This is a genomic window from Mesorhizobium sp. M0051 (assembly GCF_040323235.1).
In the GTDB taxonomy this organism is placed as follows: domain Bacteria; phylum Pseudomonadota; class Alphaproteobacteria; order Rhizobiales; family Rhizobiaceae; genus Mesorhizobium.
Genome location: NZ_JAMYUT010000014.1, coordinates 111367 through 165859, shown reverse-complemented (window position 1 = coordinate 165859; position 54493 = coordinate 111367). Strand labels below are relative to the sequence as shown.

The 54493-nt window shown below is 63.1% G+C and carries 54 protein-coding genes and 1 tRNA gene (1 of these 55 cut by a window edge); 20 read left to right on the top strand and 35 right to left on the bottom strand.

Going from position 1 to position 54493, the window contains the following annotated elements; all coding sequences use genetic code 11:
• Positions 1–175 precede the first annotated feature (175 nt).
• The 5 genes from NKJ90_RS16840 to NKJ90_RS16820 all read left to right on the top strand — a co-directional run bounded on the left by NKJ90_RS16840 (position 176) and on the right by NKJ90_RS16820 (position 3908).
• Positions 176–1069, top strand: coding sequence for a sugar phosphate isomerase/epimerase family protein (locus NKJ90_RS16840; protein ID WP_023757322.1), 894 nt, complete (start codon positions 176–178; stop codon positions 1067–1069).
• Positions 1070–1426: 357 nt separating this feature from the next.
• A complete protein-coding gene (locus NKJ90_RS16835; protein ID WP_023757321.1) occupies positions 1427–1783 on the top strand; it encodes a cupin domain-containing protein in 357 nt (118 codons plus the stop codon).
• 209 nt (positions 1784–1992) lie between these two features.
• A complete protein-coding gene (locus tag NKJ90_RS16830) occupies positions 1993–2640 on the top strand; it encodes a multicopper oxidase domain-containing protein (RefSeq protein WP_352486379.1) in 648 nt (215 codons plus the stop codon).
• Positions 2580–3467, top strand: a complete 888-nt coding sequence (locus NKJ90_RS16825; protein ID WP_352486378.1) for a multicopper oxidase family protein — start codon at positions 2580–2582, stop codon at positions 3465–3467. Before NKJ90_RS16830 ends, NKJ90_RS16825 begins: the two co-directional genes overlap by 61 nt.
• Positions 3468–3473: 6 nt before the next feature.
• A complete protein-coding gene (locus tag NKJ90_RS16820) occupies positions 3474–3908 on the top strand; it encodes a YqaA family protein (protein ID WP_023757319.1) in 435 nt (144 codons plus the stop codon).
• On the opposite strand, the gene NKJ90_RS16815 is transcribed toward NKJ90_RS16820, so the two are convergent.
• From NKJ90_RS16815 to NKJ90_RS16795, 5 genes are all read right to left on the bottom strand, one after another.
• Complete coding sequence (locus NKJ90_RS16815) at positions 3909–4481, bottom strand: cytochrome b (RefSeq protein ID WP_352486376.1); 573 nt, start codon at positions 4479–4481, stop codon at positions 3909–3911.
• A 302-nt stretch (positions 4482–4783) separates the two neighbouring features.
• Positions 4784–5431: a helix-turn-helix domain-containing protein gene (locus NKJ90_RS16810; protein WP_023757316.1), complete on the bottom strand. Its 648-nt coding sequence runs from the start codon at positions 5429–5431 to the stop codon at positions 4784–4786.
• A gap of 188 nt (positions 5432–5619) precedes the next feature.
• Positions 5620–5967 (bottom strand): hypothetical protein, encoded by a 348-nt coding sequence (locus NKJ90_RS16805; protein WP_023757315.1) that lies wholly within the window; start codon positions 5965–5967, stop codon positions 5620–5622.
• 2 nt (positions 5968–5969) lie between these two features.
• The gene (locus tag NKJ90_RS16800) at positions 5970–6548 is read right to left on the bottom strand and encodes a hypothetical protein (RefSeq protein WP_023757314.1); all 579 of its coding nucleotides are present in this window, start codon (positions 6546–6548) and stop codon (positions 5970–5972) included.
• Between the two features lie 11 nt (positions 6549–6559).
• Positions 6560–6745: a hypothetical protein gene (locus NKJ90_RS16795; protein WP_031259583.1), complete on the bottom strand. Its 186-nt coding sequence runs from the start codon at positions 6743–6745 to the stop codon at positions 6560–6562.
• 102 nt (positions 6746–6847) lie between these two features.
• Between NKJ90_RS16795 and NKJ90_RS16790 the strand changes: the two genes are divergently transcribed.
• Positions 6848–7219, top strand: a complete 372-nt coding sequence (locus NKJ90_RS16790; protein ID WP_352486375.1) for a hydrolase — start codon at positions 6848–6850, stop codon at positions 7217–7219.
• Here the strand turns inward: NKJ90_RS16790 and NKJ90_RS16785 are convergent.
• The 8 genes from NKJ90_RS16785 to NKJ90_RS16750 all read right to left on the bottom strand — a co-directional run bounded on the left by NKJ90_RS16785 (position 7108) and on the right by NKJ90_RS16750 (position 15622).
• Positions 7108–8661 (bottom strand): bifunctional aminoglycoside phosphotransferase/ATP-binding protein, encoded by a 1554-nt coding sequence (locus NKJ90_RS16785; RefSeq protein WP_352486374.1) that lies wholly within the window; start codon positions 8659–8661, stop codon positions 7108–7110. The two genes, NKJ90_RS16790 and NKJ90_RS16785, sit on opposite strands and share 112 nt — an antisense overlap.
• 50 nt (positions 8662–8711) lie before the next feature.
• Positions 8712–8882, bottom strand: coding sequence for a hypothetical protein (locus NKJ90_RS16780; protein WP_245266410.1), 171 nt, complete (start codon positions 8880–8882; stop codon positions 8712–8714).
• 101 nt (positions 8883–8983) lie between these two features.
• Entirely contained in the window at positions 8984–9748 is a 765-nt protein-coding gene (locus NKJ90_RS16775; protein WP_023757310.1) for an ABC transporter ATP-binding protein, read from the bottom strand.
• 25 nt (positions 9749–9773) lie between these two features.
• Positions 9774–10772, bottom strand: a complete 999-nt coding sequence (locus NKJ90_RS16770; RefSeq protein ID WP_023757309.1) for an ABC transporter substrate-binding protein — start codon at positions 10770–10772, stop codon at positions 9774–9776.
• A 35-nt stretch (positions 10773–10807) separates the two neighbouring features.
• A complete protein-coding gene (locus NKJ90_RS16765) occupies positions 10808–11656 on the bottom strand; it encodes an ABC transporter permease (protein WP_023757308.1) in 849 nt (282 codons plus the stop codon).
• A gap of 24 nt (positions 11657–11680) precedes the next feature.
• The gene (locus tag NKJ90_RS16760) at positions 11681–13030 is read right to left on the bottom strand and encodes an LLM class flavin-dependent oxidoreductase (RefSeq protein WP_023757307.1); all 1350 of its coding nucleotides are present in this window, start codon (positions 13028–13030) and stop codon (positions 11681–11683) included.
• A gap of 54 nt (positions 13031–13084) precedes the next feature.
• Positions 13085–14017 (bottom strand): TauD/TfdA dioxygenase family protein, encoded by a 933-nt coding sequence (locus NKJ90_RS16755; protein ID WP_023757306.1) that lies wholly within the window; start codon positions 14015–14017, stop codon positions 13085–13087.
• 486 nt (positions 14018–14503) lie between these two features.
• Positions 14504–15622 (bottom strand): NAD(P)/FAD-dependent oxidoreductase, encoded by a 1119-nt coding sequence (locus NKJ90_RS16750; RefSeq protein WP_023757305.1) that lies wholly within the window; start codon positions 15620–15622, stop codon positions 14504–14506.
• A gap of 116 nt (positions 15623–15738) precedes the next feature.
• On the opposite strand from NKJ90_RS16750, the gene NKJ90_RS16745 reads away from it, so the two are divergent.
• The 5 genes from NKJ90_RS16745 (at position 15739) to NKJ90_RS16725 (ending at position 22463) form a co-directional block, all read left to right on the top strand.
• Positions 15739–16644 (top strand): LysR substrate-binding domain-containing protein, encoded by a 906-nt coding sequence (locus NKJ90_RS16745; protein ID WP_023757304.1) that lies wholly within the window; start codon positions 15739–15741, stop codon positions 16642–16644.
• 87 nt (positions 16645–16731) lie between these two features.
• Entirely contained in the window at positions 16732–18810 is a 2079-nt protein-coding gene (locus tag NKJ90_RS16740; protein ID WP_023757303.1) for a hydantoinase/oxoprolinase family protein, read from the top strand.
• 4 nt (positions 18811–18814) lie between these two features.
• The gene (locus tag NKJ90_RS16735) at positions 18815–20800 is read left to right on the top strand and encodes a hydantoinase B/oxoprolinase family protein (protein ID WP_023757302.1); all 1986 of its coding nucleotides are present in this window, start codon (positions 18815–18817) and stop codon (positions 20798–20800) included.
• Positions 20797–21099, top strand: coding sequence for a (2Fe-2S)-binding protein (locus NKJ90_RS16730; protein ID WP_023757301.1), 303 nt, complete (start codon positions 20797–20799; stop codon positions 21097–21099). The genes NKJ90_RS16735 and NKJ90_RS16730 overlap by 4 nt, the downstream gene beginning before the upstream one ends.
• Positions 21096–22463: an FAD/NAD(P)-dependent oxidoreductase gene (locus NKJ90_RS16725; protein WP_023757300.1), complete on the top strand. Its 1368-nt coding sequence runs from the start codon at positions 21096–21098 to the stop codon at positions 22461–22463. The genes NKJ90_RS16730 and NKJ90_RS16725 overlap by 4 nt, the downstream gene beginning before the upstream one ends.
• 40 nt (positions 22464–22503) lie before the next feature.
• On the opposite strand, the gene NKJ90_RS16720 is transcribed toward NKJ90_RS16725, so the two are convergent.
• Positions 22504–23829 (bottom strand): NAD(P)/FAD-dependent oxidoreductase, encoded by a 1326-nt coding sequence (locus NKJ90_RS16720; protein WP_023757299.1) that lies wholly within the window; start codon positions 23827–23829, stop codon positions 22504–22506.
• A 224-nt stretch (positions 23830–24053) separates the two neighbouring features.
• Between NKJ90_RS16720 and NKJ90_RS16715 the strand changes: the two genes are divergently transcribed.
• Positions 24054–24530 (top strand): Lrp/AsnC family transcriptional regulator, encoded by a 477-nt coding sequence (locus tag NKJ90_RS16715; RefSeq protein ID WP_023757297.1) that lies wholly within the window; start codon positions 24054–24056, stop codon positions 24528–24530.
• Between the two features lie 13 nt (positions 24531–24543).
• Here the strand turns inward: NKJ90_RS16715 and NKJ90_RS16710 are convergent, their stop codons facing one another.
• The 7 genes from NKJ90_RS16710 to NKJ90_RS16680 all read right to left on the bottom strand — a co-directional run bounded on the left by NKJ90_RS16710 (position 24544) and on the right by NKJ90_RS16680 (position 33052).
• Entirely contained in the window at positions 24544–26199 is a 1656-nt protein-coding gene (locus NKJ90_RS16710) for an ABC transporter ATP-binding protein (protein WP_352486373.1), read from the bottom strand.
• Positions 26196–27041: an ABC transporter permease gene (locus tag NKJ90_RS16705; RefSeq protein WP_031259579.1), complete on the bottom strand. Its 846-nt coding sequence runs from the start codon at positions 27039–27041 to the stop codon at positions 26196–26198. Before NKJ90_RS16705 ends, NKJ90_RS16710 begins: the two co-directional genes overlap by 4 nt.
• 2 nt (positions 27042–27043) lie before the next feature.
• On the bottom strand, positions 27044–27994 hold the full coding sequence (locus NKJ90_RS16700) for an ABC transporter permease (RefSeq protein ID WP_023757294.1): 951 nt from the start codon (positions 27992–27994) through the stop codon (positions 27044–27046).
• An 86-nt stretch (positions 27995–28080) separates the two neighbouring features.
• On the bottom strand, positions 28081–29691 hold the full coding sequence (locus tag NKJ90_RS16695; RefSeq protein ID WP_023757293.1) for an ABC transporter substrate-binding protein: 1611 nt from the start codon (positions 29689–29691) through the stop codon (positions 28081–28083).
• 64 nt (positions 29692–29755) lie between these two features.
• Entirely contained in the window at positions 29756–30448 is a 693-nt protein-coding gene (locus NKJ90_RS16690; RefSeq protein WP_502904914.1) for an HAD-IA family hydrolase, read from the bottom strand.
• Between the two features lie 266 nt (positions 30449–30714).
• The gene (locus NKJ90_RS16685) at positions 30715–32088 is read right to left on the bottom strand and encodes an aspartate aminotransferase family protein (protein WP_023757291.1); all 1374 of its coding nucleotides are present in this window, start codon (positions 32086–32088) and stop codon (positions 30715–30717) included.
• 124 nt (positions 32089–32212) lie between these two features.
• A complete protein-coding gene (locus tag NKJ90_RS16680) occupies positions 32213–33052 on the bottom strand; it encodes a GNAT family N-acetyltransferase (RefSeq protein WP_023757290.1) in 840 nt (279 codons plus the stop codon).
• A gap of 318 nt (positions 33053–33370) precedes the next feature.
• Between NKJ90_RS16680 and NKJ90_RS16675 the strand changes: the two genes are divergently transcribed.
• Both NKJ90_RS16675 and NKJ90_RS16670 read left to right on the top strand, forming a co-directional pair.
• Positions 33371–34039, top strand: a complete 669-nt coding sequence (locus tag NKJ90_RS16675; protein WP_023757289.1) for a haloacid dehalogenase type II — start codon at positions 33371–33373, stop codon at positions 34037–34039.
• Positions 34040–34055: 16 nt separating this feature from the next.
• Positions 34056–35330: an NAD(P)/FAD-dependent oxidoreductase gene (locus NKJ90_RS16670; RefSeq protein ID WP_023757288.1), complete on the top strand. Its 1275-nt coding sequence runs from the start codon at positions 34056–34058 to the stop codon at positions 35328–35330.
• A 30-nt stretch (positions 35331–35360) separates the two neighbouring features.
• Here NKJ90_RS16670 and NKJ90_RS16665 read toward each other — a convergent pair whose 3' ends face one another.
• From NKJ90_RS16665 to argE, 6 genes are all read right to left on the bottom strand, one after another.
• Positions 35361–36818 (bottom strand): NAD-dependent succinate-semialdehyde dehydrogenase, encoded by a 1458-nt coding sequence (locus NKJ90_RS16665; protein ID WP_352486371.1) that lies wholly within the window; start codon positions 36816–36818, stop codon positions 35361–35363.
• 17 nt (positions 36819–36835) lie between these two features.
• Positions 36836–37879: a tartrate dehydrogenase gene (locus NKJ90_RS16660; protein ID WP_023757286.1), complete on the bottom strand. Its 1044-nt coding sequence runs from the start codon at positions 37877–37879 to the stop codon at positions 36836–36838.
• A gap of 10 nt (positions 37880–37889) precedes the next feature.
• Positions 37890–39353: an aldehyde dehydrogenase family protein gene (locus NKJ90_RS16655; protein WP_023757285.1), complete on the bottom strand. Its 1464-nt coding sequence runs from the start codon at positions 39351–39353 to the stop codon at positions 37890–37892.
• Positions 39354–39502: 149 nt separating this feature from the next.
• Positions 39503–39856, bottom strand: a complete 354-nt coding sequence (locus tag NKJ90_RS16650) for a cupin domain-containing protein (protein ID WP_023757284.1) — start codon at positions 39854–39856, stop codon at positions 39503–39505.
• A 23-nt stretch (positions 39857–39879) separates the two neighbouring features.
• Complete coding sequence (locus tag NKJ90_RS16645; protein WP_352486369.1) at positions 39880–40803, bottom strand: 2-hydroxyacid dehydrogenase; 924 nt, start codon at positions 40801–40803, stop codon at positions 39880–39882.
• 13 nt (positions 40804–40816) lie between these two features.
• The gene (gene argE / locus NKJ90_RS16640) at positions 40817–41941 is read right to left on the bottom strand and encodes an acetylornithine deacetylase (RefSeq protein WP_023757282.1); all 1125 of its coding nucleotides are present in this window, start codon (positions 41939–41941) and stop codon (positions 40817–40819) included.
• Positions 41942–42165: 224 nt separating this feature from the next.
• On the opposite strand from argE, the gene NKJ90_RS16635 reads away from it, so the two are divergent.
• Positions 42166–43062 (top strand): GNAT family N-acetyltransferase, encoded by an 897-nt coding sequence (locus NKJ90_RS16635; RefSeq protein ID WP_023757281.1) that lies wholly within the window; start codon positions 42166–42168, stop codon positions 43060–43062.
• A gap of 388 nt (positions 43063–43450) precedes the next feature.
• On the opposite strand, the gene NKJ90_RS16630 is transcribed toward NKJ90_RS16635, so the two are convergent.
• Positions 43451–43527 (bottom strand) — tRNA-Arg (locus NKJ90_RS16630).
• An 86-nt stretch (positions 43528–43613) separates the two neighbouring features.
• Positions 43614–44777: a M20 aminoacylase family protein gene (locus NKJ90_RS16625; protein ID WP_023757280.1), complete on the bottom strand. Its 1164-nt coding sequence runs from the start codon at positions 44775–44777 to the stop codon at positions 43614–43616.
• Positions 44778–44990: 213 nt separating this feature from the next.
• Between NKJ90_RS16625 and NKJ90_RS16620 the strand changes: the two genes are divergently transcribed.
• A complete protein-coding gene (locus tag NKJ90_RS16620) occupies positions 44991–46154 on the top strand; it encodes a D-alanyl-D-alanine carboxypeptidase family protein (RefSeq protein WP_023757279.1) in 1164 nt (387 codons plus the stop codon).
• Positions 46155–46240: 86 nt separating this feature from the next.
• On the top strand, positions 46241–47356 hold the full coding sequence (locus NKJ90_RS16615; RefSeq protein WP_023757278.1) for a CobW family GTP-binding protein: 1116 nt from the start codon (positions 46241–46243) through the stop codon (positions 47354–47356).
• Between the two features lie 3 nt (positions 47357–47359).
• Here NKJ90_RS16615 and NKJ90_RS16610 read toward each other — a convergent pair whose 3' ends face one another.
• The 5 genes from NKJ90_RS16610 to NKJ90_RS16590 all read right to left on the bottom strand — a co-directional run bounded on the left by NKJ90_RS16610 (position 47360) and on the right by NKJ90_RS16590 (position 51282).
• Entirely contained in the window at positions 47360–47602 is a 243-nt protein-coding gene (locus tag NKJ90_RS16610) for a sulfurtransferase TusA family protein (RefSeq protein ID WP_023757277.1), read from the bottom strand.
• An 8-nt stretch (positions 47603–47610) separates the two neighbouring features.
• Positions 47611–48909, bottom strand: coding sequence for a L,D-transpeptidase family protein (locus tag NKJ90_RS16605; protein WP_023757276.1), 1299 nt, complete (start codon positions 48907–48909; stop codon positions 47611–47613).
• 217 nt (positions 48910–49126) lie between these two features.
• The gene (locus tag NKJ90_RS16600; protein WP_023757275.1) at positions 49127–50077 is read right to left on the bottom strand and encodes an acetyl-CoA carboxylase carboxyltransferase subunit alpha; all 951 of its coding nucleotides are present in this window, start codon (positions 50075–50077) and stop codon (positions 49127–49129) included.
• Positions 50078–50176: 99 nt separating this feature from the next.
• Positions 50177–51112, bottom strand: coding sequence for a site-specific tyrosine recombinase XerD (locus tag NKJ90_RS16595; RefSeq protein WP_023757274.1), 936 nt, complete (start codon positions 51110–51112; stop codon positions 50177–50179).
• A 17-nt stretch (positions 51113–51129) separates the two neighbouring features.
• Positions 51130–51282, bottom strand: coding sequence for a hypothetical protein (locus NKJ90_RS16590; protein ID WP_023757273.1), 153 nt, complete (start codon positions 51280–51282; stop codon positions 51130–51132).
• Positions 51283–51491: 209 nt separating this feature from the next.
• On the opposite strand from NKJ90_RS16590, the gene NKJ90_RS16585 reads away from it, so the two are divergent.
• Genes NKJ90_RS16585 through NKJ90_RS16575 form a run of 3 tightly spaced genes read left to right on the top strand, consistent with a single transcriptional unit; the run spans position 51492 to position 54132 of the window.
• Positions 51492–52103 carry a shikimate kinase gene (locus tag NKJ90_RS16585; RefSeq protein WP_023757272.1) on the top strand — a complete coding sequence of 204 codons (612 nt, stop codon included), beginning with the start codon at positions 51492–51494 and terminating at the stop codon, positions 52101–52103.
• Positions 52100–53242: a 3-dehydroquinate synthase gene (aroB, locus tag NKJ90_RS16580; RefSeq protein WP_023757271.1), complete on the top strand. Its 1143-nt coding sequence runs from the start codon at positions 52100–52102 to the stop codon at positions 53240–53242. Before NKJ90_RS16585 ends, aroB begins: the two co-directional genes overlap by 4 nt.
• Positions 53239–54132, top strand: coding sequence for an HlyC/CorC family transporter (locus NKJ90_RS16575; protein ID WP_023757270.1), 894 nt, complete (start codon positions 53239–53241; stop codon positions 54130–54132). The genes aroB and NKJ90_RS16575 overlap by 4 nt, the downstream gene beginning before the upstream one ends.
• Positions 54133–54251: 119 nt before the next feature.
• On the opposite strand, the gene NKJ90_RS16570 is transcribed toward NKJ90_RS16575, so the two are convergent.
• On the bottom strand, positions 54252–54493 hold the 3' portion of the coding sequence (locus NKJ90_RS16570) for a SpoVR family protein (protein WP_023757269.1). It continues 1300 nt past the right edge of the window; 242 of the gene's 1542 nt are visible here — the last part of the coding sequence; its start codon lies beyond the right edge, outside the window — the gene reads right to left on this strand; its stop codon occupies positions 54252–54254.

Here is a 54493-nt window from a genome sequence, read left to right as displayed (position 1 = left end):
CGCCCCCGCCACCCCCGGGAGAGTTCTGCTCTACGAAACTCCTCCCCATCCCCGGGGCCCCCCCGGCCCCCACACCCCCCCCCCCCCCGGGGGGCGCCGCGCCCCCCCCCCCCCCACGTCTTGTCCAGGCATCGGCTCCACCTCTGGGTCCGATGCGCAGAAGCCGGAGACGATGATGTCGCGCATTGGAATCCATTCTTTCGTCTGGTCGGCGAGTTCGGCACAGGCCGATCTGGAACGGACGTTGGCCAACACCAGGGAGGCCGGCTTCGACCTTATCGAATTCTCCTATCTCGACCCCGCCAATGTCGACGTGGGCGGGCTTGCCAGGCGCATCGCCGATCTCGACCTGGGCGTCGCGATCAGCATCGGATTGCCTGGTGATGGCGACATTTCGAGCGCCGACAAGGCGATTGCCGCGCGTGGCGTCGAAATCCTCAACGACACCATAGCGCTGACGCGCGATCTCGGCGGCCGGAAGGTCGCCGGCATTCTCTCGACCAGTCACGGACTGCAGGTAGAGGCGCCGACGCGCGATCAATGTCAGCGCAGCGCCGGCACGCTGGCGAAGGTCGCCGAGACGGCCAAGGCGGCCGGCGTCACGCTCAACCTCGAGATCGTCAACCGTTTCGAAAGCAATCTGCTCAACACCGCCGCGCAAGGGCTGGCGTTCATCGAGGATACCGGCTCGGACAACATCTTCCTGCATCTCGACACCTTTCACATGAACATCGAGGAGGCCGATGTCGGGCTGGCCATCCGCCATGCCGCAGATAAGATCGGCTATGTCCATATCGGCGAAAGCCATCGCGGCTTCCTCGGCACCGGCAATATCGACTTCGCCGCGATCTTCGATGCGCTCACGGCCATCGGCTACAGCGACGACCTCAGTTTCGAATCTTTCTCGTCGGAAATCGTCGACGAGAACCTGTCGAAGAAGACCGCCATCTGGCGCAACCTGTGGACAGACAATGTGGCGCTCGCCAAACACGCGCGCGCCTTCATCGGCCTCGGGCTGGAGACGGCGCGACGCAAGGCCGAGCTGGTTTCGGCGCAACACAGACCCTAGGCCGTATCGCGGGCGCCTGGCGCCGCCAGGCAACGAACTCGGGTTAACGGGTTCCTTAGCCGGCGCGTTGGCTGACAGAGCATCAAACGAAAAACCCGCCTGTGCGGCGGGTCACTGGCGCAAATCAGCACCATGCCTGAATATCTACCATAGCTGAGGTCACGGAGTCAAGAAAAAATTCCTATCCTGCCGGTACGAAAGCTGCCGACACCGCCGAGCTGGCTGCCGTCAGGTTTTTTGTTAAGCTGAGTTCGGAGCCCTACTGGCGCCGGTGGCGGCATTGCCCGCGGCAGGTGCATCGGATATCTGACCCGTCCGGGCAAACAATGCCCATAACGCATAGACGGAGCCAAGGACATGACACGCAGCACGATCCTCAAATTCGGCGCCGTCGAGAACGCGGAACCCGGCGATCTGGCGGGCTGGGTCGTGGTCGAAGGCAAGCCGACCATGAAAACCGCCGTCCAGCACACGACCGAGGACGGCAAGGTGTTGTCGGGGACCTGGCAAGCGACGCCCGGCACCTATCACGCGACCTACGCCGACTATGAGTTCGTGCACATGATCGCCGGCCGCATCATCATCATCACCCCCGACGGCGGCACGCCGGTCGAGGTGGGCCCCGGCGACGCCTTCGTCGTGGAAGCCGATTTCAAGGGAACCTGGAAGATCATCGAGCCGGTGACGAAGCATTTTGTCGTCAGGGTCGGCTAAGGCGGGCTGTTCGCGTGAGCCGCTGGCGGTTGGTGCCCATGGCGGGTCTTTGGCGCGATGGTTGCGCGGGCGGCTCGACCACGGACGAGTTCCAATGGCCATGATGCTGGGCCGACCAGATGGCCTAAACGCCGCATTGACCTGACCGGGTATCGGCAGTCCTCTTAGGATCGACCTCAGCGTTCAATGGCTGATCGAGGAGACGACAGATGCATCGACGCGGTTTTCTGGCGGCGGGTCTTGCGACGGTTCTTGTGAGCCAGCGCGCCATCGCCCAGATGAAGATGGACGACATGCCCGGCATGGATATGGGTGGCCACGCAGGCCACGACATGGGCGAGGCGCCGCAGAGCACGGTCGTGCTGCCGGAAGGAAAAGTGCTTCGCGACTTGCCCCGCCTTGCCAACGAAGCCGGCACCCCCGGCCTGTTCAAGGCGAAGCTGACGGCCCAGCGCGCCTCGGTGCGTTTTGCCGAAGGACTGGACACGCCGATCCTCGGCTATAACGGCACCAGCCCCGGGCCGCTGACCTTCGCGAACCGAATTCCTGAAGAGACGAGCACCATCCATTGGCATGGCATGCCGGTGCCCGCCGACCAGGACGGCAATCCGATGGACCCCGTCGCAACTGGCGCCGACCGCACCTACAGCTTCGACCTGCCGGAAGGCAGCGCGGGTTCGTACTGGTACCATCCGCATCCGCACGGAAGACGGCCGAGCAAGTCTATCGCGGCCTTGCCGGCGCGTTCGTCGTCAAACCGAAAATCGATCCGATCCCGGCCGAATATGGCGATACGGTGCTGGTCTTCACCGACCTTCGCCTCGCCGCCGACGGCACGATGCCGGACAATACGATGACGGACCTGATGAACGGACGCGTCGGCGACCATGTGCTTGTCAACGGCCAGAAGAATCCTCGGCTAACAGTTCCCTTTGGCACGAAGCGGCGTTTCCGACTTTACAATGCGACCAACGCTCGGTTCCTTCGACTTTCCTTCGATCAAGCCTCGATGATGATTATCGGAACGGACGGCGGCCTCTTGGAGGCACCGGTTGCAGCCAAGGAAATTCTTCTCAGCCCTGCGGAGCGCCTTGAACTGATCGTGTCGTTCGACAAGCCCGGCCCTGACACGCTGTACACGCTCGATTACGATCGCGGCTGGATGGGTCCTGGACGTCCTGTCGATGCCGGACTGACTCTCTTCACAGTCAATGTTTCGCGGACGCCGGCCGAGCCGGTGCCGCCACTGCCCGACAGGCTGCGCCCAATCGCGCCCCTCGGCGCCCCTGCTGTCAGCCGGCGCCTCGTGTTCACCGAAACCATCGCCATGAACGCCAGCGGCATGGAGATGGGGTTCCTGATCAACGGAGCGGCCTTCGACATGAACCGCGTCGACATCGTCGCCAAGGCAGGACAAGTCGAACTTTGGGAGATCGTCAACAAAGCGGACATGGACCACCCGTTCCATGTGCACGGGACGCAGTTCCAGGTGGTCGAGCACGAACGCGACGGCAAGGTCTCGAAACCTGCCTACCTTTCCTCGAAGGATACCGTCAATGTGGCACGCGGCGAAACGGTGCGGCTGCTGCTGCGCCAGGATCGGCCGGGGCCGAGGATGTATCACTGCCACATCCTCGAGCATGAGCAGCTGGGCATGATGGGCGTTGTCGACGTGCAGGCATAGGCCGAGGTGGCGGCGCTCTATGGCGCGCTGTTCATCAGCGCGTTCCTCGCCGCAACCATCCTGCCGGTCTCATCGGAAGTGGTGCTCGCCGGCCTGCTCGTCTCGGGTCGCGGCGATCCGGCGCTGCTCCTTGCGGTCGCCACAGTCGGCAACACACTCGGCTCCGTGGTGAACTGGATTCTGGGACGTGGCATCGACACGCTCCGAACCAGGCGCTGGTTTCCCGTAAGTTCCGACCGTTATGAGCAAGCAAGCAAGACGTTCCGACGCTTTGGCGCGTGGACGCTGCTATTCGCCTGGCTGCCGGTTGTCGGAGATGCCTTCACCATTGCGGCAGGCACGGCACGTGTGAATCTTGGGGTGTTCGTTGTTCTTGTCGCAATAGGCAAGGCCGCACGCTATGCGGTGATCATTGCGGGAGGATTGTGGGCGATGGCGTGATCAGCCGGCTTCGTCGTCGACGGCAAGCCGCACGTTCCCTTGCCGCGAAGCGGTGTTCGACTTCCCGAAGAACATGCTTCGCATGACACCGTCGCGAAACAGCACGAAATGAATAAACGCAGCCAGGATGTGAACGCCGACGAAGCCAAGCAGTATCCAGACCAGCTTTGCGTGGATGAACGCGAAAGTCCTTGCCGCGCCGACGGATGGCGCGAGCGGCACAGGCAAGGCTCCGAAAAGCCGCGCGGGAGGCATCAAAGGCATTGGCCGGTAGCCCAGCCATCCCGTCATCAGGACGGCGAGAATCGTGACGTAGAGAAGCACGTGGAAGAACGAAGTCGCAAATCGAGCGGGCCGTGAAGTTTGTCGGACAGGGGGCCGGGTGAGAATGCGCCAGCAAAGCCTGAGGACGATGATGGCAAGGATCGTCACGCCGATCGACATGTGGAGCGGAAGCCAGTTCATGGTCGCCATCCCCGGCCCGTTCATCGGTCCGAAGGCAATGGCGATCTGCGCCGCGAGCGCGATCACGGTTAGCCAATGCAGAAGACGAATGCTGAGATGCCAGCGCAAGCGAGGATTCTCTCAAATTTGAGGCCCGTCGATCGTCACATGCTCGCATGAGGCGTGATGGCGTTACCCTCTCCAATGGACCTAATCTGGCAAAAAATTATGGCGGTTCTTTACTGGACCCTCGATAACTATTGGAATCATGTCGAGCGGATGGCCGATTGGCCGGACGAATTGCTTTCCCAGCTGAGCAATGATCCTTCCCTCGTGACCGTGCGAAACTCACCAAGCAGAACGGTGCCTACATCGCCAATGGGTGCATGCCAACGCTGCGCGCCGTCTACATCATGCCCGCAAGACCGCCCTCATTCACTCATGATCTGCAATACGTCCTGCCTGACGATTTCGATGCTGCGCAGGCTGAGCAGGCGGATGACGCCCTTGTCCTTCAGTCGCGTGAAGACGCGTGACACGGTCTCGATGGTGAGGCCCAGGTAGTCGCCGATGTCCATGCGCGACATCGGCAGCTCGACCTGCTGCAATCCGCCTTGCCGCTCCGCCATATCGACCAGGAATGCAGCGATGCGTTCAATGGCATTCTGGCGCCCGAGGACCAATAGGTGTTCCTGCGCTCTCGTCAGGCCCTCAAGTGCCAACGGCAGCAGCTGGCGGGATATGTCCACGCCCGAGGCAGTCCGGAAAACCCGAACACTGGTGGCGTTGATCGCTTCGGCGAAGAAATGATGCGTCGTGCCGGCCTCAAAGCCGAATGTCTCTCCAGCCAGGTGAAAGGCGCTGATTTGCCGGCGGCCATCGGCAAGCAGGCGATAGATACGGACAGCGCCGAACTCCACCTGGTAGAAGGCCCCGGCCGTCTCGCCCTGGGCGTAGATTTCCGTGCCGGCGGGATAGAAGCTGAGTGGCTGCGGCGCTGTAGCTTCAACGGTCTCCGCCAGCCTTGGCATGGCGAGCCGTGACGGCACCAAAATTCTGGAGGTCGCATAGGCGTGCATGGCTGTTTCTCCCGGCTTGATCGGTGACACAGCAATCGCGCGAATCGAGAGGTCGTGAAATTCGGTTATATCCCTACGGGAAACTACCTAGGCCGCGGCCGGAATAGCGCGGTAAAGCGCTTGAACTTCGCGCGAACTTGGCCCGCTTTCGACGGACCAAATGCGCGCCAATTCAGGTGCGTTTCTTTCTACTTGCCCTGGATCAGGTCCATGACAGGCGGAAACGTCAGCAATACACCCACCGCCAACAAGGCGAAGGAAACAGAGACGACTTTTACCATTTCCACGTTCTTTTCGCCCCACCTGCGCGAAAGGATAAACCAGGCAACCAACCAGACGACGACCGCGCTGGTCGAGACGCCGGACAGGCCACCGGTTGGCTTGTAGAACGTGAAGAAGTGATTGAGGGATGTAAACGCATCGCCGGCCAAGGCGAATATCCCCATCGCGGCAGATCCAATTCCGGCGGCCAGGATGGCGGCCGCACCTGGACCATTGGGAACCTCTTTAGTCCTGATAGGCGTGATATTGGCCATGACTATTGGCCCTCCTGTTCACCAGCGATGATCTCGATCATTGCGCCACCACGCACCGGAGCGTACTTGTTGAGAAACGCTCCAAAGGCTCCCGCGACTCCTGTCGCAACGAAAGCAACGACGGCAAAGCCGATGACGGCGGTGCGGATTTGCTTCTGCTTTGCCAAAGCCGGCCCGTATTTAGCAAAGACATAGGCGACCATGGTCATGGCAATCGGGGCAAGCCAAGCCACGTGTTCCTTCCACTCCATGCCCAAGCTGTGCCATGCGGACGTCTTCGGGCTGGAGGTCAGCAGGAACTTCGGGTAATCGGCCAGATCGGTAACCCCTTCGGGCACGACCGCCCGGTACCATGGGTATACAATGTAAGCACCCGACAGTACCGCACCCCAGGCAAGGACGACCATCACCGAGAGGTAAAGCAAAAGCAGATTGTGTTCTCTGATGGTTGGGACCGACGCGGCTCCAGGCGCGGACATTCGATAGAGCTCGGCCAGCGCTGCCGAAAACGCCAGCATAAAAAGCGCCCCAAAACCCATACCGTGGAACACTGTCATAAGATCGCGAAAAGAGATTTCCATGATGTCACCTCCTACGTCGACATGATTTCGATTAGAAACCCCTGGGGCATTTCCGCTTTGATCAGGATCAATTCGTGATGATCATCGTCAATGGCAGGGATTAGCAGCTGTACTTGAGCAATACTGATGACGATTTGGAGGATGGATCGCGGGGCTGGCAATCCGCGAAACACCGGCCCGATCGTCGATCTGCTCACCGGGGAGCACTCCTCCGGGAAGCGGCAACAGGCTCTGCCCCTTCAGCGAGACCTGGCCAACCGCAACGGCAAAGGCATGCGCATCGATGCTGACGGAGATCAATGATGGCCGGGATCATTGCCCGTCAGATGGCGGTTCAGGCAATGCAGACGAATGAAAGGCCTCGGTACGACGCCAGCGTCAACACCACCGGCTGCTGCCCCAGGTTCAATCCCGAGGGCTGGGACGGTCAGGAACTGCAATTCAACGACAAGCGATTCGTCAATGCCATGAACCGCGGCGTCATGCATATACGGATGATCATGGGCATCCGCGAGAAGCTCGGACGCCTCGCGTGCCTCTCTTGTCCATCACCTTCCCGTCAGGAGGCTGTGCGCAGGGTTTCGGAGGCATCGCCATCGGAAAACCTTCTCAACTCCGCGACGATATCGGCAGGCTTCCGATCAGCGCCGACCTTGCGCCAGGTGGATTGAGTGCCATTTCTCCGTAACTGTCGCGAGAGGATATCTATGGTGGCGTCGGAGGGACCCCCTTTGCGCTCGCTGACCCGTTGCCAGAGAACAAGCGGATCCGCTTCCAGCCAGAATCCGGCGACAGCCACGCCCCTGTCACGTGCCGCCTTCTCGATAAGTTCACGATCGGCGAGCCTGTCAAACACGGCATCAGCGACAACCGATCCACCCTCCGCAAGGATCAGGCCGGCCCGCCATGCCATTTCGCGGTAGACGCGGTCAGAGACTTCTGGTCGATAGGCTCTATCCGGCAGCCTGGTTTCGGCCGGCACTCCGTGCATGGCCTTGCGGACGCGGTCGCTTTCGACGATGCGGGCACCGGGCGGCGCACCGACATGGGCGGCGAGCGCCTCTGCAATGGTCGTCTTGCCCGAACCGCTGAGGCCACCGATTGCGATCAGCCTTGGAGGCCCGCGTACGAGCAGAGTTCGAGCGAGTTCGAAATAAGATCTGGCCTCGGCAATCAGTTTTTCGGAATCGTCGCTGCCTTCCTCGACCTGCGTTGCGGTGACATGCGCGCGCACCGCGGCTCGAACGGCCATGAAAAAGGGCAGGAGGATGAAGCCATCCTCGTCGTCAGCCTCGTCGAGATAGCGGTTCATCACCAGATTGGCGAAGTCCGGAAAGCCACGGTGCCAGAGGTCCATCAACAAGAAGGCTAGATCGTAGAGTATATCTATGCTGGCGATCTGGTCGTTGAATTCGATGCAATCGAAGAGGCGGGGTTCGCCATTGAAAAGACAGATGTTGCGCAGGTGCAGGTCACCGTGGCACCTGCGGATCTTGCCGGCTGCTTCCCGGCGGTCGAGCAATCCGGCATGGCGGGCGAGGGCGGTGCGGCAGGCCTCGGCAAAAGTCTCGATCTCCACTTTTGTGAAAACATGGCTGGTCGCAAAGCCGGCCTCATTGATGTCCAGCACGCCCGAAAGATTGGATGAGCCGCTGCCATCGTGGATCGTCGGGGCGGTGCGGTGGTAGCTGACGATCATGCGGGCAACCGCGGTCATCAGCGCCGGCGACAATTCTCCGCCAGTTGCCATCTGATCGAGAAGCTTCGACTGATCGAGGCGGACCATCTCGATCGCCGCGTCGACCATTCGGCCGGCGCCATCGAACGCAAGTTCGCCGTCGGCCTCGCGTGTGATGCGACGCACACCCAGATAGAGGCCGGGTGCGGTCTTCGAGTTGAGTTCCACCTCTTTCTCACAAGCGGCCAGCCTGAGCGTCGGTGTCGAGAAATCGACATATGGCAACTTGACCGCGCGTTTCATCTTGTAGGCGCGTTGGCCGACCAGAAAAATAAGCGAGATATGAGTTTCGATCGCCTCGACCGACCCGGCCGTGTCATATGAAGCAGGATCGAGCAGAAAAGCGACAGCGGCTTGCTGGTCTTCAACGATCATGTCTGCCTCCTTTGTGCCGGTGTTGCGCGCCGGCGTCCCGCATCAGCGCGCTAGTGCTGCAGCGTCTGGACATAACCAGCCAACCCATGGATACGTTCCGTGGTGACGATTTCTCCACCGTTTTGGCCGTATTTCCTGGTATCGCCAGGAAGGAATTGGCGCCCCCAGACCGGCATGTCGCGATCGCCATGCTCCGGCACCGTGGTGCGGCCGTCGATCACCGCGAAAACGCGCCTGCACAATTGGCACTGTGGGACGTCTGTCAAAGATCAGTCACTGCCGAGGGCACTGTGCGAATCTTGTACCCTGTAAGGGGGCTTGGTCAATGCAGGCCGAACTCGCGCAACAATTCCTCGCGATAGCGCACGAACCTGGTTTCGCTGCGGTCGCGCGGACGTGGCAGGTCGACGTCGATCAACCGCGCCGCACCGCCTTTCTCCTTGGGCAGGATCAACACCCGGTCGGCAAGATAGATCGCCTCTTCCAGATCATGGGTGACCATGACCATGGTGACGTTCTCCTCGCTCCAGATGCGAGCCAGTTCTTCTTGCATGCCGATCTTGGTCATGGCATCGAGAGCGCCTAGCGGCTCGTCGAGCAGCAGGATCTCGGGCTGCACCGTCAACGCCCGGGCAATGCCGACGCGCTGGGCCATGCCGCCGGAAAGCTGCCGGGGAAAGGCGTCGGCGAATTCGGCGAGACCGACGAGCGCGATGTAGAAGCGGGCCTTCTCCTCGGCGTCCGCCTTCGCGACGCCCCGCACCTCGAGACCGAAGGCCACATTGCCGAGTACGGTCAACCAGGGAAGCAGGCGCGGTTCCTGGAAGATCACCGCCCGCTCGGCGCCGACACCGTCGACCGGCTTGCCGTCGATCGCGACACGGCCACTGTCGGCGGCCTCCAGCCCGGCAAGGATGCGCAGCAGCGTGGTCTTGCCCGACCCGCTGGCACCGACGATGACCAGACATTCGCCGGAACGGACATCGAGGTTAAGCGTACGCAGAACGGCAAGCTGACGTCCGCCGAGTGTGAATGATTTCGACAGGTCGCGGATCGAGACCTCTCCACCGCCTTTGGTGCCAGTCATTTCAGTCCCCAGTCCATCTCAGCTGTCAGTTCGTCTTGGTTTCGCCGCGCCGATACAGAATGTCGGCGGCCTTCAGTTTGCCCTTGGCCAGGCGGCCGTCCCGCTCCAGTACGCTGACCCAGAAGTCGATGTCGCGGTCGGTCGCTTGTGCCCCTTCGCGCAGACCAAAGCCGGTCCAGTAACGCGCCAGGTCGCCATTTTCGCCGCGCTTGTCGAGGATGCTGGCGAGCACCTTGCGCGCTTCGTCCGGGTTCTGCCTCGACCAATCGGCGGCGCGGGCAGACTGTTCGACGAAGTGACGGGCAGCTGCCGGGTTGGCGGCGATGAAGTCGCGCCGCAGCACGACGAAGCCGCCTGCGAGTTCGCCCAGCACGTCCGTATCGTTGAACACGCCGCGCACGCCGCCATTGGCAACCAGCGCGCCGGCGAAAGTTGCCTGCCAGTAGCCGAGCCCAGCAATATCGACCTGATGCGAGCGTAAGGTCTGCTCGAGCTGTGGACCAGGCACGACGACGAGGTTGGCGGCATCGGGCGGCAGACCGACGCTGTGCAGTGCTTCGCGTACCGTATAGTCGAGATGGGCGCCGAGTGTGTTGACCGAGATGGTCTTGCCGGCAATATCGGCGATCGATTTGATCGGGCTGTCCGCGAGCACGTAAAAGACGCTTTTCACGTCCTTGTTGATGCCATTGCTCGGGTAAGCGGCGACGAAGTCGTTGCCGCCGGAGATCGAGTTGATCACAGCGGCCGTGGCTGCCGAACCGAGATCGACGCTGCCGGAGGAAAGTGCAAACAACGATTCCGGGCCGCCGGTGGCGTAGCCGACATTCTCCAGCTCGACACCGAGGTCCTTGTAGTAGCCGAGCTCGTCGGCGAGCTCATGCGGGGAGATGCTGCCGCGGCTGGCGAGGTAGCGGAATTTGACGGCTGCGGCCTGCGCAAAAGCGAAGCGGGGCAGGCCGGCGGCGATGATGCCGGCGGCAACGGGGGCGCTTGCAAGCAGGGAACGGCGCGTGATTTTCATGATCCGGTCTTTCCTAGGATGAGAGGAGGGGCTGCTCAGTTGACGGGATTGCTCCAGCGGCACAGCCGCCGCTGCAGGATAACCAGAACCTGGTTGGCGATCAGGCCGAGGCTGGCGAGGATGACGATCGCCGCGAACATCAGCGGGATCTGGAAATTGTACTGCGCGTTCATCACCTGGAAGCCGATCCCCTTGTTGGCACCGATCATTTCGGAGGCGATCAACAGCAGCAGTGCCGTGGTGGCGCTGAGCCTCAGTCCAACGAAGATCGACGGCACGGCGCCGGGCAATACGACCCGGCGGAACACGGTGAGCCGCGTCGCGCCGTAGACACGCGCCATCTCGAGCAGCTTCGGATCGACTTCCTTGACACCGCTGGTGGTGTTGAGCAGCAGCGGAAACAGTGTCGCCCAGAAGATGACAAAAATCTTGGAGGTTTCGCCCAGCCCGAGCAGCAGGATGAACACAGGGTAGAGCGCCAGTGCCGAGGTCTGCCGGAACAGCTGCAGTATCGGGTCGAGCGCGGTCTCGACCGCGCGCACCTGGCCCATGAACAGGCCGAGCGGAATGGCGACCGCGACGGCTGCTGCGAAGGCAATGCCGGCACGCTGCAGGCTGATGGCGATGTCGCCGAGCAAGGCGCCGCCGGCGAGCCCTTTCCACAGAGCGGCAGCGATCATGTCGATGGGCGGCAGCACAGCGGCATTCACCCACCCGGCGCTGCTCGCCACCTGCCACAGCACCAGAAACCCCACGAGGACGCCGTAACGTGACAGGAAGCGGCCTGCGGTCAAATTGCCGAGGCGCAGTAAATCGATACCGATGTTGGTCCGGTGTCCGTGCGTGCCGATGACGGTCGGCTGTTCGACGTTCTGCAAAGTCATCGTCTTGCCCTTCGCTTCAGAGGGTTATTCGGCGGCCAGCACGGTCGAGCGAGCTGATGTCCACGGGTTTTCGGGACGTCGGAGGCCAAGGTTCTCGCGCAGCGTCCGCCCTTCATAGGCGGTGCGGAACAGGCCGCGGCGCTGCAGCTCCGGAATCACCAAATCGACAAAATCGTCGAGCGCACCCGGCAGCCACGGCGGCAGGATGTTGAAGCCGTCGGCCGCCTCATTGGTGAACCATTCTTCCAGTTGATCTGCCACCTGGGTGGCGCTGCCGATGACTGTGTAGTGGCCTCGCGCCGTCGCCACCCACTGGTAGAGCTGGCGGATCGTGAAGTTGTGCTCGTCGGCAATCTGGCGGATCAGCGCCTGACGGCTCTTCATGCCTTCAGTTTCCTTGGCTACCGGCAGCGGTCCGTCGAGCGGATAGCCGGTGATGTCGAGCGTCTGGCCGGCCAGCGCGTTGAGCAGGGCGACGCCGTCCTCGGGCAGGATGAGACCATTCAACTGCTCATATTTGGCGCGGGCTTCTCCCTCGGTACGGCCGACGAAGGGTGCCACGCCAGGCATGATCAGCACCTGGTCGGGATCGCGGCCGACAGCCGCCACGCGCGCCTTGATGTCGCGGTAAAACTCTTGTGCCGTCTCGAGCTTTTGATGAGCGGTGAAGATCACCTCGGCCGAATGCGCGGCCAGCCCGCGCCCATCCTCGGACTGCCCGGCCTGCACCACCACCGGATGCCCCTGCACAGGGCGCGGCACGTTGAGCGGACCCTTGACGCTGAAATGCGCGCCCTTGTGATTGACGTCGTGCAGCTTGTCCTTGTCGTAGAAGCGGCCCGACTGCTTGTCGCGGATGAAGGCGTCGTCCTCCCAGCTGTCCCACAGCGCCTTGACGGTCTCGACATGTTCATGCGCCCGGGCATAGCGGTCGGCATGGTTGGGCTGGACATCGCGGTTGAAGTTCTGGGCGGTCTCGTCGCCGGCCGAGGTCACCACATTCCAGCCGGCACGGCCGTTGGACAACAGATCAAGCGACGCGAATTTGCGCGCCAGCGTATATGGCTCCTCATAGGTGGTGGACGCGGTGGCGATGAAGCCGAGATGCGTGGTGAGCGGCGCTAGGGCCGCAAACAGCGTCACTGGTTCGAAACCGGCGATCTTGGCATTGCCGCCCTCGCGGGCGCCGAGCCCGACCGTCAGATTGTCGGCGAGGAAATAAGCGTCGAACAGGCCGCGCTCGGCGGTCAAAGCAAGCTTCTTATGGAATTCGAAGCTCGTGGCGCCGTCGGCCGGCGCGTCGGGATGGCGCCAGGCGGCAATATGCTGTCCGCCACCAGGCAGGAAGGCGCCAAGCTTGATCTTTCTGGGCATCGTCAGTTCCCTTTGTTTCCTTTGTCGCATGGAGTTGAAGGAGGTTCGCTCTGCTCAGGCGGCCTTGATCCTCGCCGGCTTGGCTGATTTCGTACGGCTGACGCTGCGCCGTCCGTCGACTGCAATGGGCACGTCACCGTCGACAGTGGCGCGGCGCACGACCCGGCGCTGATCGCCGTAGTCATTGACGGCGTAGTGCTGCGTCGCGCGGTTGTCCCAGATCGCCACGTCCCCCGCTCGCCAACGCCAGCGGACGGTGTTTTCAGGGGCGGTAACGTAGGATTGGAACAACTCGTAGACCCTGTGGAAGTCGCTTCTGGACAAGCCAACGAACCGCTGCACGAAATTGCCCAGAAGGAGGGTGCGCTCCCCGGTCTCCGGATGCACCCGGACAACGGGATGCTCGGTCTCGTAAATCGTGGAAGTAAACACCTCATCGAAGTGTTTTGTTTCGGCTTCGGTCGCCCGGGGTCTCACCGCGGCGTAGTCATAGGCATTGCTGTGAACGGCCCAAAGATCGTCCGCGAAACGCTTCAGCGTTGGCGGCAAACTCTCATAAGCTGTGGCCGTGTTTGACCAGATCGTGTCGCCACCAGCCGACGGAATAACCACGCCGCGCAAGACCGAGAACTTGGGATAGGCGTCAACGAAGGTGACGTCGGTATGCCACTGGTCGGCGCGCCCGCCACCGCGGCTGGAGTCAAGCTCGAGGATCGACGCTGTGCCGACCACAGGCCCTTGCGTCGGATGCGGAACGAGGTCGCCGAGCTGTCGGGCAAAACGCTCCTGCTCGGCATCGTCAAGGTGCCCCTGGTCGCGGAAGAACACGACCTTATGGCGCAGGAGAAGCTGATTGATTGCCACCACGACCGCATGTGGCAGGTCACCGGATAGATGTACGTTGCGGATCTCTGCACCGACACGTGCTGTGAGTGGCGTGACGTCCACTTCCAGTGCGGCTGCATTGGTGAGATCGGGATTTGTCATGGTAATCTCCAGGCGAATTGAGCGTTGGTTGGGGAGTACTCAAACTGGCCGATGGCCTGCCGGCGTAGGGAGGAACTGGCCGATATTCTTGGGCATAATGGTTCGGTCCTGTCGGCTCTTGGAAAAAGTCAGTCGCAGTCACGACAACGACGACAGAGTAGTCATTCTACAAATTCTATAGAGAAACCAGATTGCGTGTTTTACTCTGCTATTGAAAATTCTCAGTCGATAAAGCGCGAAGAGGATGGCTGAGATGCCAAGCCGACCGGCGCACGGGCTTAAGGTTGAACCGAGCAAGGCAACTGAAACCGGCTGACAACCTAATCTTAGTCTGAGGTGCGAAGCGAAGGCTGGAGAAGGCAAGGCAACCGCAGACGTTGCCGGCGGCAGCATTTGCCCAAAGCACAGTTCATCCGGCGCCATGATTGAGCCTGACGTTCCGTGCCTTCTCGGGTGTGACGCGGACTGAAGCTTTTCGCCGCAGCTTCAGATGCCTTGGTTGAATCGATCGATTCTGAAATCGCCGAGCGGCGTTTCACAACGGTCAGTCATGATGAGTTCGGCCATGGCGTCGCCCACGCCCGGGCCGAGCTGGAAGCCGTGTCCGCTGAAGCCGAAGGCGTGGAACAGGCCCGGCGTCGTCGCCGAGCGCCCCATGACCGGCAGCATGTCCCTGATATAGCCCTCGCAGCCGGACCATGTGCGGATGACTGCGACCCGGGCGATTGCCGGCAGCAGCCGCGCGACGGCGCGCAATTGCAACGCAAGGCCCATGGGATCGGCGACCGCATGGCCTGGATCGAGGCTTGCCGACACTCTTTCGGCCGCGCCGCCGAAGACGATGTTGCCCCGCTCGACCTGGCGCAGATAGGCGCCATGCTCCTTGTTGCGCGTCCAGATGCCCACCACCGGCAGAATCCGATTGGGCAGCGGCTCGGTAACACCCATCTGCGGACCGCGGGCGTCGATCGGTACCTCTTCGCCGAACTGTGCGGCAATGCGCGCGCCCCAGGCTCCGGCGGTGTTGAGCAGGCAGTCGGCGGCGAATGCACCTTTCGAACTGGCGACAAGGAAACCGCAGCCCGTGTACGTGATCTTGTCCACCTCGGCTTCCTCGACGATTTCGGCGCCGAGCTTGCGTGCAGCTTCGGCGAAGGCCGGCGCGATCAGCCGCGGATTGGCGCTGCCATCTTGCGGCGAGAACGACGCCGCGATCGCCTCGGGACCGAGTCCGGGAAAGCGCGCGCTAATCTCGCGTGGGCGGAGTTCCTCCAGATCGAGCCCCCACGGTCGCGTGGCTTGCGCATAGGCCCGCATGTCGGCAAGGCTTCCTTCATCGAAGATCAACCGGATGTGACCGGTGGCGCGAAATTCCACGTCACGGCCAAGCATTCTTTCGGCCTCGCCCCACAGCCTGAGCGAGCGGTGGGCGAGTGGAAGCTGGGACAGATGGCGCCCCGTGCGCCGGATGTTGCCGAAGGAGGCGACTGTCGCTCCGGTGCCGATCCGGTTGCGCTCGACCAGCGTTACGCGCGCGCCACGCCTAGCAAGGAAATAGGCCGAAGCCGTTCCCATAAGCCCGCCGCCCAGCACGATCACATCCATAGTCGTTTCCCAGTGCAGAGCGGCTGATCCTTGGATGTGCCCATCTTGTTCGCGCCGCGGTGTTGCGTCAAAGATGCGTTTGGACAGAAGCCATAAGCTCTACCTATGGAGTGGCAATGCGGGCCCGGCAGCTTGAAGTCTTCATCGCCGTCATGCGCGCGGGCACCGTGACTGCCGCGGCCCGGATGCTGAACATCTCCCAGCCCGCCTTGAGCCAGATCGTCATCCACACTGAGGATGAACTCGGCTTCACGTTGTTCGAGCGCGTCAAGGGCCGGCTGCGGCCGACCCCGGAGGCGCTCGAGATATTCGCCGATGCCGAGAGGCTGTCGGCGGGGCTGGAGGGTTTGCGCCGCAAGACTACCGACCTGCGTCTTGGCCGGACCGGGCTGGTGCGGATCGCGGCCTCGCCGCCGCCCGCCATGGCGATATTGCCGCGCGCCTTCACCGGATTCCGGGCGCAGCATCCAGAGATACTGCTGCGGTCTCATATGGCTCCGATCGCCGCGATCATCGACATGCTGCGTGCCGGCGACGTCAGCCTCGGCGTGGCCATGGACGACCGGCTGCCTCCGGACATCGAGGCGGAAGTGATCGGCAGCGTCGGCTTCGCCTGCCTGCTGCCGACCGGGCATGCGTTGGCCGGGAAGACCGAGCTGACGCTCGCCGATCTCGCCAGCGAGGACTTGATATCCTATCGCGGAAACACCCGTCCCGCCGACGAGCTGGCTCACGCTGCCCGCGCGCAGGGTGTGGCGCTTTTGCCGTCGCTCGAGATCGACGTGTCGATCTCCGCGGTCGGCTTCGTGCAGGCCGGCCTGGGTGTCGCCCTGGTCGACGCGTTGCTGCCCTGGCATCAGTTTGCCGGGATTGCCGTCCGGCCGCTCTCGGCAGGCCCGGAGTTTCCGATTGCGCTGCTGACGTCGCGCACGCGGGCTCTTTCGCGGGCCGATGAGATGATGCGCGACCAAATCCGTGCGGCCTGCTCCCTCGTGCTGGGCGGTGACAAGGCAAGGGCATAAGCAAGACTTATATCATTCGTCGTCATACGTCTTGGACCTCGCCATCCTGTCATGTCAGCTTTGGAGGCAGACAGGAAGGGACGCATCATGGATGGTGCCATCGCGGTGGACGAGGCGCAAAACGAAGCCGACTGGAAGGTCGGCGTCGACATCGGCGGGACATTCATCGATTTCTGCGCGCTGGAAGCCCGTTCCGGACGAGTGGCCTCGCTGAAAGTGCTGACAACGCCGGAAGATCCGGGTGCCGAACTGATCACGGGCCTCACGCTTCTTGCCGAACGTGAAGGTTTTGATCCGACCCGCATGACGCGCTTCGTGCACGGTACGACCATTGGCATCAACACCATCATCCAGCGCAAGGGCGCACCGCTCGCGCTGTTCACCAATGCCGGCTTCGAGGACGTCATCGAACTGGCGCGGCTGCGAATGCCGGACATGTATTCGCTGTTCTGCTCGCGGCCGGAGCCGCTGATCTCGCGCGACATGGTTTTCGGCATTCCGGCCCGCATGCGTGCCGATGGGAGCGAATCCCAGGCGCCGGACATGGCGGCGGTAAAAACGGCGGTGGCAGTGGCGAAGGCGAACGGGGCGCAAGGTATCATCGTGTCCTTCCTCCATGCCTGGCGCAATGCCGCTCAGGAAGCCTCGGTGAAGGCGACGATCGCGCGTCTTGCGCCGGAGCTCTTCGTCTTCTCCTCGGCCGAGGTCTGGCCGGTCATCCGCGAATATGAGCGTAGCTCGACCGCCATCCTCAACGGCTATGTCCATCCGCGCGTCTCGGGCTATTTGACGGCGCTGGAAGAGCGGCTGAAGGACCACGGCGTGCCGGCCCGCCCCATGCTGACTAAGTCGAACGGTGGGCTGATGAACGCTGCCGAAGGCAAGCGCGCTTGCGTGAACATGCTGCTGTCGGGAACTGCCTCCGGCGTCATCGGCGCCTCGTGGCTGGCGCGTCAGGCCGGAGAGGACAAGATCCTTACCCTCGACATTGGCGGGACCTCGGCCGACTTCGCTCTCATCATCGACGGCGAGCCGCAATTCGGGACAGGCGAACTGATCGGCGAATTTCCGCTCCATATCCCCTCCGTGTCGGTGAGCTCGATCGGTATCGGCGGCGGCTCGATCGCCAGTGTCGATGCGCAGGGAGTGCTGCGGGTCGGACCGGAATCGGCCGGTTCGACGCCAGGACCCGCGTGCTACGGCCGTGGCGGCGAGCGGCCGACGGTGACGGACGCGATGGTGGTGTGCGGATGGCTTGGTCACAGCGAGATGGCCTATGGCCAGCTCAGAATCGATACCGGCCTGGCCCATCGCGCGGTCGGCGAGCTTGCCGCCCGCCTCGGCCGCCCCATTGAGCAGACCGCGCAGGCAATCCTCGACATCGCGGTGTCGGAGATGTTCGTCGAGGTCGAGAAGCTTGCTTCGCGCGCCGGCGTCGATTTGCGCGATTTCACGCTGATGCCTTTCGGCGGCGGCGGCCCGATGCTCGGCGCCTTTCTTGCCCGCGAGCTCGGCATGAAGCGCGTCATGGCGCCGCGCCGTCCCGGCGTGGTATCGGCGTTGGGCGGTCTGGTGGCGGATCTGCGCGGCGACTTCATCCGCACGGTCTTCACCCCATTGTCGGGCGCTACGCTCCCCGCAATTGGCGAGGCGTTCGAGGCGCTCGCGCATGAGGGGCGCGGCTGGCTTGCGGCGCAGGGGCACGACTCGGCAGCGGAACTCACTATCTCCTGCGACATGCGCTACTTCGGCCAAAGCTATGAGATCGAAGTCGTCCTTTCGCCGCAATGGCTGGCAGACGGCGACGTAGCCGCTATCGAGCAGGCCTTCCATCTTACCCACCAGCGGCTTTACGATTTCCACGATCCGGACGGCGAGATCGAGCTTGTCGATATCAGGCTGTCTGCCATAGGCGCCGGGCCGAAACTCTCGCTTCTGGAGACCGAAGAGGTCGACGTTGCGGCCACCCCGGCGCGCCGTCTCCCGGTCTACACCGGTGCGAGCGTCGAAACCGTCGACCTCCACGACCGCCAGGCCCTCGTGTCGGGCAGCACATTCGACGGACCTGCCGTGATCGTTCAGGAAGACACCACGTTCGCCATTCCCGCAGGAGCGCATGCACGGGTCGACCGCTATCTCAACCTTCTGCTGACCTTCGCGGAGTGAGGCCATGTTTGATCGGACAAACCTTCAGGTTCTCGCGAACCATGCCCGCGCGGCGGCTGAAAACATGGCCCATACGCTGCACCGCACAGCGCACTCCGCCTTCGTCAAGGAGACGCAGGATTTTACGGTCATGCTGATGGATCGTTCGGGAGCGACCTTCGCCGTGCCGATGGAGCTTGGTGCTACCTGGTATCCGGGGCTTTCCTATCACCGCGCTATCGCGATGGTCGGCGACTACCGGCCGGGTGACGTTGCCTTCACCAACGATCCCTATTCAGGCCACGTCGCCACGCACGCGCCCGACACCCATTTGTGGAAGCCCGTCTTCGTCGATGGCGAGATCGTCGCCTGGACGGGAGGGCACATCCACAATACCGACATGGGCGGCGCGGTGCCGGCCTCGCTCAGCCGCGCGCTGACCGAAATCCATCAGGAAGGCATCCGCTTTCCTCCCATGAAGCTGGTGAGAGAGGGCGTCTTCGACGAGGCGATCCTGCGGATCATGAGAACGAATGTGCGCAAGCCAGATCTCAACATCGGCGACATCAAGGCCCTGGTCGGCGCGCTCAACACCGGCGAGCGCAAGGTCCAGGCAATGGTGGGGAAGTTCGGCAAGGCCGGCTTCGTTGAAGGCGTTGCGGCTCTTCTCGATCATGCGGAGGCGCAGGCGCGCGACGTGCTGCGCGCCATGCCCGACGGCACATGGGAATTCTGCGACTATGCCGACGAGGATTCCGTCGAGGCCAATCCGTGCCGGCTGAAGCTGACGCTGACGATCAAGGGCGATGAGGCGGTGCTCGACTTCACCGGCTCCGATCCGCAGCTCGGCTCTTCGCTCAACGTGCCTTCGGGTGGCGACCCGCGACACACCATGCTGCTGGTGGGTGTCTACTACGTGCTCTACACGCTCAATCCGAAGATCCTGCTCAACACGGGTCTGACCCGGCCGTTCACCTGCATCGCACCCACGGGTTCGGTGCTGAATCCGATACACCCCGCGGCTGTCGGCATGCGCTCGCTCACCTGCGCCCGGCTGCGGTCGGTCATCTTCGGCGCCTTCTCGCAGGCAGTGCCGGAGCGCCTGCCCGCGGCGCCGGCCGGCAACAACTGCATCGTCAACGTCATGACCACGGACGAGCGCACCTACCGGACCATCATCACAGCGGTGAATCCGGTGGTGGGCGGCGGCGGGGCGATGCCGCATCGCGACGGGACCAACGGATCGGGCGCCGATGCCGCCTATCTCAAGAACACGCCGATCGAGATCACCGAGACCGAGACCCCGGTCGAATTCGTGAAATACGGGCTCGCCAAGGACAGCGGCGGGGCGGGCCGCTGGCGCGGCGGGCTGGCGACCGAGATGGCCTTCCGCGTCTTTGCTCCCGACTCCAGGATCACGGCGCGCAACCGCGACCGCAGCTTCTTCCGTCCCTGGGGTGTGCTGGGCGGCAAGGCCGCCGGCCTGTCGGACATGGTCGTCAATCCAGGAACCGGGCACGAGCGGCGGCTGGGCAACATCGACACTGCGGTTCTGCAGCCCGGCGACGTGCTCGAGATCCGCTCCGCCGGAGGCGGCGGGCGCGGCGATCCGTATGAACGCGAGGCCTGGCGGGTCGCGCAGGATGTGCGGCGCGGCTATGTGTCACCGATTGTTGCCGAGCGCGACTATGGCGTCGTCATTCGCGATGGCGAGGTCGACGAGCAGGCGACCGCGAGGCTGCGCGCGGGGCACAAGCCGTCCGCTGGCCATTTTCATTTCGGTGCGGAGCGGGAAGGCTACGAAGCGCAGTGGACTCCGGCGGCCTATGATCGGCTCACCGCCATATTAAGGGATCTGCCGATCCATTGGCGGTTCTTTGCCAAGACGGAAATCTTCCGCCGTATGAAGGAGCGCTCCGGGCCGGAGGGTGTCCAGGCGGCTTTCGATGACGTTTGCGAACGCTTTCCCGAACTGCCGCGTCCTCACCCTGTGCGAGAGGCCGCGGAATGATCACGACCGGCCGTATCGTCCGGCTGGCCGAGCGCGACCGGGCGGCGGTGCATTTCTTTCTCGACGGGCAGACCGATAGTGCTCTCGCGGGCGATACTGTGTTGACCGCGATGCTGGCGTCAGGACACGCCTTGCGAATGTCCGAGTTCGGACCCGAGCCGCGCGCCGGCTTCTGCCTGATGGGAGCCTGCCAGGATTGCTGGATATGGCAGGAGGAGGGGCCGCGCCTGCGGGCGTGCACAACCCTGATAGCCGAAGGCATGCGGTTGCGCACCACGCCGCCGCAGAGTTGGCCGTGAGTGAGGCCCCGTCGCCGCGGATCGTGATCGTGGGCGCTGGCCCAGCCGGCATAAGGGCGGCGGCGGCACTTGTCGATGCGGGCCTCCATCCGGTGGTGATCGACGAAGGGCAGCGCGCCGGCGGCCAGATCTATCGTCGCGCACCTGACGGGTTCGTCCGCACCCCGGAGCAGCTCTACGGGTCGGAGGCGGCGAAGGCGCGCGCGCTGCATGCGCTGTTCGATCGGTTGGCGGCGGACGGGCGGCTCACTCATTGCGCGGGACGCTCGGTCATCGCCGTGCAGCAAGATCGCCTGCACGTGCTGGGGGAGGGCGGCATGCAGCTAGTCAGCTATGACCGCCTGATCCTTGCCACCGGCGCATCCGACCGTGTCGCTCCGGTCCCGGGCTGGCAGCGCGCCGGCGTCTACAGTCTTGGTGCGGCGCAGATCGCGCTCAAGGCGCAGGGTGTGGCGCTCGGGCAGCGGATCGTCCTGATCGGATCGGGGCCTTTGCTAACGTTGGTCGGCGCCCAGCTTGTCAAGGCTGGAGGGAATGTGGCGGCAGTATTGGATACCTCCTCCTGGCACCAGCAAATGCAGGGGTTCTGGGACCTTGCCGCCCGGCCGTTGGTCGCGCTACGCGGTCTGGTCCTGCGGGCGAGGCTCGGCGGCCGCTACCATGCGGGCGTGACGCTCGAACGGATTGATGCCGACGGGAAGGGTGTCACAGCGATGCGCTGGCGCGACGCCGGCGGAAGGCAGCGTCTCACTCCATGCGACACGATAGGCATGGGCTGGCACCTGCGGGCGGAGACGCATCTGGCCGACCTGGCGGGATGCGCTTTCACCTATGATGAGCGGTGGCGGCAATGGCTGCCAAAGACCGACCGGATGGGGCGTGCCGGCAGGGGCGTCTACCTAGCAGGCGATGGGGTTCGTCTTTTGGGAGCGGACGGCGCGGAGATCGCGGGGCGTCTGGCTGCGGCGGCATGCCTTGCTGATCTTGGATTGCCAGCGCCCTCCACGGCGGGCGATCTGCGCAAGCTCTCGCGGCTCGAGCGCTTCGCCCGCGGCCTGGCTCGCGCCTTTCCTTGGCCGGCGGCGATGGTGCGGGCACTCCCCGACGACGCGGTCGTCTGCCGCTGCGAAAACGTGACTGCCGGAGCCGTACGTCAGGGTGTGGATTTCGGCGGGGGCGAGGCCAACAGGGTGAAGTCGCTATCGCGCATCGGCATGGGGCGATGCCAGGGGCGCTATTGTCAGTTGGCCGGTGTCGAACTTATCGCGGCGCAGACCGGCTGCACGCCTGGCGCTGTCGGCCGGTTCCGCGGGCAAGCGCCTGTCCGCCCGGCGCCTATCGGCGCCTTTCTGCGGGACGGCTGATGCGATCCGTGCCGTCCTGGGATGTCTGCCTGTATCAAGTCTAGAAATCGGCAACCTTCCCCCAGGCCGAAATGTCGAAGCGCCTGGGATCATAGGATTGCGGATCGACGATCGGTTTGGAGCCGGTCATCAGATCGGCGACGAGATGCCCGGCGCCGGGTCCGATGCCGAAGCCATGCCCAGAGAACCCGGCAGCCAGGAAGAAACCCGGAACTGTATCGATCTCGCCGATGGCAGGCACGCCGTCCGGCGTGCTGTCGATGTAGCCGGCCCAGGCCGCGCTGATCCTGGTTTGGCGCAGTGCCGGCAGCAACTCGAGCGCCCGCGCGTGGGTCAGGCGGATTGTTGCCTGGTCCGGGACCGGATCGAGGATGCGCATCCGCTCCATCGGCGTCGGCTGGTCGAGCTGCCAGTGCCGGAGCGTTTCGTGGCCGCAGCGCATGCCCTGCAGGCCGCCAGGTGCGAGGCTGCGCCAGCGCTTCAGGAACATGGGCAGGAATTGCGACGAGAAGCGGAACTGCTGCGGCGTCACGTCCACGCGCCCGCGTCCGCTTATGGCGAGCGTGTAGCCGCCGTCGCCCCGGCGCGTGGCCGAGATCCTTGCTGTGTGCAACGCATCCGGCAGACCCTCCGCGCCGGGCGATACGGACAGGATGGAGGAACGGATCGACGCCTGCGGAAAACGGAAACCGAATTGGTGGCAAAAGGAGGAGGCCCAGGCGCCGCCGGCCAGCACCGCCACCTTGGTCCGGATCGTTCCACTTTCGGTGACCACGCCGCTCAGGCGTCCGCTTTCGGTCTCGATACCGCGCGCGGCGCAATTCTGGTGCACGGTGCCCCCGAGCTTGAGGATGGCGCGGGCGACCGCGGGCGCGGCCCGCGACGGATCGGCGGTGCCGTCGGTCGGGGAGAAGACGCCGCCCTTCCATGTCCGGCCCGTGGCGCGGCCTCGCTCGCTGGCCTCGGCGCTGTCGAGCATGTGCGTGATGACACCGGCCGTTTTGGCGAAGTCACGCCAGCGTGCCCAGCCGGCCAGTTCCGCCTCGTCATTGCTCAGATAAAGCAGGCCGCAGCGGCGAAAGCCGGTGTCTTCGCCAGTCTCTGCCGCAAAGCTGTCCCACAGGTCGAGGCTTCTTGTTGCCATCGGCAACTCGCGGGCGTCGCGGTTCTGCTGGCGGCACCATCCCCAGTTCCTCGAGGACTGCTCGGCGCCGATGCGGCCTTTTTCGACAAGCGCGACCTTCATACCGCGCCCGGCCAGATAGTAGGCCGCGAAGACACCGACGATGCCGCCGCCGATCACCACCGCGTCGGCGGATTGCGGCAGTTCGCCGGATGTCTCGATTTGCTGCAGCGGCGCGCGCATGATCCTCTCTACCTTGAAGCTCCAATCTACCGCGTCGCGCAGGCAGCCGCTGCCGCAGTTGAAGCCGAAGCAGAATTTTATTCCGGCAGCTCGGTCGAAATCGGGAGCCGATGCGTTTCAAAGCGCTGTCCGCTTGGATGGACAGGCCAGCGGGCTGTGCTAGTGTCAATGCCTATGAGCAAGGCAGCATTTTGTGCTGTGGCATGCGTTGTGCGGAGACGACCGTGAAACTGGATCGGATCGATATCAAGATTCTTCACGAATTGCAGAAGAACGGCCGCATCACAAATGTGGAACTGGCTGATCTGGTGCATCTGTCGCCGAGCCCGTGCCTGATGCGGGTGAAGAAACTGCAGTCGGAAGGCTACATCGAAGGCTATTCCGCGCAGATCAATATCGGCAAGCTCGGCCAGACGCTGACCGTGTTCACCGAAATCACCTTGAAGAACCATCGCCAGGTGGACTTCGCCCGCTTTCTCGCCGTGGTGGAGAAGATCGACCAGGTCATTGAGTGCCACCTCGTGTCGGGCGGCTACGACTATCTGATGAAGTTCGTCGCCGCCGGCATCGGTGAGTATCAGACCATCATGGAGCGGCTGACCGACATGGATATCGGCATCGACAAGTATTTCAGCTTCGTGGTGCTGAAGTCTCCCATCGTCAAGGCGCATATACCGTTGCCCAGCCTGTTTCCTAGGTGAGGCTGCCGGTTCGTCAGCGATGGCCGTACTGGCTGACCAACTCGGGGTCTCGGACAAGGCCATCGAGCCAGGTCGGATCGAGCTTCGGCACGGAGGAGAACAGAAGCTTGGAATAGGGGTGGGTGGGCGCCTTCAGTCTGTCGGGCGTGATCTGCTCCACCCGTTCGCCATTGTACATAACCATGATTTCGTCGCAGATCGCTTCGACGACCGAGAGGTCGTGGCTGATGAAAATGTAGGAAAGGCCCAACTCGCGCTGCAACTCCTTGAGCAGTTCGATTACCGCGGCCGCCACCACTGTGTCGAGCGCCGAGGTGATCTCGTCGCAGATGATGAGCTTGGGTCCGGCCGCCAGGGCGCGCGCGAAGTTCACGCGCTGCTTCTGGCCGCCCGAGAGCTCCGACGGGCGACGGTAGCGCAGCGTCCTGGGCAGGCGGACCATGTCGAGCAGTTCATCGACGCGCTTCGAGCGCGCCTGCCTGTCGAGCCGGTGATAGAAGGCCAGCGGCCGGGAAATGATGTCCTCCACAGCCTTGGCCGGATTGAGCGCGGTATCGGCATACTGGAACACGATCTGCATCTCGCGCAGTTGGTCCTGGCTGCGTTTCCCCGAGGCGCGCTCCAGTTGCTTGCCGTCGAAAACGATGTCACCGGCCGCCGCCGGATGGATGCCGGCGATGACGCGCGCGAGCGTCGATTTTCCGCAGCCGGATTCGCCGATGATGCCGAGGTTGCGCCCCTTCTCGACGACCAGGCTGACGGAATCCACAGCGCGAATGAGTGGCAGTCCGTTATCGCGGACCGCGCCATAACCTGCCGTCACATTGTCGATGCGCAGCAACGGCTTCACGGCGGCATCTGTGTCCGCATGTGCTTGCCGCGGCTTCGGTTCGAAGGCGGCCAGCAGTTCGCGCGTATAGGGGTGCTGGGCAGCCGAAAGAATCTGTGCCGTGGTGCCGGTCTCCTGCACTTCTCCGCCCTTGAGCACAACAATGCGGTCGGCGATCTGGGCGACGACAGCGAGGTCGTGCGAAACGTAGACACCCGCTATCCCGCCTGCCCGCATGACCGACTTGAAGGCCTTTAGCACGTCGATCTGTGTCGTCACGTCGAGTGCCGTCGTCGGCTCGTCGAAGATCATCAACTTGGGCTCGCCGATAAGCGCCATGGCCGCCGACAGCCGCTGCAATTGCCCGCCCGAAACCTGGTGCGGATAACGCGCGCCGATTCCTTCCGGATCCGGCAGCGACAAGGCCCTGAACAGTTTGACCGCGCGCCTTCGCGCCTGCTCGGGAGACATCAGTCCGTGGATGCGCGTAACCTCGATCACCTGCTCCATAATGGTGGACGAGGGGTTGAAGGAAGCCGCGGCACTTTGCGGAACGTAGGCAATGACGGTGCCGCGCAACTTGGCGCGTTCCTTTTCGGAAAGTGCCGCCAAGTTCTTGCCGTTGACATTGATCTCGCCGCCAGTGATCCGGCAGCCAGGCCGCGCATAGCCCATGAGCGAGAGCGCCACCGTCGTCTTGCCGGAGCCGCTCTCGCCGATCAGGGCGACGATTTCGCCATCGGCGATGTCGAGGCTGACGCCCTTGATGATTTCGACGACGCGTCCGGCATCGGTCGTCGCCTCGATCTGCAAGTTCCTGACCTCGACGAGATTGGTCATGCGTCCCTGTCCCTGATCTTCTGCGGCAGGTTGTCGATCAGCAGGTTGACGCTGATGGTGAGGCTGGCGATCGCCAGCGACGGAACGATGACGGCGGGCGCCGCGAAGGGCAGGCCGCCGATGTTCTCGCGCACCAGCGCGCCCCAGTCAGCGAGCGGCGGCTGCAGGCCGAGGCCGAGGAAGGACAGGCCGGAGAGCAAGAGCACGATGAAGACGAAACGCAGGCCGAAGTCGGCCAGCACCGGGCGGATGATGTTGGGCAGGATTTCGGATCCGATGAGATAGAAGGTGCTTTCGCCACGGACGCGAGCGACAGTCATGAAGTCCATGGTGTTGATGTTGACGGCGAGCGCCCGCGCGAAACGGTAGGCGCCGGGGATATAGATGACGGCGAGCGTCATGATCAGCGCCGGGATCGACGAGCCGACCGCGGCGACGACCACAAGGCCAAACAGCTTGCTGGGGATGGAGTTCATCGCGTCGAGGAAGCGGCTGAGACAGCTGTCGAACCATCCGCCGGTGACGGCCGCGATCATCCCCAGTACCACGCCCGAGAAGCAGGCGATGACGACGGCGGCGAGCGATATGCCGACGGTGTAGCGCGCGCCCATCAGCACCCGCGAGAGCATGTCGCGTCCCAGATAGTCTGAGCCGAGCCACAGGCCCTGACGCATCGGGCCGAAATAATCGTCTTCGACGATGTCGCCGATTGAATGGGGAGTGATGGAAGGCGCGAAGATGGCGATCAGTGTCCACGCCACGATGACCAGCGAGGCCACGACGCCCACGAGATTGTAGCTATGGCCCAGGAAGGACCGTCGGGAAGCTGCCGCGCGCGCCATCGTCACCTCAGCCTCGGGTTGGACATGATGGCGATGATGTCGGCAACCGTGATGAGCAAGAGGTAGCCGAGGCAGAAGATCGTCGCGCAGCTCTGGATCAGCGGCAGGTCGCGGGTCGCGACCGCATCGACCATAAGCTTGGCGATGCCGGGATAGTTGAAGATCGTCTCCACGATGATGACGCCGCCGACCAGATAAGACAGTGATAGCGCAACCGCGTTGACGATCGGCCCGAGTGCATTGGGAAGCGCGTGCTTGAGCACCATGCGGCTGCGCGAGGCGCCTTTGAGAAGCGCCATCTCGACATAGGGCGTGGAGAGCGTTTCGAGCACGGCGGCGCGGGTCATGCGGATCATCTGAGCGGAGATGACGAAGGTCAGCGTGATCACCGGCATCGCATAGATGCGTGCGAGGTCGGTCAGCGAATGCGCCTCGTTGACCGAGGACAGCGCCGGCAGCCATTTGAGATAAACGGCGAAAAGCAGGACCGCGAGGGTCGCGACCATGAATTCCGGCACGGAGATGACGCCGATCGAAAGGACAGTGACGGTGCGGTCGTAGAGGGAACCGCGCAACATGGCAGAGGTGATGCCCAGCGTCAGCGCCAGCGGTACCGAGAGCAGCGTGGTGATGCCGGCAAGCTCCATGGTGTTGATGAAGCGCCCGCCGATCAGCGCCGCGACAGGCATTTCATTGGCGTAGGAGGTGCCGAGATCGCCGTGCAACAGGCCGAGAAGCCAGCGCAGGAAGCGCAGGATTGCCGGATCGTTTAGATGCATGGCCTCGCGCAAGCCGGCAACCGCCTCGGGGGTAGCCGCCTGGCCAAGCAGGATCGACGCGGTGTCACCGGGCAGCATGCTGGTGGCGAAAAAAACGGCGAACAGAACGATCAGAAGTGTAACGACCGCGATTGCCAGCCGCTTCAGCACGAGGTTGAAAACCCCAGATGTCATGGAAGCGCTCCTGCGGTTGCGTTCGGCCAAGCCATGTTGCGCAAGTGGTGCCGGGGACCAGTTGGCCGGTCCCCGGCTGGCGCGTCTCAGGCTTCAAGCCAGAGATATTCCGCCATTGCGTAGCCCATCATGCCACCGAGCGGGTTCGCCTCCAAACCCTTCACCTTGCTGGAGAGGGCATCGACGTTGGAAATGTAGGCCGGGATGATGGTGCCGGCCTCCTCGGAGACCATGGTCTGCATCTGGCCGTAGATTTCCTTGCGCTTGGCCTGGTCGAGCGAGCCGCGCGCCTCGATCATCAGCTTGTCGAACTTCTCAGACTTGTACTGGCTTTCGTTCCAAGGCGCGTTGGAGGCGTAGAGGAGCGAGAACAGGATGTCCGGCGTCGGGCGTGGATTTATGTTGCCGAAATGAATCGGCGCCTTGAGCCAGTAATTGTCCCAATACCCATCGGACGGAACGCGCTGCACGTCGAGCTTCATGCCGATTTCTGCGCCGGCGGCTTGGATGATTGTCGCCATGTCGATCGACGAGGTCGCGGCGTCGGAAGCGATCACCGGAATGGACTGGCCGAGCAGGCCTGCCTTCTGGAAGTGGAACTTCGCCTTGTCCGGATCGAAGGCCTTCGGCTTGACGTCGGGATTATGGAAAATGTTCGCCGGCGAGACCGGCTGGTCGTTGCCGATTTCGCCGAGGCCGCGCAATGCCGATTTGACGATCTGCTCGCGGTTGACGAGATATTTCATGCCGGCCACGAAATCGGCCTTGTTGCCCGGATCCATGTCGAGCCGGATGTTGAGGTCCGTATAGTTGCCCGAGGTCGTCTTCGACAGTTCAAAGCCCTGCTGCCCGCCGATGAGCTTCATCGCGCGTGGATTGATCGAGGCGGCGAAATTGATATCACCTGAAAGCAGCGCGTTGACGCGGGCGCTATCGTCGCTGATGGCGATGAATTCGAAGGAGTCGAGATAGGGCTTGCCCGACTTCCAGTAATTCTTGTTCTTGGTGACGACCGACCGCACGCCCGGTTCGAACGTTTGCAGCACGAAGGCGCCGGTGCCGTTGCCCTTGGAGAAGTCGGTGGTGCCGTCGGAGACGATCATGAAGTGATGCAGCGCCAGGATAGTGGGCAAATCGGCATTCGGGTCGGCGAGCGTGATTTCCACGGTCGATTTGTCGACCGCCTTGAAGCCGGTCATCTGCGCGGCGATCTTGGCGACCTTGGAGCCAACCGATTTGTCGAGATGGCGCTTCAGCGAGTAGATAACGTCTTGTGCGGTGAGGTCCTTGCCGTCGTGGAAGGTGACGCCCTTGCGCAGCTTCACGTTCCAGGTCTTGGCGTCCTTGCTGTCGAAGCTTTCAGCCAGTTCCATCTGCGTGACGCCCTCCTTGTCGAGGAAAGTCAGGCGGTTGTAGAGCGAGCAGCAACGGACATAGTCGGTCGAGAGCGATGCCTTCGCCGGATCGAGCGTGTCGGCGGTCGAGGACGACCAGCCGGCGGCCTTGAAACTGCCGCCGGAAACCGGCGTGGCCGCGACGGCATTCGTGGCGCGGCCGAGCACCAGGCTGCCCGCGGCAATCGCGGCTCCACCGGCCAGCAGCAGCTTGAGGAGTTCGCGGCGGCTCGCGCCCCGCCGAATGGCGTTTTCGACCATGGCATCGTCTGCACCGGTCCAGTTCGTGATCTTATCGGTCATATCATTCCCCTTTCTGTTTGTTTTCCCGGCTTGCTCGTCTTGCTGCGGCTTTCCGGGGTTGGGCTCAGGTTCGTTCCTTCAGGCTTTCCCGCACGGCCGCCGCCAACGCGGCCATCGAGGTGAAGTGGTAGTCGGGCACGGTAAAGCGCTCTGGCTCGATCGTGCCGCCATAGCCCGTCTGGGCATGCCGACGCTGGATCCAGCAATTGGTCAAGCCAAGCGCGCGAGATATGCCGATATCGTGATATTGGCTTTGCGCGACATGCAGGATGTCATCCTTGCTGTCGCCCCTGGAGGCCACGAAATCGAAGACCTTCCGGAAAAATGCTGGGTCTGGTTTTTCCGTGCCCGTATCGTCGGCCGTGAAGGTGGCGAAGAAGGGCGATCCCAGTTGCTTCTCAAAATGATCTAACGCCCAGCGCTGGGCGTTGGTCATGGCGATCAATCTGTGCGATTTCGCAAGGTCCGCCAATGCTGCGGCGCTGTCTGGGAAACCTGTCCAAATGCTGGCGGAATCCCGCAGCCGTACGCCGTATTTTTCTTCAGCGGGCAGGCCGAGCCGCCGCGCAATGAGCATGTACACACGTGCGAGATCGTCGGGGAATAGCCCGGCACCAGGCATGTAGCGGGCCTGCCGATACAAGGCCAGTGCGGCTTCGCCATCGATGGAAACGCCAGCTTCGGCGGCAATCCCGGCCAGGCAGGTCGTTATCCCGCCTTCGAAATCGATCAGCGTGCCGACGACATCGAAGGTCATGTATTTGAACTCGCTAAAGTCCCTGGCCAAACCTGGCTCTCCTCTGCGCGCGGCCGAATTGCATGTGTTGACAGAACATAATTCCGTGCTGCCCGGGGCGTCGGCCTTTTTCGAAGGCTCTGAAATCCGGGCCTTCTGGCCTTGTCTTATGAGCAGTCTGGCACTTCCCACGCGCTGGATTCGCCGAAAAGGCGTGAGGGGGCGGCACAAAATTGCGAAATCGTCTGCACCGGCGATATTTCGAGACACGACATATTTCGCCGCCATCATGCCATCGCCTGGCGGACATCGGGATCGGCCAGCGTTTGGTCGAGGGTCCGGCGCGTGCGCTCAATGATCGCATCGATGTCAGCGTCGCTGCAGCACAGCGGCGGCGCATAGCCGAGAACCCCATGCGCAAAGGCACGGATGATGAGGCGGTTGTCCCAGGCCCTGTCGAAGATGCGCCGCGCCGGCATGGCCGACGCCGGAAGCGGTGTCTTCTTTTTCTTGTCGACCACCAGTTCGACCGCGGCGAGCATGCCGCGACCGCGCACATCACCGACGAGCGGATGGTCCCTCAGGCCCTCCAAGCCCGCCATCAGGCGAGCGCCGGCCTTGATGCCGTTCTCCAGAAGGCCGTCCTCGTAGAGCTTCAAGACTTCGAGCGCCACGGCGGCGCTGACGGGATGGGCGGAATAGGTGTAGCCGTGACCGACGGCCGAGGCGCCCGCGCCATCGGCGATGACGTCATAGACATGATCGGACATGAATACCGCGCCCATCGGAACATAACCGGAGGTCAGCCCCTTCGCGGTCGTCATGAAATCGGGAATGATCTCTTCGTCCGTGCAGGCGAACAGGGGGCCGGTGCGGCCGAACCCAGTGATGACCTCGTCGGCGATGAACAGGATGCCATACTCGCGGCAGAGCTCGCGCATCGCCTTGATCCAGCCTTTCGGCGGAACAATGACGCCGCCCGAGCCCTGGATCGGCTCGGCATAGAAAGCGGCGACCCGATCCGGCCCGATCTCCTCGATCTTGCTCTTCAGCGCGGCGAGCGACGTGGCGATGATCGCCCTCCCGTCGTCGCCCACCGGGTTGCGATAGGGATAGGGGGAGGGGATCTTGTGCTGCCATTCGAAGGGAATGCCAAAACCGGCATGAAAGGCAGGCAGGGCGGTCAGGCCCGCGCCAACCACCGACGACCCGTGATAACCCTGCTCGATGGAAATGAACTGGTCGCGTTGCGGCTCACCCTTCGCATTCCAGTAGTAGCGGACGAAGCGGATCGTGCTGTCGACCGCATCCGACCCGCCAAGCGTGAAAAAAACGTGATTGAGATCTCCGGGCGCGCGCTCGGCGAGCTCCGAGGCGAGACGGATGGCCGGCTCAGAACCGAGATCGAAATAGGCGGTGGCATAGGGAAGCTCGCGCATCTGCCGGGCAGCCGCCTCGACGATGCTGTCATGGCCGTAGCCGGCATTGACGCACCACAGCCCCGCGAAACCGTCGAGGAGCTGCCGGCCGGACGCATCGGTCACGGTCGCTCCCTTCGCCGATTTCAAGACACGAACGCCAACTGCCTCATGGCCGCGATAGGATGAGACCGGATGGATGAGATGGGCGCGGTCGAGTTCGATCAGGGAATTGGCGAGCATTGTTGTCCTCCGGAGGGCATGATGCCGAAAAGTGTGAAGCGGTTTTCGGATGACATCATGCTCTATCTCTTTGATTTAGAGACGGATTCAGATTTCAGGTCATTCGACCTGAAATCATCCGGCTCTAGCCGAGCGCCTGGTTGGCGAGGGCGTAAACTTTTGGCCTGGCGTGTTCCGCGTCATTCTTCTGCGGACGGTCCATGGCCACGCCGCCGCCGACATGGGCGAGGCCGATTTCCTCGAGCCAGCCGGCCATGCCGGTCCCGCTGCCGGTATCCACGCGCAGGAAGGCGCCAAGGCGCGACGCGGCGAAGAAGCCGATCAGGGCCTTCGCCTCTTCGGCATTTCCCGCGATGACCGGACCGATCACCTCGCCGCGTCCGAACGGGCGGATCGCGGCATAGGCCTCGATGGCGCCGTCGCGGCGGATAACGGCGAATTGCCCGCGCTCGGCCAGCGCATCGATCAAAGCTTCACGGTCGGCGCCGTAGGCGTCGCGGTCCAGCGCCTTGATTTGCGGGAGATCGGCGATGCCTGCGGCTCCCACGCCGTCTGGCGCACCGAGCCTGGCAACGCTGCCCTGATGTTGCCGGATCGTGCCGGACGGCACGAAGCCTAGTTTCTCATAGAGAGGCATGCCGTCCGCTGTCGCGACGAGCCGCAGCGGACGGTCACCGGCAAGGGCGAAGGCCTGATCCATCAGCCGGCGCCCGACCCCCTTGCCCCGCACATTCCTGTCGACGATCACCATGTTGATCATGGCGCAATCCATGCCGTAGGGCGTTACCAGGATGGTTCCGGTGACGCGGCCCTGATGGTCGAGCGCGACCGCACCGTTCGAGAGCTGCAGCGCCATCTGCCAATCCTGCGCGCGATGCGGCCAATTCTCCTGGCGAGAAAGCACTACGGCTCCCTCGATATGGTCGGGCCCGAAGGCCTGGAGTTCGATGTCGCCCTGCTGCATGAGGCATCCTTCCGTCTGATGCCAAGTTTCGACCATCGACGCGCCGCAGATCATCTGAAGGCTCTGGCTTCGACAGTATCTTTCGCCGTAGCGCGAGGGGTGTGCCGCATCTTGTGCTGGCGCAGTCCGCGGCGGAGGCGCTTCACGCCGATCGCGGCGCCGCGATCGGCAAGCCAGATGCTACAGCATGCCAAAGCGGATGGCGGATACGGAACTTTCTGCTTTCGGGAGGCCCATTTCGGTCAGGTCGCTCGTCGCCTGCAGGCTTATGATGAAGTGTATCGTACCGCTTGGTGCTTCCACCGGAGATCGACGGACATGGCTTCCTTCAGGCCCAAATACTTCACCTTCGACTGCTACGGCACGTTGACCTTTTTCCAGATGGCGGAAGCGGCGCGCGACCTCTACGGCAGCCGGCTCGATGAACCGCATATGCAGGAGTTCATCAAGAACTTCGCGGCTTACCGACTCGACGAGATCATGGGCGACTGGAAGCCCTATGCCGACGTCGTTCACAACGCGCTGCAGCGTACCTGTAAGCGCAACGGCGTCGCCTTCAGCCCCGAAGATGCCAGAATGGTGTATGAACGCGTCCCGACCTGGGGTCCCCACGCGGACGTCCCGGCCGGTCTCGCCAAGGTCGCCAAGGAAATTCCGCTGGTCATTTTGTCCAACGCCATGGACGCGCAGATCATGTCCAATGTCGAGAAGCTCGGCGCGCCGTTTCATGCCGTCTACACGGCTGAGCAGGCGCAGGCCTACAAGCCCCGCTTCAGGGCTTTCGAATACATGTTCGACATGTTGGGCTGCGGCCCGCAGGATGTTCTTCACTGCTCGTCTTCGTTCCGCTACGACCTGATGTCAGCACACGATCTCGGCATCAAAAACAAGGTCTGGGTCAATCGCGGCCACGAACCGGCCAACCCCTACTATGGCTATGTCGAGATATCAGACATTTCGGGTCTTGCCGGCGTCGTTGGGCTCTGAAACAGGCGGATTGAAAATGAAGTTCGTCTCCTACTGGCACGACACCGCCGCCGTCTTTTCCGGCGGGGCGCAAGGCCCGGTCGAGGGACACTACGATGCCGCCATCATCGGCGGCGGCTTCACCGGCCTTGCCGCCGCACACCGACTGGCAAAGGCTGGCGCGAAGGTGGCTGTGCTGGAGGCGGAGCGGGTGGGCTGGGGCGCATCCGGACGCAACGGCGGGCACCTCAACAACGGCCTCGCCCACAGCTACCTCTCCGCCAAGGCGGAACTCGGCAAGGATCGCGCAATCGCGCTTTACCGGGCACTGGACGATTCCGTCGACACCATAGAGGCGCTGGTCGCGGAGGAAGGCATCGATTGCAATTTCCGCCGCGCCGGCAAGCTGAAGCTCGCCTCCAAGCCGCAGCATTTTGATGCGATCGCCCGCAACTTCGAAGCCCTCCATGCCGAGGTGGATCCGGATACGGCGCTGCTGTCGGCGGCGGATCTCAAGTCCGAGATCGGTTCGCCCTTCCATGGCGCGATGCTGTCGAAGAAGAGTGCCATGATGCATATGGGCCGCTATGTGGCGGGTCTCGCCACTGCAGCTGCCAGCCACGGCGCCGCCATCCACGAGAATGCGGCGGTGACCGACCGCAAGCAGGCTGGTAAGCGGCATGAGCTGACCACTTCCCGAGGCCAGATCAACGCCGACAATGTGCTGGTGGCGACCGGCGCCTACACCACACCCAATTTCGATTATTTCCGCCGCAGGATCATCTCCGTTGGCAGCTTCATCATCGCCACGCGCCCGCTGAGCGACGCCGAGATCGCCGCGACGATGCCGGGCAACAGGACATGCGTGACCTCGATGAACATCGGCAACTACTTCCGGCTCTCGCCTGACAAGCGCCTGATCTTCGGCGGCCGCGCACGCTTCTCTGCGACATCGGACCAGCGCTCCGATGCCAGGAGCGGACAGATCTTGCGGGCAGGCCTCGCGGCGATCTTTCCGCAACTCGCCAACGTCGAGATCGACTATTGCTGGGGTGGGCTTGTCGACATGACCAAGGACCGCTTTCCGCGGGCCGGTTACCATGACGGCGTCTGGTACGCGATGGGCTATTCCGGCCACGGCGCGCAGCTGTCCACGCATCTTGGCATGATCATGGCCGATGCCATGCTCGGCCGCGAGGACCGCAATCCGCTGAAGGGACTCGAGTGGTCTGCGATTCCTGGCTATTCAGGCAAGCCCTGGTTCCTGCCGATGGTCGGCCTCTACTACAAAATGCTCGACCGGATTCAGTGATCGTCGATCCGGGGCTTCAGCCAAATTGCCTCAGCCCAGCCCACCGATGTGGAAGCTCTTCATCTCGAGATATTCCTCGATGCCGGCCTGCGCCCCTTCACGCCCGAGGCCGGACTGCTTGACGCCGCCGAAGGGGGCCACTTCCATCGACACGGAGCCGGTGTTGAGCCCCACCATGCCGAACTCCAGCGCCTCGCCGACGCGCCAGGCGCGTTTCAGGTTTTCGGTGTAGAAGTAGGAAGCAAGCCCGTAGGGCGTGCCGTTGGCCAGCGTGATCGCCTCCTCTTCCGTCTCGAAGCAGAAAAGTGGCGCGACCGGGCCGAACGTTTCCTCGCCAGCGAGTTGCATGTCCTTTGTGGCGCCGGTCAGCACCAGCGGCGCGACATACTGAGCGCCGACGGGCAATGCCGGCCTGGTTGTGATGATCGCCGCACCTTTGGCGAGCGCGTCCTCGACATGGCGGTTTATCTTCTCGACCGCTGCCATGTTGATCATCGGCCCGATAGCGACGCCGGGCTGCGTGCCCGGTCCCACCGTCATGGCGTTGACGCGGGCGGAAAGCTTCTCGGCGAAGGCTTCATAGACACCGGCCTGGACGAGGATGCGATTGGCGCAGACGCAGGTCTGGCCGCCATTGCGGAACTTGGAGACCAGCGCGCCCTCGATGGCGAGATCGAGGTCGGCGTCGTCGAAGACGATGAAGGGCGCGTTGCCGCCGAGTTCGAGGCTGAGCCGCTTCACGCTATCGGCCGCACCGCGCATCAGCAGCGAACCGACCCGCGTCGAACCGGTGAACGAGATCTTGCGAACGGCCTCGTTCGCCATGATCTCGTTGCCGATCTCGGCTGGCATGCCAGTGACGATGTTGATGACGCCGGCGGGGATGCCGGCGCGCTCGGCAAGCACGCCGAGCGCCAGCGCCGAATAGGGCGTGAACTCTGACGGCTTGATGACCACCGTGCAGCCGGCGGCCAGCGCCGGCGCGACCTTGCGGGTGATCATCGCATTGGGAAAGTTCCATGGCGTGATGATGCCGCACACGCCTACGGGTTCCTTCAAGACGATGATGCGGCGGTCTTGCGTCGGCGAGGGGATGGTGTGACCGTTGATGCGACGGGCTTCCTCCGCGAACCATTTGACGAAGGACGCGCCGTAACGGATCTCGCCCTTGGCCTCGTCCAGCGGCTTGCCTTGTTCGGTCGTCAGGATCAGCGCAAGATCGTCCAGATGCTTAAGCATCAGCCCATGCCAGGCCTCCAGGAGGACTGCGCGCTCAGCGTTGGTTTTCTTTCTCCAATCGCGATAGGCGGAAGCCGCGGCCTCTACGGCCGCGCGGGTGTCCGGACCGGCCATGTCGGGCACCGTGCCGATCGCCGCCTGGGTCGCCGGATCGACGACGTCGACCGTCCTGCCGGAGCCGGCTGCGACCCATTGGCCGCCGATCAAGCCGGCTTCGCGGAAGAGACTTTTGTCCTTCAGGTTTTTCATCGAAAACGACCTTGCAATCAGGTGAGGGAAGCGACGATGGCGGCCGTAATGGCCTCCGTCCGGTCCTTGCCGGGAATAGTGCCTATGCCTCTGGCGGTTGCGGCTTCGACCGCTTTCACAACGCGGTCGGCCGCAGCCTTTTCACCGAGATGATCGAGCATCATGGCGCCGGACCAGATGGCGGCGATCGGATTGGCGATGCCGAGATGGGCGATGTCGGGCGCCGAGCCGTGTACCGGCTCGAACATCGACGGCGCCGAGCGGCCGGGATTGATGTTGGCCGAGGCGGCGTAACCGAGCCCGCCCTGGATCGCCGCGCCGATATCGGTCAGGATGTCGCCGAACAGGTTGGAGGCCACGACCACGTCGAGGCTCTCCGGCGCCATGATCATGCGCGCTGCGAGCGCATCGACATGATAGCTGGTGACTTCGACATCCGGATAATCCGCGGCCAGCTTTCGCGTGATCTCGTCCCAGAACACCATCGAGTATTTCTGCGCGTTGGACTTCGTGACGGAGGCCAGCTTGCCCCGACGCGACCGCGCCTGCTCGAAGCCGAAGCGCAGGATGCGCTCGACGCCGGCGCGGGTGAAGATCGAGGTTTCGACGGCGACCTCGTCCAGCGTGCCTTGATGCACGCGCCCGCCGGCACCGGAATATTCGCCTTCGGTGTTCTCGCGGATGCACAATATGTCGAAGTTTTCAGCGCGCAGCGGGCCGGTCACGCCCGGCAGCAGGCGGTGCGGCCGGATGTTGGCATATTGCACGAACGCCTTGCGGATCGGCAGCAGGAGACCGTGCAGCGAAACGGAATCCGGCACCTCCGCCGGCCAGCCGACGGCGCCGAGAAGAATGGCGTCAAAGCCGCGCAAGGTCTCGATGCCGTACTCGGGCATCATACGGCCGGTTTCCTTGAAGAATTTGCAGGACCACGGGAATTCGGTTCCGGTCAAGGCAAAGCCTGCGCGTTTGGCTGCAGTCTCCAGCACCGTCCAGGCGGCGGCGGTCACATCGCGGCCGATGCCGTCACCGGGTATCAGGGCGATCGAATAGGAGTTCATCGGCATCTCTTTACAGGCTGATCAGGACGCTCTTGGTCCTGCGGTTGGCATGATAGGCCTCGCGGCCGAGATCCTTGCCGATGCCGGAGCGCTTGTAGCCGCCGGTCGGCAGGATATGGTCGCGCGAGCGGCTGTAGCGGTTGACCCAGACAGTGCCGGCTTCGAGCTTGCGCGCGAAGCGGATGGTGCGGGACAGGTCGGAGGTAAACAGGCCGGAAGCAAGCCCGTAGGTTGGATGGGTGGAAAGCGCCAGCGCCTCCTCCTCGGTCTCGAACGTCTGGATGGTCAGGACCGGGCCGAAGATTTCCTCGACGATCGCCGGATTGGCCTGGTCGACATTTGCTATCAGCGTCGGCTCGTAGAAATAGCCGGGATTGTCCATGACGTTGCCGCCGGTCAGGCATTCGCCGCCTGCCTCGACCGCGGCCTTGACGATGCCGTCGATACGCGCCCGCTCCCGCTCCGAGATGACAGGCGAATACTGTGTCGCCTCGTCCCAGGTCGGGCCGGGCCGCACAGCTTTCATCCGCTCCAGGATGGCGGCCGTCAAATTGGCGGCCACGCTCCTCTCGACGATCAGGCGCGTGCCGGCCACGCAGGCCTGACCGGCATTGAAGGTGACGCTGCCGGCGATGGCCATTGCGGCCTTGTCCAGATCGGCATCGGCAAAAACGATCTGCGGGCTTTTGCCGCCGAGTTCCAGCGTCATCGACTTGACGCCGGTGCGGGCGACATTCTCCATGATTGCCGATCCGGCGCGGGTCGAGCCGGTGAAGGAGATCTTGGCGATCTCGGGATGGCCGGTCAGCGCCGTGCCCGTCGTCGGACCATCTCCCAGCACAACGTTTATGAGTCCTGCCGGCAGGCCCGCCCTCACCGCGAGTTGCGCCATATAGACTGCCGAGAAGGGCGTCATTTCCGACGGCTTGAGGATGACCGCATTGCCTGCGGCCAATGCCGGAGCAAGCTTCCATCCGGCCATCGAGATGGGAAAATTCCAGGGCGTGATGGCGCCGACCACGCCATAGGGCTCGCTCATGATCATGCCCAGACTGGCGTCGTCGGTCGGCACAAGCTCGCTGCCTTCCTTGTCTGCGAACTCGGCAAAGAAGCGGATCTGTTCGGCGGTGACAGCGATGTCGCCGGCGACGAGCTGCCCGACGGGCCGCGTCGAGCACAGCGCCTCGATCCTGGCCAGCGTTTCGGCTTCCGCCTCGATCAGGTCGGCCCAGGTCTGGAGTGCCTTCGTCCGTTCGCGCGGGCGAACATTGCTCCAGTTGCTGGACTTCAGCGCCGCCTTGGCGCTTTCCACGGCACGGTCGACAATATCGACGCCGGCCACTGGGCAGGCGGCATACACCTTGCCGTCCGACGGCCGGCGCATCTCGATCGCACCCTCGGCCGCGACCAGTTCGCCGCCGATGAAATGGCCAACGGGAAGCGAAACGGCATCCGGGTCGAAGCTCAGGCCCATGGCACCCACTCTGGAATGTTCCGCGGGAGCCTAGCGCAGGCAGGAGCGCAGCATGCACCGTTCGACGATCGGTCGCGGATGATTGTTGTGCGCCGGCGATGACAGACGGCAAAATCTGTTGCGGAGGGCCGGCGCTTCGCCAGCTCCCGTTACCCTACAGTTACGTAGATCTTGCGCACCGTTTCGATGGTCTTCCAAATCCCGGTGAAGCCAGGTTTCATCACGAAGCTGTCGCCGGCGCGGTAGGTCTCCGGCTTGCCGCCGTCCGGCGTGATTTCGATCACGCCGGCGAGGATGTGGCAGAACTCGAAAGTGTCGCCCTTGATCGAGCGCGTTTCCCCAGGCGTCGCTTCCCAGACGCCGGTGTGGACGAGATCGCCCTTGGCGACGTCCTGCGCCCAGGTCTTGAAGGCCGGGTTGCCGGAAATCAGCCGTTCGGGCAGCGCCCCGGATTCGCGCGGCTGGAAGGCAGGACTGGTATCGACGGTCTTGAGCAGGGACAAGGGATGGCCTTTCATGTTGAACTTCAATAGCCGCGCGACCGGTCGACGAGCCCGATGGGGTCAAGACCGGCGCGGTAACGCCTGATGTTTTCGACAACGGCCTGTGCGGCGCCGGCGGGCTGGGTGACGCTGGCGATATGCGGGGTCAGAATGATCTTCGGATGCGACCAGAACGGATGGCCCGCCGGCAGTGGTTCGGGATCTGTGACGTTGATCATCGCCGCCGAGAGTTGGCCGCGGTCGAGCGCGGCGAGAAGCGCCTCGTGGTCGAGCTGCGGCCCCCGGCCAGCGTGGACGAGCGCCGCCCCCTTGGGCAGCTTCGCAAACAGGTCGGCATCGAGGAAACCCCGCGTCTCCTCGGTCAGCGGCAGCAGGCAGACCAGTATGTCGCTGGCCGCGAGCATCTGTTCCAGCCCAGGCTCGCCATGATAACAGGTCACGCCCTCGATCTGCCGCGGCGAGCGGCTCCATCCGGCAAGTGGGAACCCGAAGGGCTTCAATCGGTCGAGGACGGCTTGGCCAAGCTGCCCGAGGCCGAGCACGCCGAGCCGGCGTGACCCGGCCTGAAGTTGCGCGATATCGTGCCATGCGCCGGCGCGCTGCTGCGCCAGATAGGCCGGCAGGTTGCGATGCAGCGCAAGCACGGCCAGCGTTACATACTCCTGCATCATGCGCACGATGCCTTCCTCCATCATGCGCACGATCTTCACGTTCGCAGGCACCGCATCGAGGCGAAACTGATCGACGCCGGCGCCGATGGAAAACAGGATTTCCAGGTTCCTGTAGCGGGCGAGCTTGTCCGGGACGGTCCAGCTGATCAGGTACCGCACGGCCTCGGGATCGACCGTTGCGGCATTGGTCGCGAAGGGGACGTCCGGCAGGTCTCTCGCGAAGACATCGGCGAAGATCGCCCCGCGGGGCGCATCCGAATTGAACAGGAATGTCATTCCGGCTGCCCCTTCACGTCGCGCAACGGGCGCCCAATGTCTCGATCAATTGCTGGCAGGCGGTGAGTTCGCTGGCGAGAATGTATTCGTCCGGCTTGTGGGCGCGGTCTATGTCGCCGGGGCCGCAGATGATCGCCTCGAACCCCGCGGCCTGGTAAAGTCCGGCCTCCGTGCCGTAGCTGACGGCGGCGAGCGGCACCTCGCCGGTCAATTCGCGCAGCAGTCCCGCAAGTGGCGCATCCTGCGGCAGCGACAGCGCCGGATAGGCGCTCATCGGTGTCCACTCGATGCGAAAGCCATTGGCCGCAAGGGCCTCTGCGCGCGCTCTTACAGGCGCCAGCAGGCTTGCCGGGTCGACGCCAGGTATGGCGCGTGCCTCCAGGTCCAGCGTGCAGGTGTCGGGGATGATGTTGACCTGATGTCCGCCCGCCACCACGCCCGCTTGCAACGAGGAGTAGGCCGGCTCGAAGGCGGAGTTGAACGGGCCGTGCGTCAGCCGCTCGGCTTCGTTCACAGTCGCGGTCAGCGCTTCGGACATCGCATGAATGGCGTTGAGCCCAAGATCAGGCCGTGAAGAATGGCCGGGGCGCCCTTTGATGGTTATACGGGCGGCCGCCTTGCCCTTGTGGCCGCGCACGGCGCGCATGCCGCTCGGCTCGCCGACGATGACGCCGAGCGGTTTTGCGCAAAGCTCGGGAAGCCGGGCGATCAGGTGTGGCACGCCGCGGCATCCCACCTCCTCGTCATAGGAGAAGGCGAGGTGGATTGGCCTGGCGAGGCGCAGCCCCGCCAGCATGGGCACGGCCGCGAGTGCCGCGGCAAGAAACCCCTTCATGTCCGTGGTGCCACGTCCGTAGAGCCGTTTGCCCTCCTTGCGCAGCGCAAAAGGCGCCGAACTCCATTGCGGCTCGCTGGCGGGAACAACGTCCATATGGCCGGACAGAATGTAGCCCGGGACATCGGCGGGGCCGATCGTCGCGAAAAGATTGGAACGATCGCCTTCCGGTCCCGGCAGCAAAGTGACCCGCGTGCTGTGCTGCGCGAGATAGGCCTCGATCCAGCCGGCAATATCGGCGTTCGGCTTGCCGGCGACCGATGGAAAGGCGACGAGACGATCGAGGATGTCGAAGACGTCCATTCCAGCCCTCAAAGCGTTTCGGGTTCGCCGGGATCGGTGCCGTCGATCATATGCTGCTAGATTCCAAAAAGGGTGCGTGCATTCTTTCGCGATTGCGTGCCGAAAGCTGAAATGTTTCAGTTGAATCTTGCGTTGCTGCGCGGCATTTGAGCAAATCTTACCGGTCTGCTCGTTTAGCGTGGCGGCAGAGAATGGCCGCTCTGGCGTGGTAATCTTTCAGGGGCATGGACTTGAAGCCTTCCGAGAGCTTGAAAATCGATACCTTCTCGATGCGGATCGACGACATCCAAAGCGTCGAGTTGGACCGCTTGCACGCGCTATCGCTCTCCGTGGGATGGCCGCATCGCGCCGAGGATTGGCAGTTCTTGCGCCAATCGGGAGAGGGGTTCGTGGCTCTCGACGAGATCGGCCGGGTTCTCGGCTCGGCCATGTGGTTCGCGCACGGCACCGACTTCGCAACCGTGGGCATGGTCATCACCTCGCCGCGGCTCCAGACGCTGGGGGCGGGGCAATGGCTGATGAAGCGGGTCTTCGACAGGGTAGTTGGCCGCGACTTGCGCCTCAATGCGACCAGGGCGGCACGGCGACTCTATCTCTCGCTCGACTTCCAGCCAGAGAAGACCGTTTATCATTGCCAGGGCATCGCCCGCCTGCAAACAACGGACAGACCTATTCGAGGTGATGTCCGGACTTTGGAAGCTAGGGACATTCCCGCAGCAATAGCGCTCGACGCTGCAGGATTTGGCGTGAGGCGGGCGGCACTCATCGAAAGGCTTTTCGCACACTCGGCCGGCTACGGTCTTTTCAAGGATGGCAGGCTGAGCGCATTCGCGCTCTGCCGGCCGTTCGGACGGGGCCATGTCGTGGGGCCGGTCGTGGCGGAAAGCGACGCCGACGCCGTGGTGATCGTCCGGCCGCACGTTGCCGACCATTCGGGGTCTTTCCTGCGGATCGACACCCACATGGACCATGGCGAGTTCGCTGCCTTTTTGTCGCACAGCGGAATGCCTGTTTTCGACACGGTGCTCACCATGTCGATGGGCAAACGCCTCGCCGATTTTGCCGTCCGCGGTGCAGTTGCACCGGTAACCTACGCCCTCGCCAGTCAAAGTCTCGGGTAATTCATCGGGTGATCGCGATCTCAGCCGCTACGCGAAGGATCGCCAGCGAGAGGGCGAGGGTGGAGCTCAACATGGATCATCTGCGAGAGCGCAAGAAGGAGAGCCTGAGAGCATTGGCCGCCTGAGCACCGTCATGTGTCCGCCGCTCCACTAAATACGGGAGCTGCGCCGCGGACACGCCGACGTCACAGCTACTGCCACGCCATTTTGCAGAACTCGACGCACACAACTGCGATAGCAGCTTCCGCAATCGTGCCTCCCCGCTTCGCCACGGATTTAGGCCTTTGATTCTTGGGTAGGCCTGCCAGGAGTCTGAAGGTCTAAGAAATTCGCCGTACTAAATTCGCAAAAAAATACGGCGGATTTCTCTCTAAGCCCTTGAAAACATTGGTGATCCCGACAGGAATCGAACCTGTGACCTACAGATTAGGAATCTGCCGCTCTATCCTACTGAGCTACGGGACCACGCGGCCAGACACATAGCCGCTTCGGATCGTTTCGCCAAGAGGCTGGACGAATGCAATTCGGCCAGCCGTTTGCGCTGAAGACAATCAAGCGGCCAGCGCCGTTTCCGCCAGCTTCACCCAATAGCTCATGCCGTGCGGGATGGCCTCGTCATTGAAATCGTAGGCGGGGTTGTGGAGACCGGCGGTGTCGCCATTGCCGATGAAGATGAAGGCGCCTGGGCGGGCTTCCAGCATATAGGAGAAATCCTCGCCGCCCATCACCGGCTGGATGCCGCGGTGGACGTAGGCGTCACCGGCGACACCGATTGCGACATCGCTGGCAAAGATCGTTTCTTCCGCGTGGTTGAAAGTCACGGGGTAATTTGCCTGGTAGTCGACCTCGATCCTGGCCCCAAAGGCGGTCGCCAGCCCGGCACAGATGGTTCGGATGCGCTCTTCCGATTTTTTGGCGATTTCCTTGCGCAAGGTGCGCACCGTACCGGCGATTTCGGCGGTTTCCGGGATGATGTTGTAGGCATCGCCGGCGTGGAACTTGGTCACCGACACCACCACGGCCTCGACCGGGTCGGTGCTGCGCGAGGCGATCGTCTGCAAGGCGCCGACCAGTTGGCTGGTGATTACGATCGGGTCGATCGTGCCGTGCGGCATCGCCGCATGGCCGCCCTTGCCGCGCACAGTGATGGTGAATTCGGCGGTTGCGGCCATGATCGGGCCTGGGCGAATGGCGAACTGCCCGACAGGCAGGCCTGGCATATTGTGCATGCCGAATACTTTGGAAATGTCGAAACGGTCCATCATGCCGTCCTTGACCATCTCGTTGCCGCCGCCGCCACCTTCCTCCGCCGGCTGGAAGATCAGCGCGACGGAGCCGGTGAAGTTGCGGGTCTCGGCGAGGTATTTCGCGGCACCCAAAAGCATTGCCGTGTGGCCGTCATGGCCGCAGGCATGCATCTTGCCGGGGATGGTGGAGGCGTAGGGCTTGCCTGATATCTCGTTGAGCGGCAGCGCGTCCATGTCGGCGCGCAGGCCGATGGTGGGGCCTTCGCCCTGGCGGCCGCGGATGATGCCAACGACGCCGGTCTTGCCGAGACCGGTGACCACATCGTCGCAACCGAAGGCTTTCAGCTTCTCGGTGACGAAGGCAGCGGTCTTGAAGACGTCGAAGTTGAGTTCTGGCGTCTGGTGTAGATGCTGGCGCCAGCCGGCAACTTCGTCCTGCATTTCGGCGGCACGGTTCAGGATTGGCATGGTGGTTCCATCTCGCTGTTGGGACAGGCGGTGTTGTCCGCTGCTTGCAATTGTGATCGCCAGGCACTTTGCCATCTTGGCGTCACATAGGGTAAATAGCACCGCATCAATGCGGTCCGGTTTTTGAGGGTCGGACCAATATGCTGGCGATCACGTAACGAAATCTTACGGAGCCAGGGGCGACTACGGCAAGAGGCGATTTCGGATTTGATCATGCGGCACAGGCATTTCCTCAAGCTATTCTCGGCTGGCACAATAGCGCTGTCGGTCCTGGTCGGGCCGGCGCTGGCCAATCCGATTGTTGTGTTCGACCTCGGCAGCGGCAAGATCCTGCAGCATCAGGATGCATTCAAGCGCTGGTATCCGGCGTCGCTGAGCAAGCTGATGACCGCCTATGTGACCTTTCGGGCGATCGCGGCCGGCGAGGTTCAGCTCGATTCGCCGATCACGGTGACGAAACACTCCGCCTCCGAGCCGCCAAGCAAGATGGGATTCAAGCCAGGGTCCGTGATGCGGCTCGACAATGCGCTGAAGATGATGCTGGTCAAATCGGCCAACGACATCGCCATGGCCGTCGGCGAAAATGTCGGCGGTTCCCAGGCAGCCTTTGCCGATCGGATGAATGCCGAGGCGACCCGGCTTGGCATGAACGGCACGCATTTCGTCAATCCTAACGGGCTCTATTCGCCCGACCAGTACACGACGGCACGCGACCTCGCCGTCCTGGTGATGGCCATCCGGCGCGAGTTCCCGGAATATGCGTCCTGGTTTTCGATAGAAGGACTTGCCGTCGGCAAGAAGGCTATTCCCAACTACAATCTCTTGATCGGCCGTTATCCCGGCGCCGACGGCATGAAGACCGGCTTTGTCTGCCCCTCCGGCTTCAACATGATCGGGTCGGCGACCCGCAACGGGCGCACGCTGGTCGCGGTGGTGCTTGGCGAAAAGTCGGCGGTCACTCGTGCCGAGACCGCCGCGCGATTGCTGGACCAGGGATTTGACACGCCTGCCGCCGGCTCGGACACCGTCACCACGCTGGCGCCCTACGGCGATCTGGTCTCGCCCAACGACATGCATGACGAGATCTGCAAGAAGAAGGCGCGTCAGGAACAGTCCGAAGCGCCGCCAGTTGCTGCCAAGAACGTGCCGAAATCGACCTATCAGAAAAAGCTCGACCATGTGCCGACGCTGGTTGCCGTCGGCCTTGGCGGCGCCACGGGTCCAGCGCCGAAAGCTATTCTCGACCAGGGCGGCCAGGACTACGCCGACGTGCCTATTCCGAGTTGGCGGCCCGACAGACCGGCACCGGCCGGCCCGGGCCCGAAGATTGCCGGCTCCGCGGCGCAAGGCGACCAGCCGGTCAAGGTCGCGAACTAGAGCCCATCCGAACCGAAGGTCCGCGACAGCGAAATTTTTATACCTTTTCGGAAAAAGACCATGCTCAGACATGCAGATAGAGATCAATGAGCGGCTTCCCGATCCCCGTATCGGTGCTGACCGGTTTTCTCGGCGCCGGCAAGACGACGCTGCTCAACCGGCTGTTGAAGGATCCGGCGCTCGCCGACACGGCGGTCATCATCAACGAGTTCGGCGAGGTGGCGATCGACCATTTGCTGGTTGAGCAGTCTTCCGACGGCATCATCCAGCTTTCCGATGGTTGCCTGTGCTGCACGGTGCGCGGCGAACTGGTCGACACGCTGGCCGACTTGGTCGACCGGCTACAGACCGGCCGCATCGCCCGGCTCGCCCGTGTCATCGTCGAAACCACGGGGCTGGCCGACCCGGCGCCGGTGCTGCAGTCGATCATGGCGCACCCGGCGCTGATCCAGGCCTTCCGGCTCGACGGCGTCATCACTTTGGTCGACGCCGTCAACGGGGAAGCGACGCTCGATGCCCATGTCGAGGCGGTCAAGCAGGTTGCCGTCGCCGATCGTATCGTGCTCAGCAAAGCCGATTTGGTCACCGATCCGCATGAACTGGAAACGCTGCGGGCGCGACTGCGGCAGATCAATCCGGGCGCCGAATTGTTCGACGCCGGCGACACGGGGACAGGCGTGGCGGCGCTGTTCGACTGCGGCCTCTATAATCCCTCCACCAAATCCGCCGATGTTCGGCGCTGGCTCGGCGACGAAGCGGCGCACGATCACGACCACCATCATGATCATGACGGGCATAATCACGAGCATGGCCGCGATCACGGCCATCGCCATGATTCGCGTGTGCGGTCCTATTCCCTGGTGCATGATGGCCCGGTACCGTTTTCGGTCATCGAAATGTTTCTCGACCTGCTGCGTTCGACGCATGGCGAGCATTTGCTGCGCATGAAGGGCGTCATCGAACTCAGCGAGGATCCATCACGGCCGCTGGTTATCCATGGTGTGCAGAAAATCCTGCATCCGCCGGTGCAATTGCCGGGCTGGCCCGATGGCCAGCGTGGCACGCGGCTGGTGTTGATCACGCTCGACATGCCTGAAGACTATATCCGCCGGCTGTTCGCCGCCTTCACCAACCGGCCGTCGATCGATACACCCGACCGCGCGGCGCTGGAAAACAACCCGCTGGCAATTGCCGGGCGTTGAACTCTATGATTGCGGCTCGCCGCGTTCGACCAAGAAGCGATGGCCGCCCGAAACCGCGGACGTTTCGATGAGTTGGTGGCCGTTGTCGGAGCAGAATGCCGGAATATCGATGACGGCGAGCGGGTCGGTGGTCTCTAACCAAAGCCGGCTGCCCGGTTGCATCCCGGCTAGACGCTTCTTGGCCTTAAGCACGGGCAGGGGACAGTTCAGCCCCCTGAGGTCATAGACAGCGGCGCGGTCAGCCACGAGTGAAATCAGCCGCCGAACATGCCGAGCAGCTTGTTCTTCAGCTTTGTCACCCGGCTCTCGTCGGCACTCGCCGCTTGCGTTTCTGCCACTGGCGCGGCTTCGGAAGGGGGTGTGACGGTGGCGGTGGCGACAGGCGCTTCCTTGGCGGCCTTCTCGGCCTCCTTTTCAGCCAGAGCCTGCGCCCTGGCGGCTTCCTTGGCTTTCTTGGCCACCTCTATGGCCGCCAGCCTTTGCTCCTCGGCCTTCTGCTTGGCGGCTTTTTCGGCGTCGAGTGCGGCCATCTTGCGGCCTGCCGGCGAATCGATACGGCCCATGCGGGTCGTCTCGGTGACGGAGCCGTCGGTGTTGAGCGACGGCGGGTCGATCGGCACGCGTTCGCCGCGCGCCCTGCGCTTGGACCAGTCGGAAACGATGCTGGCTTCCTTGACGCCAGCAATGGTCGGCTTAGGCGCCGGCACGCTGGCCTTGACCGCGCCGCTGAACGCCGCGTCGTAGGTGCTCATGTAGGAATTGTAGGCGCTTTTCAGCGAATCAGGCTGCGTCGTCGCCGGGCAGGCACCGGTCGGATCGAATGTCTGGCCGTCGGCGGCAACCTGGTTGAAGACATAGCGCTTCTCGCAGACATCCACCTTCGGCGGCACCTTGGTGATCTCGAAATTGTCGTAGCCGACTTTCAGCATCTTCCAGAATTCGTAATTCGGATCGTTGCGGTAGCGCGCCATGTTGGCGGCGGTCATGCGGAACGGAAACGCCTGGATCTGGAATTCGGTCTGGCCGCCCTGGAAAGCGTCGCGGCCGAAGGCATAGATCTGCTCGATCTGAGCGTCGGTCATCGAATAGCAGCCCGACGACGAACAGGCGCCGTGCACCATCAAATTGGAGCCGGTGCGGCCATTGGCGCGGTCATAGGCATTGGGATAGCCGATATTGAACGACAAATGGTAGTTCGAACGCGGGTTCATCTGCGCCGGACGCACCGTGTAGAAGCCTTCCGGCGCCTGGCGGTCACCTTCGGTGTATTTCGGCCCGAGTTTGCCCGACCATTTGCAGATGTCGTAGCTCGCGACCATGTCATAGCGGCCGTTGGTCTTGGCCTTCCAGATTTCGAGCTTGCCCTCTTCCTTGAAGATGCGGGCCATCACCGACGAGGTGCGGACCATGCCCTTGGCCCTCATGTCGGCGAGGATCTTGTCGGGCAGCGGTTTGTTGGCCTCCGGCGCGAAATCCTTCATCGATGAATTGTTGCAGCCGGCAACGCCGAGGGCAGTTATCAGGATTCCGGTGCGGGCAAGCTTGGCGAACATGGCTGCGGATATCGTCTTTTCTCTGGCGCGAGGGCAATTCATGCCCGGCTACTGCACTGAACGTGGACGGACCCTAAGCCCGTTAACCCTAACAAATTCCTTACCGCAAGTGCCGACGCATCCCCCAGCGGCAGTCTCACTGAGCCGAATGCAGCGGCATTTTTGTGGCGAAAATGCTCCGCGCCGCCACATTGTGGCGCCGGGACCGGATCATGATCTAAAGGCTGCGGCCCATTGCCAGGTATTTCTCGCGGCGCTGCTCGCGGAAATCAGTGTTGGCGCCGGCAAATTCCTTCATCGTCCTGGCGATGAGGTCGCCGGTCGCGGCGATCACGGTTTCGGCGCCACGGTGCGCGCCGCCGAGCGGCTCGGGAATGATGGCGTCGATGATCTTCAGCTCAAGAAGATCCTGCGCGGTGATCTTCATGTTCGTCGCCGCGTCCTTGGATCGCGTCGTGTCGCGCCACAGGATCGAGGCCGCGCCCTCCGGCGAAATCACCGAATAGATGGAGTGTTCGAGCATGTAGACGCGATTGGCAGTGGCGATGGCGATGGCGCCGCCTGAGCCGCCCTCGCCGATGACAACCGAGATCGACGGCACCCTGAGCCTAAGACATGCGGAGGTCGAACGGGCAATGGCTTCCGCCTGGCCGCGCTCCTCGGCGCCGACACCGGGATAGGCGCCGGCGGTGTCGACCAGCGTCAGCAGCGGGATGCTGAACCGGTCGGCGAGTTCCATCAGCCGCACCGCCTTGCGGTAGCCTTCCGGCCGCACCGAGCCGAAATTGTGCTTCAGGCGGCTGGTCGTGTCGGAACCCTTTTCCTGGCCGATGATGGCAACAGGCTCGCCGCGGAAGCGAGCGAAGCCGCCGACGATCGCCTGGTCCTCGCCGAAATTGCGGTCGCCGGCCAGCGGCGTGAAATCGTTGAACAGGCCCTTGATGTAGTCGACGCAATGCGGCCTGTCGGGATGGCGAGCGACCTGCACCTTCTGCCATGGCGTCAGCGCCTTGTAAGCGTCACGCAGCGCATCGCGGGAGCGCTTCTCGAGCCGGCTGATCTCGTCGCCGACATCGACCGCTTCGCCATTCTCGGCGAGCTTCTTCAGCTCGAGGATCTTGCCCTCGAGGTCCTGCACCGGCTTTTCGAAATCGAGGTAATTATACATGCGTGAGCGGACCGATACATCGGAAGGCAATGGCTGACGGAACCCTTGAATCCAAGGCTCCGGGCGGTGAAACGTCGTCCTCACATAGCGATATGAGGCCTAGTCGGCAAGCGGATGATGATCGTTGACCAGCCGCACCAGCCGCTCTTCCAGCACATGGGTGTAAATCTGCGTCGTCGATATGTCGGCATGGCCGAGCAACTGCTGCACGGCCCTGAGATCGGCGCCGTTCTGCAGGAGGTGGCTGGCGAAAGCATGGCGCAGCACATGCGGCGAGATCTTCGCCGAAGCGATGCCGGCCCTTGCCGCCAGCCCTTTCAGATCTCGAGCAAAGACCTGGCGCGAGAGATAGCCGCTGTCGGATGCGGCAGGAAACAGGAACGGACTGTCGGCGAAGGCTGGAACCTTGGCGCGGGCGGCAAGCCACGTCTTCATCGCCGCACGCGCCTTGAGCGAGAGCGGGACCATACGCTCCTTGTCGCCCTTGCCGCGCACCATGAAGAAGCGGTCGTCGCGCTGCGCCACCGTCACCGGCAGGCCAACCAGCTCGGAAACGCGCAGGCCGGTGGCATAAAGCACCTCGACCAGCGCATGCAGCCGCAGTGCCGCCAGCCACTCACTCTTGCCTAGCCGGGCATCGTTGCCGAGACTGGGATCGCCGGCCTCAAGTGCCGCGCGGTCGATCAGCCGGCCGGTGTCGGCCTCGCTCATCGTCTTAGGCAGCGGACGGCGCTTTTTCGGGCTGTCCAGCGTGCCGGTCGGGTCATCGCCGCGCAGGCCTTCGGCGTAGAGGAATTTGAAGAACTGGCGGATCGCTGACAGTTTGCGCGCCTGCGACGTGGCCGCGAAGCCGCGCGCGGCGATGTCGTCGAGATAGGCGCGAATATCGGTGGCGGTCGCGCCGGCGAGCCCGCCATCGATCTCGCCAGAGGCGTCTTCGAGGTCACGGCGGTAGGAGGAAAGCGTGTTCTCGGCCGCACTGCGCTCGGCGCTCATCATTTCCAAAAAGGCTTCGATGCGGGCGGCGCTGTTCATTCAACGTTTCTTGTCGTTCAACTTTTCTTGGGATTGAGCTTCTCCGGAGGGATGCGCACGCTTATTTCACCCTTCTTGGGCTCCACGAACATCACCAGCGCGAACATCGTACCATAGGCAATGCCGGCCAGAATCGCTATTATCACGACAAAGCGAAACAGTGTCGGCATCAATTTTCGCCCGTCTTCTTGTTCTGCGTTTCCAAACCCTGTCCCCTTATGGGACGCCAATCAGACCAATTCAAGGAAGAAGCTGAGGCCTGTCAGGAACTTCCGATGCAGCCCCGTCAGCTCATATCGGGCTCAAGGTGCTCGCCACGCTTGACGCAAACGGGCTTTTCATGTCGATACGCCGGCAAAGAGGGCCCTCGATACATCCGATGAACGCGCTGCCAGCAAATCCTCCAGACGAGACCCACGCCGTGCTGCTCGGTCGGCTGGGCAGCCGTTCCATCGTCTTTGTCGGGTTGATGGGCGCCGGCAAGACGGCGATCGGCCGCAAGGTGGCGACGATGCTGTCGCTGCCCTTCATCGACAGCGACCAGGAGATCGAAAGCGTCTCGCGCATGACCGTTCCGGAGCTGTTCGAGCGCTACGGCGAGACCGAATTCAGAGCACTGGAGCAGCGCGTCATCCTGCGCGTGCTGGAAAATGGCCCACAAGTGCTTTCGACGGGCGGAGGCGCCTTCATGAACGCGCATACGCGCGAGGCGATCGCTGCGCACGGCGTGTCGGTGTGGCTGAAAGCCGAACTCGACCTTTTGATGGACCGCGTCTCCAAGAAGCAGAACCGGCCGCTGTTGAAAAGTGCCGATCCCCGCGCCGTGCTGGAGCGGCTGATGAGCGAGCGCTATCCGGTCTATGCGACATCCGATGTCACGGTGCCGACTCGCGACGATCGCAAGGAGATCATCGCAACCGAGGTGGTGGAGGCGCTGTGTCGGCATTTCGGCATCGATGAGACTGCGGCGACTGGCGAGGTCAGATCATGAGCCTGGATCAGCCAGTCATTGTCCAAGTCGGCCTCGGCGAGCGGACCTATGACATCCTGATCGGCTCGGGACTGCTGTCACGCGCCGGCGTGGAGATTTCGCGCCGCCTGCCGGGCACCCGCGCCGCTGTGATCACCGACGCCAATGTCGCGGCAGCGCATCTCGATGTGCTGAAGGCCGGCCTCGAAACGGGCGGTATAGAGTCGGCCGTCATCACGCTGCCGCCCGGCGAGAAGACCAAGAGCTTTGCCCATCTCGAAGAGGTGGTGGATGGCGTGCTGGCTGCGAAACTGGAGCGCGGCGACATTGTCATCGCCTTGGGCGGCGGCGTTATCGGCGACCTTGCCGGCTTTGCAGCCGGCATCGTGCGCCGCGGCATGAATTTCGTGCAGATCCCGACCTCGCTGCTGGCGCAGGTCGATTCCTCCGTCGGCGGCAAGACCGGCATCAACAGTGCGCGCGGCAAGAACCTTGTCGGCGTCTTCCATCAGCCGAAGCTGGTGCTGGCCGACACCGGAGTGCTCGACACGTTGCCGATCCGCGAATTCCGCGCCGGCTATGCCGAACTCGCCAAGTATGGGCTCATCGACCGGCCGGAATTTTTCGCCTGGCTGGAAGGGAACTGGGGCCAGGTTTTTGCTGGCGGACCGGAGAGGGCGCAGGCCATTGCCGAAGCCTGCCGGGCCAAGGCCGACGTTGTTGCGCGCGACGAGTTCGAGACCGGCGACCGCGCGCTGCTCAATCTCGGCCACACGTTCGGCCACGCACTGGAAGCCGCCACCCAGTATGACGGATCCCGCCTCGTCCATGGCGAGGGTGTCGCCATTGGCATGGCCCTTGCACATCGGTTCTCGTCGCGGCTCAACCTGGCCAGTCCCGACGATGCCGCACGCGTCGAGGCGCATCTGCGCACCGTCGGCCTACCCTGGCGCATGGCCGATATCCCGGGCGATTTGCCGGATGCCGAAAGCCTGCTTGCCTTCATCACCCAGGACAAGAAGGTGTCGCGCGGCGCGCTGACGTTCATCCTGACGCGTGGCATCGGCCAAGCCTTCATCGCCAAGGACGTGCCGGCCTCGGAAGTTCTGTCGTTCCTCAGGGAGAACCATCCGAGCCCGAAGGAAAGCACTCGGAGATGAACGAGACCGGCTGGATCGTCGTCGCTGTCCTTGCCGTCCTCCTCCTGCTGGTCGTTGCCTTGCGCACGCGCCTGCTTGCCGCTTTCGGCTATGAGCTGTCGCGCATCGAGCCGCGGCGCTCCACCCACGATGAGTTGCGCGGCGCGGTCGACGATTTCCGCCGCGACGGCCAGGTCGTGCGCGAGGACCGTGACCGCGTCGGTGGGCTGTTCGATCTCGCCGAACTCGAAGTCTCCGACATCATGGTCCACCGCACCAACATGCGCTCGGTCAACGCCGACAACGCGCCAGAGGCGGTGGTGCGCGAGATGCTACAGAGCCCGCACACCCGCATGCCGTTGTGGAAAGGCTCGCTCGACAACATCGTCGGCGTGCTGCACGCCAAGGATCTGTTGCGCGCCTTGAACGAAGTCGGCAACGACTTCTCCAGGATAGACGTGATGAAGATCGCCTCGAAACCGTGGTTCGTGCCCGACACCACGACGTTGCAGGAACAGCTCAACGCCTTCCTGCGCCGCAAGGCGCATTTCGCCGTCGTCGTCGACGAATATGGCGAAGTCGAAGGGCTGGTGACGCTGGAGGACATCATCGAGGAGATCGTCGGCGAGATCGCGGACGAGCACGATATCGACATCCAAGGCGTCAAGCAGGAGGCCGACGGCTCCGTCGTCGTCGACGGCACGGTGCCGATCCGTGACCTGAACCGGGCGCTCGACTGGAACCTGCCGGATGAGGAGGCGACCACCATTGCCGGCCTCGTTATCCACGAGACGCAATCGATCCCCGAGGAGAAGCAGGCTTTCACATTCCACGGCAAGCGCTTCACTGTCATGAAGCGCGACAAGAACCGGATTGCCAGGCTGAGGATCAGGCCAGCCGGCGACGCTTAAAAACGCGTCCCGTCGAAACGAAGACAGCGACGCCATTCGGTTCAAGTCGTGTGATCATGCATGTCGCCCAGGACCGCGGAGCACTTTTGGCGCCATGAAAACCAGCCCGCTACGGAGCCTCATTCTGCGATCTGGCTCGTCGAGCGTTCGTGGATCGCCGCGCCCGTCTCGGCGTCGACGGCCGCCAAGCTGACCTCGTAACCCCAAAGCCTGCGGATGTGACGAAGCGTGGCGTCACGGCTGGCCTCCTCGAGAAGGATACCGTCATTGACCTTGTGCTGCAGTCTCAAATGCCGGTCACCAAGCAGATCGACATCCATCACCTGGATGTCCGGTTGGTTTGCTCCGATCTCGTAGCTGT

What these genes read in the sequence shown, in the direction of transcription:
- NKJ90_RS16840 (WP_023757322.1), top strand. Translation starts at nt 176, where the DNA reads ATGTCGCGCATTGGAATCCATTCTTTCGTCTGGTCGGCGAGTTCGGCA.
- NKJ90_RS16835 (WP_023757321.1), top strand. Translation starts at nt 1,427, where the DNA reads ATGACACGCAGCACGATCCTCAAATTCGGCGCCGTCGAGAACGCGGAA.
- NKJ90_RS16830 (WP_352486379.1), top strand. Translation starts at nt 1,993, where the DNA reads ATGCATCGACGCGGTTTTCTGGCGGCGGGTCTTGCGACGGTTCTTGTG.
- NKJ90_RS16810 (WP_023757316.1), bottom strand. Translation starts at nt 5,431, where the DNA reads ATGCACGCCTATGCGACCTCCAGAATTTTGGTGCCGTCACGGCTCGCC.
- NKJ90_RS16805 (WP_023757315.1), bottom strand. Translation starts at nt 5,967, where the DNA reads ATGGCCAATATCACGCCTATCAGGACTAAAGAGGTTCCCAATGGTCCA.
- NKJ90_RS16800 (WP_023757314.1), bottom strand. Translation starts at nt 6,548, where the DNA reads ATGGAAATCTCTTTTCGCGATCTTATGACAGTGTTCCACGGTATGGGT.
- NKJ90_RS16790 (WP_352486375.1), top strand. Translation starts at nt 6,848, where the DNA reads ATGATGGCCGGGATCATTGCCCGTCAGATGGCGGTTCAGGCAATGCAG.
- NKJ90_RS16785 (WP_352486374.1), bottom strand. Translation starts at nt 8,661, where the DNA reads ATGATCGTTGAAGACCAGCAAGCCGCTGTCGCTTTTCTGCTCGATCCT.
- NKJ90_RS16775 (WP_023757310.1), bottom strand. Translation starts at nt 9,748, where the DNA reads ATGACTGGCACCAAAGGCGGTGGAGAGGTCTCGATCCGCGACCTGTCG.
- NKJ90_RS16770 (WP_023757309.1), bottom strand. Translation starts at nt 10,772, where the DNA reads ATGAAAATCACGCGCCGTTCCCTGCTTGCAAGCGCCCCCGTTGCCGCC.
- NKJ90_RS16765 (WP_023757308.1), bottom strand. Translation starts at nt 11,656, where the DNA reads ATGACTTTGCAGAACGTCGAACAGCCGACCGTCATCGGCACGCACGGA.
- NKJ90_RS16760 (WP_023757307.1), bottom strand. Translation starts at nt 13,030, where the DNA reads ATGCCCAGAAAGATCAAGCTTGGCGCCTTCCTGCCTGGTGGCGGACAG.
- NKJ90_RS16755 (WP_023757306.1), bottom strand. Translation starts at nt 14,017, where the DNA reads ATGACAAATCCCGATCTCACCAATGCAGCCGCACTGGAAGTGGACGTC.
- NKJ90_RS16750 (WP_023757305.1), bottom strand. Translation starts at nt 15,622, where the DNA reads ATGGATGTGATCGTGCTGGGCGGCGGGCTTATGGGAACGGCTTCGGCC.
- NKJ90_RS16745 (WP_023757304.1), top strand. Translation starts at nt 15,739, where the DNA reads ATGCGGGCCCGGCAGCTTGAAGTCTTCATCGCCGTCATGCGCGCGGGC.
- NKJ90_RS16740 (WP_023757303.1), top strand. Translation starts at nt 16,732, where the DNA reads ATGGATGGTGCCATCGCGGTGGACGAGGCGCAAAACGAAGCCGACTGG.
- NKJ90_RS16735 (WP_023757302.1), top strand. Translation starts at nt 18,815, where the DNA reads ATGTTTGATCGGACAAACCTTCAGGTTCTCGCGAACCATGCCCGCGCG.
- NKJ90_RS16730 (WP_023757301.1), top strand. Translation starts at nt 20,797, where the DNA reads ATGATCACGACCGGCCGTATCGTCCGGCTGGCCGAGCGCGACCGGGCG.
- NKJ90_RS16720 (WP_023757299.1), bottom strand. Translation starts at nt 23,829, where the DNA reads ATGCGCGCGCCGCTGCAGCAAATCGAGACATCCGGCGAACTGCCGCAA.
- NKJ90_RS16710 (WP_352486373.1), bottom strand. Translation starts at nt 26,199, where the DNA reads ATGACCAATCTCGTCGAGGTCAGGAACTTGCAGATCGAGGCGACGACC.
- NKJ90_RS16705 (WP_031259579.1), bottom strand. Translation starts at nt 27,041, where the DNA reads ATGGCGCGCGCGGCAGCTTCCCGACGGTCCTTCCTGGGCCATAGCTAC.
- NKJ90_RS16700 (WP_023757294.1), bottom strand. Translation starts at nt 27,994, where the DNA reads ATGACATCTGGGGTTTTCAACCTCGTGCTGAAGCGGCTGGCAATCGCG.
- NKJ90_RS16695 (WP_023757293.1), bottom strand. Translation starts at nt 29,691, where the DNA reads ATGACCGATAAGATCACGAACTGGACCGGTGCAGACGATGCCATGGTC.
- NKJ90_RS16690 (WP_502904914.1), bottom strand. Translation starts at nt 30,448, where the DNA reads ATGACCTTCGATGTCGTCGGCACGCTGATCGATTTCGAAGGCGGGATA.
- NKJ90_RS16685 (WP_023757291.1), bottom strand. Translation starts at nt 32,088, where the DNA reads ATGCTCGCCAATTCCCTGATCGAACTCGACCGCGCCCATCTCATCCAT.
- NKJ90_RS16680 (WP_023757290.1), bottom strand. Translation starts at nt 33,052, where the DNA reads ATGCAGCAGGGCGACATCGAACTCCAGGCCTTCGGGCCCGACCATATC.
- NKJ90_RS16675 (WP_023757289.1), top strand. Translation starts at nt 33,371, where the DNA reads ATGGCTTCCTTCAGGCCCAAATACTTCACCTTCGACTGCTACGGCACG.
- NKJ90_RS16670 (WP_023757288.1), top strand. Translation starts at nt 34,056, where the DNA reads ATGAAGTTCGTCTCCTACTGGCACGACACCGCCGCCGTCTTTTCCGGC.
- NKJ90_RS16665 (WP_352486371.1), bottom strand. Translation starts at nt 36,818, where the DNA reads ATGAAAAACCTGAAGGACAAAAGTCTCTTCCGCGAAGCCGGCTTGATC.
- NKJ90_RS16660 (WP_023757286.1), bottom strand. Translation starts at nt 37,879, where the DNA reads ATGAACTCCTATTCGATCGCCCTGATACCCGGTGACGGCATCGGCCGC.
- NKJ90_RS16655 (WP_023757285.1), bottom strand. Translation starts at nt 39,353, where the DNA reads ATGGGCCTGAGCTTCGACCCGGATGCCGTTTCGCTTCCCGTTGGCCAT.
- NKJ90_RS16645 (WP_352486369.1), bottom strand. Translation starts at nt 40,803, where the DNA reads ATGACATTCCTGTTCAATTCGGATGCGCCCCGCGGGGCGATCTTCGCC.
- argE (WP_023757282.1), bottom strand. Translation starts at nt 41,941, where the DNA reads ATGGACGTCTTCGACATCCTCGATCGTCTCGTCGCCTTTCCATCGGTC.
- NKJ90_RS16635 (WP_023757281.1), top strand. Translation starts at nt 42,166, where the DNA reads ATGGACTTGAAGCCTTCCGAGAGCTTGAAAATCGATACCTTCTCGATG.
- NKJ90_RS16625 (WP_023757280.1), bottom strand. Translation starts at nt 44,777, where the DNA reads ATGCCAATCCTGAACCGTGCCGCCGAAATGCAGGACGAAGTTGCCGGC.
- NKJ90_RS16620 (WP_023757279.1), top strand. Translation starts at nt 44,991, where the DNA reads ATGCGGCACAGGCATTTCCTCAAGCTATTCTCGGCTGGCACAATAGCG.
- NKJ90_RS16615 (WP_023757278.1), top strand. Translation starts at nt 46,241, where the DNA reads ATGAGCGGCTTCCCGATCCCCGTATCGGTGCTGACCGGTTTTCTCGGC.
- NKJ90_RS16605 (WP_023757276.1), bottom strand. Translation starts at nt 48,909, where the DNA reads ATGTTCGCCAAGCTTGCCCGCACCGGAATCCTGATAACTGCCCTCGGC.
- NKJ90_RS16600 (WP_023757275.1), bottom strand. Translation starts at nt 50,077, where the DNA reads ATGTATAATTACCTCGATTTCGAAAAGCCGGTGCAGGACCTCGAGGGC.
- NKJ90_RS16595 (WP_023757274.1), bottom strand. Translation starts at nt 51,112, where the DNA reads ATGAACAGCGCCGCCCGCATCGAAGCCTTTTTGGAAATGATGAGCGCC.
- NKJ90_RS16590 (WP_023757273.1), bottom strand. Translation starts at nt 51,282, where the DNA reads ATGCCGACACTGTTTCGCTTTGTCGTGATAATAGCGATTCTGGCCGGC.
- NKJ90_RS16585 (WP_023757272.1), top strand. Translation starts at nt 51,492, where the DNA reads ATGAACGCGCTGCCAGCAAATCCTCCAGACGAGACCCACGCCGTGCTG.
- aroB (WP_023757271.1), top strand. Translation starts at nt 52,100, where the DNA reads ATGAGCCTGGATCAGCCAGTCATTGTCCAAGTCGGCCTCGGCGAGCGG.
- NKJ90_RS16575 (WP_023757270.1), top strand. Translation starts at nt 53,239, where the DNA reads ATGAACGAGACCGGCTGGATCGTCGTCGCTGTCCTTGCCGTCCTCCTC.